We start from the raw sequence: 57,058 nt of genomic DNA, 5'->3' as shown, positions 1-57,058 counted from the left end.
CCAGGATCGCGGCGTAGGCGGCCGCGGTCAGCGGCTCGGCGAAGTCCGCCGTCAGGTCGACCGGGCCCGGGCCGAGCCGCGCCGCGGCCTGCCCGGCCTGCTCCCGCAACGATCCGGCCAGCCTCCCCACGGCCCTCGTCCCGCCCCGCCGCGCCAGGCCCCGGGCGAGTCCCGTCGTGCGCTGCCGCTCCGGATCGGGCAGCCAGGCCTCCGCCTGCGGCACCGCGGCCGACACCGCGGGTTCCGCGCCGGCGGACAACTCCCGCACCGCCGCGGGGCCGGTGACGACCCAGGTGTCGAGCCGGCTGCGCCACACCGGCCCCCGCTCCGCGATCGAGGTGAGAGCTCCACCCGCGTCGTCCTCGCCGCTCTCGAATCCCCGTACCAGCCGGGCATACGGGTCACCCGCCCCCGGTACGAACGGCTCCGCGTTGATCGCGTAGAGCCACTGTGCCGCGTGGACGAGTTGCAGTTCGCGCCCCAGGGCATTCGTCGCCGCCGTCACCCCGCCACCTCCGTCATCCGATTACCTCGGCAAGGTACGGGGCCGAATTAGAAGAACACTCGAACTGCCGTTTTCCGTATCCACCGTTCCTCAAGCAGTGCTTGATCTCCCGGTCGTACGGTGGGGAACCCACTGGACTCCCGCAAGGTGATGAGGATCCCTATGCCAGAGCACCGTCAGCAACGGGCGCTCCGCATGGGCGTGATCGGCACGGCGAACATCGCGATACGCCGGATCATGCCCGTGCTCGCCGCGCACGACCACGTCGACCTCGTCGCGGTGGCCAGCCGGGACAAGGCCCGTGCCGAGCGAGTGGGGGCCGCTTTCGGCTGCGCGGGCGTGGGGGATTACGCGGCACTCGTCGAGCGGGACGACCTCGACGCCGTCTATATTCCGCTGCCGCCCGGCATGCATCACGAGTGGGCGCTACGGGCTTTGCGTTCGGGAAAGCACGTGCTGGTCGAGAAACCGATGTCGGACACGTACGAGAAAACTCTCGAGCTGATGTCGACCGCGTCGGAACTCGGACTCGTGCTCGCCGAGAACTTCATGTTCCTGCACCATTCCCAGCATGCTGCGGTACGGGCGATGCTGGATGAGTCCGTGGGAGAACTGCGGCAGTTCTCGGGGTCGTTCGCGGTGCCCCCGCTGGCACCCGACTCGTTCCGGTACCAGCCGGCCCTGGGCGGAGGCGCGTTGCTCGACGTCGGGGTGTATCCCCTGCGGGCTGCCCAGCTCTACCTCACCGGCGAACTCGATGTCCTCGGGGCGTGTCTGCGCGTCGACGAGGCGACCGGGGCCGATGTCGCCGGCAGCGTGCTGCTGAGCGACGACCGTGGCGTGACGGCCCAGCTGGACTTCGGCTTCGAGCACTCCTACCGCTCGACCTACGCCCTGTGGGGCAACCGGGGCCGGGTGAGCGTCCGGCGTGCCTTCACCCCGCCGGAGCAGCTGAAGCCGGTGGTCAGGATCGAGCAGCAGGACGTGGTGACGGAGCGCTCGCTGCCCGAGGACAACCAGGTCTTCAACGCGATGGACGCCTTCGTCCGAGCGGCCCTCACGGGCGGCGGCCCCTTGGCCGACATGTCGGCGATCCAACGCCAGGCCCTGCTCCTCGACCGAGTCCGCCGAGCAGCCAAACTCATCGGCGACCCCAAGGCGAACCCGGCCACGGGCCTGAGCTAACGCCCTGCTTCTAGGGGCGCGGGGAGCTGCGCGAACAACCCCCACCGCCCCGCACCCGCCCACGACACCGCGCCCCGCCACATCCTCAGGCGGGGCGCGAAGCCATTCCTTCAGCGGTCGAGAACCCTGCGCAGAACCCCTCCGAGAGTCTGAGCCGCATCAACCGCCGCCTCATCCGTACGCCAAGCCACAATTCCGTCCGGCCGCACCAGACTCGCCCCCGCCTTCCCGATGCCATACCGCTCGGACACCGCACTCTCGGGATCAGTCAGCCCCGCCCCGACCCGATAGGCGCTCACCGGCACCCCCAGCTCCACCGAGACCGCCTCCGCCGCCGCGACCCATTCCGCCCCCAACTCCCCCACCAGCAGCGTCCACCCGTCGCCGAACAGATCCACCGTGGAAAGCCGCTCCCCGTGCCGCGACACCAGGACATGCGGCCCACGGAACCCGGGACGACCACTCGGCGTCATCGGATTCTCCACCCGCGCCGGATCGTCGTCCGCGGCCAGCACCGCCGAGGACCGGTACCGGAACCCGAGCAGCGTCTCGGCGTACCCCACCGACTTGTCCCACACCTCCGCCATGTGCGGAGCCATCCGCTGCGCGTAGATCGCCAGCGCCTCGGCCACGACCAGCTCCGCGGCGACCTTGCGCTCGTCCTCGTACGTACCGAGGAGCCCCGCCCCGGCCTGCCCCTGCAGCACCGCCGCCAGCTTCCAGGCCAGGTCGAACCCGTCGGCGACGGCCGCGTTGCCGCTCATGCCCCCGGTCGGCGGGGTGACCTTCGCCGCGTCACCGACCAGGAACACCCGCCCCTCGCGCCAGCGTTCGGCGATCCGGGCCGCCATCTCCCAGCCCTGGATGTCGACGAGCTCGGGCTTCACCTCGGGGGCGTCCAGGGCGAGGCCGATGAGTTCGACGCAGCGCTCCGGTGTGAAGTCCTCGGGGCGCTCGCCCTGGTCGGGGTCGTACTCGACGAAGAGGGTATGCCGGTCGGGCCGGTCCGTCGGCCCGAACGTGCCCTTGAACTCCGGGTGGTGGAGGTAGTACCAGCCGGTCGTGCCCGGCTCCATGATCCCGGAGAGGTCGGCGTCGAAGATGATCCCGACCATGTGGGTCAGCGTGCCGTGCCCGTACCGCTCGATGCCCAGCGACTCCCGCACCAGGCTGCGGTTGCCGTCGGCGGCCACGAGATACCCGGCGCGCAGGTCGTACTCGCCGTCGGGCCCCGCCAGCCGGGCCGTGACTCCGTCGTCGTCCTGGCGGAACGACAGCAGCCGGGTGTCGAAGCGGATGGATCCGCCGTGCCCCCGCGCCTGCGCGAGCAGGATCGGCTCCAGCTTGTCCTGGGACAGCATCGCCCAGCCGGCCGGTGTGCACGGCTCGGTGGCGGCGACCATGTCGTCGAAGCTCTCCGAGACGGTCCGCAGGATCTCGCCCCGCACGCTCTCGGCGAGCCGGATGACGAAGTCGCCCTGGGTGCCGCGGATGTCGTCGGCCCGGACCACCTCGTCCGCGACGCCCCCGATGCGCAGCAGTTCCATGGTCCGCGGGTTCTGCCCGGCGGCCCGCGGATAGGGCGAGAGGCCCGGCCTGCGCTCCACCACAAGCACCCGGACGCCCTGCCGGGCGAGGAACATCGCCGTCGACAGGCCCCCGAGGCCCGCACCCACCACCAGTACATCGACCTCGTGGTCGTTCATGTTGCTCCTCTCTCGTCGTTCGCTTCGTTCTCTGGGGTCTTTGCGAGTCGGCCGGTTCACACCCGGACGCCGACGAACAGCCCCCGGCCCGACGGCGCCTCCGGCAGGTACTCGACCTCGAAGCCCGCCTCCCGGAAGGCCTGTTCGTACTCGGCGCGGCTGAACAGGGAGATGATGTGGGTGTCGACGAAGTGCTGGGCTCCGGCGCCGGGTTCGGCGACCACGAAGTGCACGTCCATGTGCGAGGTACGGCCCCGGCGGGCGGAGTGCGAGACCCGGGAGACGGTGACGCCGTCGACGGTGACGATGTCGGCGGAGACATGGCCGTCGGCGAACGTCTCGTAGAACCACCACGGGTCGACCACGGCCACCCCGCCCGGCTCCAGATGCCGGGCGAACATCGTCAGCGCCTGCCCGAGTTCGGCGACCGACGTCATATAGCCGACGGAGCCGAACATGCAGGTCACCACGTCGAAGGTGGTGCCGAGGCGGAAGTCGCGCATGTCGCCGGCGTGCACGCTCACCCCGGGCAGCGCGGCCCGGGCCTCCTCGGCCATGGGCGCGGACAGCTCCACTCCCTCGACGTGGTCGAAGAGGTCGGCGAAGTGCCGCAGATGCCCTCCGGTGCCGCACGCGACGTCGAGCAGCCGTCCGGCGCCGGGCCTGCTCCGCCGGGCCGCGGCGGCGACCGCCTCGGTCTCGGCGCGGTAGTCCTTGCCGCGCTCGCGGTGCACCAGGTCGTAGACCCGCGCGAGGTCGGCCCCGTACATCGTCTCTCCCGCCCGCTGCTCGTCCGCCACGGTCAGACCGCCGAGCGGGTGTGGGCGAGGATGACCTCGGCGAGCGGCCCGTGGACCGAGGACGGCAGGGCGTGTCCCATGCCCGGGATCTCCGCGAGGCGGGCGGTGGGGATGAGCCCGGCGAGGTGCTTGCCGTGCGGCGCGGGTGCGATGGGGTCGTGCTCGGCCTGGATGACCAGGGTCGGCACGGTGACGTCGCGCAGCTCGGCGGCCCGGGCCGGCGGCGGCAGGGTCAGCGAGTAGTGCGCGTACGGCTCGGCGAGGGCGCCGCCCGCGTGGTCGATCGCCCGTTCCTCCCATCGCGCGTACTCGGCGTCGTCGAACGGCACGCCCGTGCCGGAGAGGATGCGCCACTTGCTGACGCGCTTGGCCACCTCGGCGGCCCGGCCCTCGGCCGGCTGGTTCATCAGGGCGAGCGCGTCCAGGAACGGCTGCTGGGGCCCGGGCAGGCCGTCCAGCGTGGGTTCGCCGCGCATCACGCGCTCGATGTTGGCGTCGAAGTCGATGTCGAGGCCGCCGCCGAGCAGCATGGTCAGGCTGCTCAGCCGGTCGTGGTGGTCGAGCGCGACGACCTGGGTGATGGTCGCCCCCATCGACAGGCCGACGACATGGGCCCGGTCGACGCCCCAGCCGTCGAGGACGGCGACCGCGTCGGCGGCCAGCTCACCGAAGCCGTAGGGGTGCGCGGCGAAGTCGCGGGTGGTGGAGCGGCCGGTGTCGCGGTGGTCGTAGCGGATGACGTGGAGGCCGCCGTCGGCGAGCCGCCGGGCGAACTCGTCGGGCCAGCCGAGGGCGGAGAGGTTGCCGCCCATGACGAGCAGCAGCGCCGGGTCCGCCGGGTCGCCGAAGTCGTCGCTCCACAGCTCGACGTCCCCGCTCGGCACGATGCGTTCGGACATGTGTCTACTCCTGTGCTGGGAGGGCTTCGGAGGCCTGGGCGGCCGGGGCCGCTTCCTCGGGGACGGCCGTGAACTCGAGGATCGAGAAGTCGAACGGGAGGGTCGTGGAGCCGCTCGTGCGCTCCGAGGCCAGGGCGAGGCCGGCCGCTCCGGCCAGGGCCACGACCTCGTCCCGGGTGCGCACCCGTCCGCCCATGAACGTCAGCATCCGCAGGTCGAGCAGTGTGCTGAAGAACCGGTCGGCGCCGTCGCCCTCGACATCGGCACGGTCGAGGACCAGGATCCTGCCGCCCGGTTCCAGCGCCCTGACGCAGCCGCGCAGGATCGTCAGCGCGTCCTCGTCGGACCAGTTGAGCAGGACGAACGACAGCAGGACGACGTCGGCGGTGACCGGCAGCGGCTTGAAGAAGTCGCCCTCCGCCACCGTGACCCGGTCGGCCAGACCGGCGTCCGCGAACCTGCGCCGGGCGCGCTCGGCGGGACCGGCCAGTTCGAGCAGGGTGCCCCGCAGGTGCGGGGCCCGCAGGGCGATCGCCGCGAGCATGCCGCCGTTGCCGCCGCCGACGTCGAGGACGTGCCGGACCGCCGACCAGTCGTACGCGTCGGCCGGGGCCTCGTAGGCCAGGTCCTCGTCGCAGGACATCAGCGCGTCGAAGGAGTCGGCCAGCGTCACGTCCGCCGAGAGGTCCTCCCAGAAGGGCCGCCCGTACCGCCCGGCGTAGGCGGGGCGGCCGGTGCGGACCACGTCGAGGAGCCCGGTGAAGGCCAGGTCGGCGTGCGAGACGGCCCCGTTCAGGTCCAGCCAGGCCCGCTGCTGGGCCGGGTGGCCATCGGCGAGCAGCATCCCGAGCCGGGTGGGGCGCAGCGGCTGGTCCGGCTTCTCTCCGCCCTCCAGGACGCCGACGACGGTCAGGTGCCTGACCAGGCGGGAGAGCGCCTGGGGGTGGGTGTCCGTACGGTCGGCGAGGCCGGCGAGGGTGTCGGCTCCGGCCAGCAGATGATCGACCAGGCGGAGCGTCGCGGCGACCCTCAGGGCCATCGGGGTCACCAGGTTGCCGAGGTTCTTCAGGAGTACGTCGAGGTCCTGGTCGGTCGGTTCCAGGGGTTCCCCGGGTGAGGAAGAGCTCACCGTGTTCCTTCCCTTGGGCGTCGGTGTGCCGGACGGGCAGACGGGCTGCTCAGGGGCGCCAGCCCTCCTCGGTGGGCCAGGGCTCGCCGAGCTGGCGGTAGGTGCCGAGGTAGTCGGGCCAGTCGCGGTGGTCGCGGATCTTTCCGTCGACGATCCGGATGAGGTGGATCTGTTCGCCGGAGAACTTGCGCCCGGTGGCGGGCATTCCCACGAGTTCGCCCACCTGACGTCCGTACAGGGCGAGTTTCGCCCGCACCCAGCTGCCCTTCTCCTCGTAGCCGATCTCCTCCAGATGCGCGTCCTCGGAGAAAGTGAGCTTCAGCCACTTCACCGCGAGTGCGAACGCCTCGGGACCGCGCAGTTCCGGCATGTGTTCCAGGGCGCCGGGATTGAGGTACTCCTCGTGGATGAACTCGGCGACGTCATCCGTTTTTCCGGTGTTGTAGCTGTTCACCATGCGGCGAACAATGTCGATGCGATCGCTCACGGTCGGCACTCCTTGTCGGTCGTCGATGAGTTCATCCTGACTTCCGCATCTCTCCGCAACAATCCTTTTCCGCACCGGCTCGACCCGTTGACAAGCCGGTTTCGAGCGGCCACCGAGCGCCTTCCGACTCACATTTCAGAGGGACGGGTCAGGGTGGTCGGGTCGGCTTTCGTCACCCGGAGGACCCATGGACAAGACGAAGTACAAATCGACGGTCACCGAGGCGTTCAACAATGCCGCGGCGACTTATGACCAGTTGGGCGTCGAGTTCTTCACACCGATGGGCCGGCGACTGGTGGAAAGGGCCGATCCGCGGCCCGGGCAGCGCGTTCTCGATGTGGGATGCGGCCGGGGCGCGTCTCTTTTCGTGGCGGCGGAGAGGGTGGGTTCGTCCGGCCATGTGCTCGGCATCGACATCGCTCCGGCCATGGTCGAGGAGGCCCGTCGGCAGGCCGCCGCGCTCGGCGCCCGGCAGGTGGAGGTCCGGGTCATGGACGGCGAGCACCCGGACTTCCCGCCCGCCTCCTTCGACGTGGTGACCGGAAGCTACAGCCTGATCTTCCTGCCCGACGCGCCGGCCGCCCTCCCCCGGTACGCGGCCCTGCTGCGGCCGGGTGGCCGGATCGCATTCACCAGTCCGGTCTTCACGGAGGACACGTTTCCCTTCCTGCCGCCGGTGTTCACGGAACTGATCCCCGAGCGTCTGCTGCGCAACCTGCCGGCCGACTGGCGGCCGGACGCGCTGAAGCGGCGGTTCAACAGCTGGCTTCAGGACACCGGCGACCTGACCCGGACGATGACCGACGCCGGATTCGAGGACGTGGAGATCGCCGACGAGCACATCGATCTGCGCGCACCGGACGGCGAAACGTGGGTCGACTGGTCCCACACCCAGGGAATGCGCTTGCTCTGGCAGCACCTCCCGGAGTACGAGAACCGGCAGTTGCGCCACCGTCTGACCACCGAGCTGGACCGGCTGCGCGGCGAGGGCCCGCTCCATCTGCCCACCCCGGTCCGGTTCGTCAGCGCGTCGGTCCCGGACTGAGGCGACCGAGGCGGCCGCCGCGGAGCACGTGGAGCCCGGTCCACCCCTCGGACCGGGCTCCACGTGGTGTCAGTAGACGCGCACCGCGCCGGAGGACGACATGCGCACGATGTCCCCGGTGGGCCTGCGGAGGTTGCCCTGCGCGTCGATCGACTCCGCGTTGAGGATGGAACGGTGCAGCTCCTGGGCCATCGGACCGGGTTCGAGACCGAGATGGTTCACCAGGTTGACCCGCAGGCGCTGGAAGAGCTCCAGGGCCTGCGCCCGCCGGCCGTTGAGGTAGAGGGCCCGCATGTACTGGGCGTGCAGGCCCTCGTGGTACGGGTTGTCGGCCGTCAGGGCGGCGAGCTCGGTGAGCACCTCGCGGTACATGCCGAGCCGCAGCTGGGTGTCGACGAGATACTCCAGGACGACCAGCCGGGACTCCTCGAACTGCTGGCGCCGCCCTTCGAGGATCCGGCCGGCGACGACGTCCACGAGGGCGGGTCCGCGCCACAGCTGCAGCGCGCTGGAGAGGGTGGACAGTGCGGTGCTGTCGTCCCCCGACGACAGCGCCCGGCGTCCGTCCGAGACGAGCTGATGGAACCGGTGGACGTCCAGATCCCCCTGGGTGGTCCGGAAGAGGTAGCCGCCGGACCGGGTCACGAGGATCTCGGAGGCGACCTGACGGGCGGTCATTCCCGTCGCGGACGCCAGCAACTTGCGCAGGTTGAGGATGTAGGTCTGCAGCGTGGTCAGGCAGCTGACCGGAGGCTCCTCGTCCCAGAGTTCGCGTATCAGTGACGACACGGGTACCACCTGGTCGGCGTGCACCAGCAATGTGGCCAGAACGCTTCTCATCTTTGGTGCGCTCGGAGTGTGCAGATCACCTTCGACCTGCACGGAAAGTGGGCCTAAAACACCCAGCTTCACGACGTTCCCCCATAGATCGCAGAAAGCTACTGGTCTACCGAGCATCAACGCCTCGGGCCGTTCACAAGTTCCCCACAGGGAGAACATAGTGACGCCAGAAAGGAAAGCGCTGTCAGCGCCGGGAATTTCGTTGCGCGAGCAACAAACCGGTTGCGCAATCAACAAGACGACCCGGGTGCGACGGGTGCCGCCGTAGGAATCAAGCCACCTTCAGCAGCGTATTCACGACGGCCAGAAACCCGGCGGGGGTCGTCACCTCGGAAAGATCCTCTTCGGGGATCTCCACGTCGTACTCGCGCGAGACCCGGGCCGCGGTCTCCAGAAGGGCCAGCGAATCATACCCGAGGTCTGTGAATTCCATGTCAACTGCGTTTTCCGCGCTGGTTACGGACTCCTCTTCCCCCGCGCACTCACGCAGGATGGCAAAGAGTTTCTCGCTCGTCAGTGCCGCCACGACAGTTCTTCCTCCCCTTGCGGTCGATACCTCGCGCTCCTTGGGTGCCGGCCGTCAGGATCAACAACGGCCATGAAGTGCACCCTATGCAAGTTTGGAAGGAACAGACTCGAGAACCGATCGAGCGGACTTGAACAGAAGGTGACCATGGAGGCGTCACCTCGTATCGCGGTCGATATCGGCGGGGCGATTGTTGTCTGTCGGGAGACTTCCGGCCTACTGTCGCTGAGAATGCCCAGACTAAGGAGGAGCCAGTGAAAGGAATTGTGCTGGCAGGCGGCTATGGCAGCCGTTTACACCCGATCACCCTGGCTGTTTCGAAGCAGTTGCTTCCCGTCAACGACAAGCCGTTGATCTACTACCCTCTCTCGGCGCTGATGCTGGCCGACGTCCGGGACATCCTCATCATCGCCCTGCCCGGCGACATCCCTCAGCTGCGTCAACTGCTGGGTGACGGCAGCCACCTGGGGATCTCCCTGACCTACGCCGAACAGCCCGTACCCAACGGACTGGCGCAGGCGTTCCGCACCGGGGCCGACCACATCGGCGACGACTCGGTCGCCCTCGTCCTGGGCGACAACATCTTCCACGGAAACGGTTTCTACGATCTCCTGGACGTGCACTCCCGGGACATCGACGGCTGTGTCCTCTTCGGATATCCGGTCACCGATCCCGAGCGCTACGGCGTGGGCGAGGTCGACGAATCAGGCCGGCTCGTCTCCCTGGAGGAGAAGCCCGAAAAACCCCGCTCGAATCTCGCCATCACCGGGCTCTATCTCTACGACAACGACGTCGTGGAGATCGCCCACCGAATACGCCCCTCGGCCCGCGGCGAACTGGAAATCACCGACGTCAACCGGATCTATCTCGAACAGGACCGAGCCAAACTCGTCACCTTCGGCCGCGGATTCGCCTGGCTCGACGCCGGCACCCCGCAGTCCCTCCTCCAAGCCGGCCAGTACGTCCAGACCCTGGAGGACCGCCAAGGCGTCCGCATCGCCTGCCTCGAAGAAGTCGCCCTCCGCATGGGCTTCATCGACGCCGACGCCTGCCACCGCCTCGGCGCGAAGCTGTCCCGCTCGGGATACGGCGAGTACGTCATGGCAGTGGCAAGCGAACTGAACGTGTGACCGAGCCGGGCCGACACCCCCGAGGACACAAGCCGAGCCGGGCCGGGCCACCCCCGCCCGGCTCGACCCCCGCCCGGCACTCGACCCCCGACGGCCGTTTCTCCGACCCGCCCGCTGCCCGGCCAACTCGCCGCCCGAACCGCTCGATACGCGGCCAGCTCGCTTTCCGATCCCCCCCCGGCGGCCCATTCCCCAGCCCGGCGATTCCCCGACTCCTCACCCCCCCGGCCTCTCACTCCCCGTCAAGCAGGGTCATCTGCTCACCATCAAGGCCGATCTCCCCCGCCGCCATATTGGCCCGCAGATGAGACAAAGAAGCCGTGCCCGGGATGGGGAGCATGACCGGGGAGCGGTGGAGCAGCCAGGCGAGGGCCACCTGGGTCGTTGTCGCGCCCGTCTGTGTGGCCACCCGGGCGAGGGCGCTGTCCGGGGACGGGCGGGTCGTGCCGGCGAGGGGTTTCCAGGCGATGAAGGTGATGCCCTCGCGCTCGCAGTGGTCCAGTTCCTTCTCGTAGCGGCGGTCGTAGAGGTTGTACTTGTTCTGGACGCTCACGATGCGGGCGACGGCGCGGGCCTGCTCGATCTGTTCCACCGTCACCTCGGAGAGGCCGATGTGGCGGATCTTTCCCTCGTCCTGGAGCTGCTTCAGGGCCCCGACCTGGTCTTCCAGCGGCACCTGGGGATCGACCCGGTGGAGCTGGAAGAGCTCGATGCGCTCCAGGCGTAGGCGGCGCAGGCTCAACTCCGCTTGCTGGCGGAGGTAGTCGGGGCGGCCCAGTACCCGCCACTGGTGGGGACTGGGCCGGACCTCACCGGCCTTGGTGGAGACCACCAGGCCCGGCGCGTAGGGGTGGAGCGCCGACGCGAGCAACTCCTCGTTGGCGCCCAGTCCGTAGACGTCGGCGGTGTCGATGAACGTCGCGCCGAGTTCCACCGCGCACCGTGCCACCTCGGCGGCCTTGTCCGGCCGGACGGGCGGGCCCCAGTGGTGGGGGCCCGTCAGCCGGAGCGCCCCGAAGCCGAGCCGGCCCACGGTGAGGTCGCCTCCCAGGGTGATGTGTGTACCGACGGCTCGGCCGGGTCGCACGGTGACGGTTTCCTTTCAGCCGGGGATCAGGGAAGCCGGACGGAGAGCGGGTGCTGGAAGACGCCGCGGGGGTCGTACTTCGCCTTGACCTTCTGCAGGCGGCGGTATCCGTCCTTGTAGTAGAGGGTGTGCCAGGGCACGTCGGAGGTGTTCCAACGCGGATCGGCCAGGTCGGTGTCGGGATAGTTGATGTAGCAGCCGTCGTGGTCGTCGTTCGGCACGGGAACGCCGCCGGTGTCGCGGAACACGTCCCGGTACAGCTCGCGGATCCAGTTCAGGTGCACGTCGTCGAGGCCCGGATCCATCCAGGTCGCGGAGAACCACGCCTTGAGGATCGAGTCCCGCTGCGGCACGGCGGTGGCCCCGGGCGCCACGGTGTTGACCTTCCCCCCGTACGAGTAGAGGTCGACGGCGCCCCACCCCTCGAACGCGGGGTCGGTCAGGTGCTTGTGGACGGTCTTGATGCGCTCGGGCGTCCAGGCCCGCCGGAGATAGGCGCTCTTCGACTTGTGCCGGTCGTACCCGCCGGTGTCGAAGCGCGCCCCGAGGGTCGCCTGGAGCCAGAGGTCGTCCGTGTGCTCGACGGTCGGCTCCAGCCCGGTCCCCGCGTTGACGGCGGTGACGTACCGCTCGATCAGTTCGGCGGCGTCGGCGCGGCCGCCGTCGAAGCGGATGTCCAGCGAGATGGAGCCGATCGCGTGCGTGTTGAGATGCAGGGTGCTGTAGAGGCTGCCGTACCGGGCGTCGGCGTGGTTCTGCTCGTACCACTTGCTGAAGTTGGTGACGAGCCGGGTGAACTTGGCCAGGTCGAGATCGGCCCACGACCAGGTCACATAGGTGGAGCGGAGCCGCGTGGGCGGCTTGGGCAGCAGGCCCGAGGGGTCGTCGCCCGAGGCCCCGGGCGTACGGAACAGATAGCGGGTGACGATGCCGAAGTTGCCGCCGCCGCCCCCGGTGTGCGCCCACCACAGGTCGTGGTGGGGATCGTCCCGCTCGCGGGTGGCGGTGAGGGTGCGGGCCTTGCCGTTGGCGTCCACCACCACGACCTCGACGCCGTACAGATGGTCGACGACGGTGCCGTCACGACGGGTCAGCGGCCCGTATCCGCCGCCGGCGACATGCCCGCCGGCCCCGACCTGCGGGCAGACCCCGGCGGGCAGGGTCACGCCGTAGTCGTAGAACAGCGTGCGGTAGACCTCGCCCAGGGTCGCCGCGGGCTGCACGGCGAACGCCCGGTGCTCCTTGTCGAAGTAGACCGCGCGCATGGGCGAGGTGTCGATGAGCACGCGCACGTCGCGGTGGTCGGCGAAGTTCTCGAAGCAGTGCCCGCCGCTGCGGACCGCGATCCGCTTCCCGGCCGCCACGGCGTCCGTGACGACCTGGTCGATCTGCTTCGGCGTGTGGACCACGTGCACCAGGTCCGGCGCCCCGACGAAGCGGGCGTTGAATCCCCTGCTGACCAGTTCGCCGTACCGCGGGTCGGCGGCGGCGACCGTCGTGACCGGCGACTCCGGCACGCACACGTTGGCCCTGGCCCTGGCCCGCGCGGCCTCGGCCGGTGCCGCGGCGGCCCCCGTGGTGGCGACCGCCGCGGCACCGGCCCCGGTCGTTCTCAGAAATCCGCGGCGACTGAATCCGCCCATGGCACAACACCCAACCCTTCGATGAGAAACGAGTGGGTGGAACGGCACGATGACGCGTCCCCCCTCACGGCACGGCCCCCTGCCGTCCGCGCGCGGGACCCGGGTCGAACCGGGTCCTCGACCGACGCGCACTCCCCCGAGCATCGCCGTAGCCGCCTCCTCACCGGAGGCGTCGGACACCCCTCAGTCCTGTGCGGGCTCCTGTGGCTCCAGCACGACGACGGGGATCTTCCGGTCGGTCTTCTTCCGGTAGCTCTTGTACTGCGGAAAAATCACGGTCATCGCCTCCCACAGGCGATCCCGTTCCCCCTCTTCCGCCTCCCTGGCGACCGCCTCGAACGTGTCCGCGGCCACCTGCACTCGCACCCGCGGCTCCGCCAGCAGGTTGAGATACCAGTGAGGATGATGGTCGGATCCGCCGTTGGACCCGACGACGACGTAGTTGCCCTGATCCTCCCCGTAGATCAGTCCGGTCCGCCGCAGCGCCCCCGAGCTGCGTCCCCGCGTGGTCAGCAGCAACGTGGGCTTGCCGTACCAGATGTGCCCCTTCGAACCCTCGCTGGCCACGTAGCGACGCACATGCGTAGCGACCCAGCCGGTCGGGCTGTCGAGCACCTCGTCCTGTTCGTGCATGCACTCACTCCGTCCGTCGGTGCGCACAACGTACCACCGGATACTCCAATTTGAGTATCACCCAGCACTCCCCCTCAAATCACGTGATTCAAGAGGGAGTTGACCTGAATGACTGCTTCCGGCTGCCCTGACGGACGCGGTATGAGCATGCTGCGCCGGACCGGCCCCACGCAACGAGTTCCGGACAGCGGCCAGGCGCTCTCGACCGCTTCTCGAGTCAGCCTCGACCGCCCGTACCGGCCTGACAGAGCCGTTCTAGAAGGGGAACCCGCTGCGCCCGTGCTGCACCGAGATCCACTTGGTCGTGGTGAACGAGTCGAGCATCGTCTCGCCGTTGAGCCGGCCGATGCCCGAGTGCTTCTCGCCACCGAAGGGGACGATGGGCTCGTCGTGGACGGTGCCGTCGTTCACGTGGAACATGCCCGTGTCGATCTGCTGGGCGAACGCCACGCCCCGCTCGATGTTCCCGGTGTGGACGGCGCCGCTCAGGCCGTACGGCGTGTCGTTGACGAGGCGTACGGCCTCCTCCTCGCCGTCGAACGGGACGAGGAACGCGACCGGGCCGAAGACCTCCTGCCTCAGCAGCGCCGAGTCGGCGGGGACGTCGGTCAGGACGGACGGCTCGACGAGATTGTCGGTCCGCCCGCCGCGCACCAGGGCCGTGGCGCCCTCGGCGAGGGCCTGCTCGACCACGCCGGAGACGGCGTCCGCCTGCGAGGAGTTGATGACCGGGCCGATGACGGTTGCCGGGTCGCGCGGGTCGCCCGCCTTGAGGGTCTTCACCTTGGCGACGAACTTCTCGGTGAACTCGTCCGCGACCGACCGGTCGACCAGGACGCGGTTGGCGGCCATGCAGACCTGGCCCTGATGGACGTACCGGCTGAAGACGGCCGCGTCCACCGCGTAGTCGATGTCGGCGTCGTCGAGGACCACCAGCGCGCTGTTGCCGCCCAGTTCGAGGACCGAGCGCTTGAACAGCCGGGCACAGACGGTCGCCACGTGCCGGCCGACCGTGTCGGAGCCGGTGAAGGAGATGACCTTGGGGACCGGGTGCTCGATGAAGGCGTCGCCGATCTCCGCGATGTCGGTGATGACGACGTTCAGCAGACCGCCGGGCAGCCCCGCGTCCTCGAAGATCTTCGCGACCAGGGAACCGCCGACGATCGGCGTGTTCTGGTGCGGCTTCAGCACCACGGCGTTGCCGAGCGCGAGCGCCGGGGCGACGGACTTCAGCGACAGCAGGAACGGGAAGTTGAAGGGGCTGATCACACCCACGACGCCGACCGGCACGCGGTAGACGCGGTTCTCCTTGCCGTCCACCGGCGAGGGGATGATCCGGCCCTCGGGGCGCAGCGCCAGATGGACCGCCTCGCGCAGGAACTCCTTGGCGAGGTGCAGCTCGAAGGCGGCCTTCAGCCGGGTGCCGCCGAGCTCGGCGATGATGGCCTCGGAGATCTCCGCCTCGCGCTCCTCGATCAGGCGCAGGGCCTTCTCGAAGACGGCACGGCGGGCGTACGGATTGGTCGCCGCCCACTGCTTCTGGGCACGGGCCGCGGCCTGGTACGCCTGGTCGACCTCGTCGGCCGTGGCTATGGTGATCGACGCGAGCTTCTCGTCGTCGTACGGGTTGAAGTCGATGATGTCCCAGGAGCCGGTACCCGGGCGCCACTCACCGTCGATGTACTGCTGTGCAAGGTCGGTGAAGTAGGACGACGACATGTGATCCCTCGATCCCTAAGCAGACCTCTGATCGCTTCTTCACGATCTGATCACACGTCATCGTACTTGCGTTTGAGGTGAGTTGGAGGAGAGCTTCAGGAGAGTTGAGGACCCTTCAGGAAAGCTGCCCCTTCAGGAAAGCTGGAGGAGCCCCCGGAGAAGATCCCGGCTCTCGGAGGGGCCCGGGCTGTCGCTCTGCAGCTCCTTGAGCGCCTTCTCGTACTGGGCGACGTCCTCGGCCTTGTCGAGATACAGCGCGCTGGTGAGCTGCTCCAGATAGACGACGTCCGAGAGGTCGGACTCCGGGAAGCTGAGGATCGTGAACGCGCCACTTTCGCCGGAGTGGCCGCCGAGGCTGAACGGCATGACCTGGAGCCGCACATTGGGCCGCTCGGAGATGTCGATGAGGTGCTGGAGCTGGCCGCGCATCACCTCGCGGTCGCCGTACGGACGGCGCAGGGCGGCCTCGTCCAGGATGATGTGGAAGTCGGGAGCCCGCTCGTCGACGAGGTACTTCTGCCGCTCGAGCCGCAGCGCCACCCGCCGTTCGACATCGGCCTCGCTCGCGCCCTGCATGCCCCGCCGGACCACCGCGTGGGCGTACGCCTCGGTCTGCAGCAGGCCGTGCACGAACTGCACCTCGTACGCCCGGATCAGCGAGGCGGCGCCCTCCAGGCCGACGTAGGTCGGGAACCAGCTGGGCAGCACGTCGGAGTAACTGTGCCACCAGCCGGCGACGTTGGCTTCCTTCGCCAGGGACAGCAGGGAGGCGCGCTCCTGCTCGTCCGTGATGCCGTACAGCGTGAGCAGGTCCTCGACGTCCCTCGTCTTGAAGCTCACCCGGCCCAGCTCCATCCGGCTGATCTTCGACTCGGAGGCGCGGATCGAGTAGCCCGCCGCCTCGCGCGTGATGCCCCGCGCCTCACGCAGACGCCTGAGTTGTGATCCGAGCAGCATGCGCCGCACCACCGATCCCGGCTCTCCCGCGCTCACGTTCGCCAGCCTCCCCAACGTCTTCAGGGGCCGAAGTCTGCCACTAAAACACTCCGAGCAGTACTCGTCCGGTTACGGAAACGGAATCGCATCGGAGAACGCACGCGCGCGAATGCAAGAAGGAGGCATGCGAACGGCTTGAGAGAGACGCGAAGATGACGGAAAAATTGACCAACAAGCGGTACGGGACGGCTCATTCCGGTCACGTGCACGTGCATCTGCCCTTGCATCTGCTGAACGCATCCGAAACCATGGTGCCGCACCACCGCCGCATCGCACCGACCGCGAATTCCCGGGAGTGCCTCGCATGGGGACGAATGGATCAACCATGCTCGAGCCGTTACGGCAGGGCCTTCCGCCGCTTGATCCAGCGGCCGTGTCCGACGCAGCCTCCTGCGCTCTGCCCGCCCGCTACGAAGCGGTGCGCGACGCACGGCGGTTCACCCGCTCCACCCTCGACCAATGGGACATGGGCGACCGCTTCGACGACGTCTGTCTGGTGGTCTCGGAGCTTGTCACCAACGCCCTGCGGCACGGCCTGCCGGCCAACACCGCGTGCGCCGCGGGCCGGGAGCCTCCGGTGCGGCTGCACCTGATGCGCTGGACCGAGCGCCTGGTGTGCGCGGTACGCGACCCCAGTCACGACAGTCCCGTCGCACGGGAGACCGACGACTTCTCGGCCGAGTCGGGCCGCGGGCTGTTCCTCGTCGACTCCTTCAGCGACAGCTGGGGCTGGCACCCGCTCGCCGGCGCACTCAGCGGCAAGGTGGTCTGGGCGCTGTTCCGGCTGCCTCGACCCGGCAGCGAATAAGAAACCGCGGCGCTTCCTGGCGTCGCGGTTCTACGCGCGTTACAGCGCGTATATTTCCGATTACCCCCGGTTTATAGGGGGTCTGCCGCACGCGTCAGCCACCCACCAGGTGGTCGAACTCGCCGTCCTTCACACCCAGCAGCATCGCCTCGATCTCCGCACGGGTGTAGACCAGCGCGGGCCCGTCGGGGAAGCGCGAGTTGCGTACGGCGACCTCCCCGCCCGGGAGTCGGGCGAACTCCACGCACGAGCCCTGTGAGTTGCTGTGCCGGCTCTTCTGCCAGGCCACACCGTTCAGCCCGGCGGCCGCCATCCCGTTGTACACGTCGTGGTCCACAGGTCGCTCCCCGGTGGTGCACTGGCTTATGTGGCCATTGATGCAGTGGTCAACTGACCCGGATCATAGCCCTGTTCATGTGCGGATGCATGAGCAGATGCACGTGCACGCGGGGTGGTCCTGCGGTTACAGCTTCGGCGACCGCTTGACCCGAGCCCTTGCATGTTTGACGGCCCTGCCCTGTCGCGCGTTCCCGGAGGCCGACGGGGAAGTCGGCGGGTTCGGCGGAGGTCCGGTGGAGGCGGAGCATCCGCTCGGCGGCGGGGGCGAGGGGCCCGGCGGGGGCCGCGACGGAGAAGGGGGAGCTGGCGGCGCGCGGGCCGGGGACGGGCGGCAGCGGGCCGGGCTCGATGCGGAAGACGACCGTGACCTGCGGGATCAGGAAGAAATGGGCCGCTCGCAGGAGCGAGGCGTCATGCTCCGGGCCGGTGTCCGGGTCGCATCATCGGCGGACATCCGGTGGGCCAACCGGCCCGGCCGGGCCGCCCGGCGTGCACCTGATGAAGGCCCCGGAGGCAGGCATGAGGTCCCCCACGCGTCAAGCGTGGGGAACCTCACCCGGGCCGATCCCCTCAGCGGGAGGCGTACGGTCAGCGGGAGGCGTACGGCAGCAGCGCCATCTCGCGCGCGTTCTTGATCGCCTTGGCCAGCTGCCGCTGCTGCTGCGACGACACCCGGGTGACCCGGCGGCTGCGGATCTTGCCGCGGTCGGAGATGAACTTCCGCAGCAGGTCGGTGTCCTTGTAGTCGATGTACGTGATCCCGGCCTGGTCCAGCGGATTGGGACGGTTCTTGGCGGGGAGCCTGCGGTCGGACTTGCGGGGCATCGGGGATCAGACCTCCAGGAGGGTGTCGAAGGCATGCGGCAGCCGCTGCCAGGCCTCGTGCCCGGCGGCGTACTCGGCATCGGTCAGCAGGCAGGACTCCAGCAGCCGTTCCAGACCGTCCCGGTCGAGGCCGGGCGAGGTGAAGACGAGGTGCTGGCCGCGGTCGCCGTGCTCGGGGTGCCAGTCCAGCGCGGCGGCGGCGCGGCGCACCGGCGGGACCATCTCCCAGGCCGCGTCCGGCAGGGAGGCGAGCCAGGGGCCTGCGCTCTCCACGCACAGGGCCCCGCCCGCCGCGTCCCAGTGGAACAGCGTGTCGGGCTTGTCGGCGAGCCAGAACCGGCCCCGGCTGCGGGCCGCCGCGCAGGTCAGGTCCTCCAGGGCGGCGTAGAGGCGCTCGGGGTGGAAGGGGCGGCGCCGGTGCCAGACCAGGGTGGAGACGCCGTGCGCGTCGGCCTCGGCGGGCAGCAGGGCGCAGGCCGGGTGCTGGGCGGCGGCCGCGGCCTCCACGTCGAAGCCGGCCAGGGCCGCCTCGGCCAGCGGGGTCAGCGGGCGGCGGCGCGGGGCGGGCACGGTGAGCCCGTCGGCGGCCGTGTCCGCCGGGACGCCCTCACCGATCCAGACCTGGCGGGCCGTCGGGTGCAGCTGGGCGAGCAGCTCGCGGTCCTCGTCGTCGGCCTCCGGGGAGTCGGCGACCGCGAGGACGGGGGCGTACTCCAGCTGACGCGCGAAGGTGTCGGCGACCGTGCGCTGGTCGGTCGCGGCGGCGGCGAGACCGCCGTCGGCCAGGTCGTCGCCGTTGCCAAGGTACGGCAGGACCAGGGCCGGGTCGACGGCGGTGAGCACACCGGTGACGGTGAGCCCGCCGGCCGTGACGACCTCGGCCATCGCCTTGGGCTCGACGGAGTCCCACAGCTCGACGACGGCCAGCGGCGTCCGCCCGGCGTCGGCGAGCCGCCCCAGCTCCGGGACCAGGTCCTCGCGCAGGGCGCAGCAGGCACAGTCGTTGACGAGCGGCGCCTCCCCCGCGTCGAGGAGGCCGGTGGCGTCCCGGACGGTCCGTACGACCGTGCCGGCCGCGGCCGTGGCGAGGTCGTGGTGGAGGGCGACACTGCCGGGCACGTCGGCGAGCAGCCGTGCGACGGCGGCCCTGCGGGCGTCGGCGTGCAGCCCGCCGACGATGACGACGGAGAGGCCGGAGGGGTTGGAGGGACCGGAAGGGTCAGTCACCGGTCAGCCCTTCTTTCCGTACCGGCGCTCGAAGCGCTCCACGCGTCCCGCCGTGTCCAGGACGCGGGCGGTGCCGGTGTAGAAGGGGTGGCTGACGTCGGAGATCTCGACGTCGACGACCGGGTAGGTGTGGCCGTCCTCCCACTCGATCGTCTTCTCGCTCGTCGTGGCCGAGAGCGTCGAGCGGGTGAGGAAGGCGTAGTTCGCGGCACGGTCGCGGAACACGACGGGGCCGTACTCCGGGTGGAGTCCCTCGCGCATGGTCAGCGCTCCTCTCGGAAGTCGACGTGGCGGCCGGCGACCGGATCGAACTTGCGCAGGGTCATGCGGTCCGGGTCGTTGCGGCGGTTCTTGCGGGTCACGTAGGTGTAGCCGGTTCCGGCGGTGGACCGGAGCTTGATGACCGGCCGGAGTTCGTTGCGTGCCATGCCGCTACACTACTGAAAATGAATTCCATTTACATCTCCTGAGTCAGAGAGGTACGTCACCACCATGTCCGCGCACTGCATGCTGACCGGCTCCCGGCCCGGCTTCGGCAACCGCATCTCGCACTCCCACCGGCGCACGTCCCGCCGGTTCGACCCCAACATCCAGTCCAAGCGCTACTGGCTGCCGAGCGAGGGCCGCTACGTCCGCCTCCGGCTGAGCGCCAGGGCGGTCAAGACCGTCGACACGATCGGAGTCGAGGCGGCCGTCGCCCGGATCCGCGCCCGGGGAGTGAAGGTCTGATGGCGAAGAAGAGCAAGATCGCGAAGAACGACAAGCGACAGGAGATCGTCGCCCGGTACGCCGCCCGGCGCGCCGAACTGAAGGAGATCGTCCGCCGCCCGTCATCGACGGAGGCGGAACGCCTCGCCGCCCAGGCGGAGTTGCGCCGGCAACCGCGCGACGCGAGCGCCACGCGCGTACGCAACCGCGACCAGGTGGACGGCCGGCCGCGCGGCTACTTCAGGGCGTTCGGGCTGTCCCGGGTGAGTCTGCGGGGGCAGGCGCATGCGGGGTATCTGCCGGGGGTGCGGAAGTCTTCCTGGTGAGGCGGGGGGGCGGCCCTGGGGGGCGGGTGTCCTGGTGAAGGCCGGACCACCCGAGGGCTTCCGCCGGGGCGGATGCCCAGGTGAAGGCCGGACCACCCGAGGGCTTCCGCCGGGGCGGATGCCCAGGTGAGGGGCGGACGGCCGGAGGGCTTCCGTGGGGTGGTCGTCCCGGGGGAGGCAGACACCAGGGCCGCTCCGCGTCGGCCGGCCGTCCGGTGAGAGCACTTCGGCCACCGGTGCCACCCGGGCCGCCTGCCCGCTGGCGCCGGGACACCCGGGACGCCCCTCACGGGCCGGTCATCTCGGCGGAGAGCCAGACGCCGGGGACGCCCCTCGCCGGCTGGCCACCCCAGTGAGAGCACTCAGACCGCCAGCGCCACCCGGACCGCCTGCTCTCTGGCGCCCGGACCCCCGAGGCCCCCCGTGGGCCGGTTGTCTGGGCAAGAGCCAGACGCCGGGGACGCCCCACGTCGACGGGCCGTCCCGGTGATCGCACCCCGGCCGCCCCTGCCGCCCCGGGCTGACCCATGCCGCCCCGGGCAGCCTCTCCACTGGCGCCCGGACACCCCGCGCACCCCTCACGGCCGGAAGGGCCCGGTCAGCCGGACCCCAGGGAGGGAGGCGCCTCCATAGGTCGGACGTCCTGGTAGGAGCCACGACGCGCGGGGCACCCCCGTAGGCCAGCCAGCCGGTAAGAGCCGGGTGGGGTCGTCCCCCGGGGCTCTTGACCGGTCCTGGTAGCTTGCTTCGGTCGTTCCGGGACAGGGATCGGCCGGCTACAGGTTGGGGGCTTGCAGTGACTTCGGTGATGTTCTGGCGTCGCTCGGACGCCGTGCGCGTCGCGGCGGCGGCCGCGGGGCTGGCGCTCGCGCTGACCGCGTGCAGCAGTGACGGCGACTCCGGGGACGACTCCGCGTCCAGCCCGGCCCCGTCCGCCTCGGCGTCCGCCGACACCGGCGGCGAATCAGGCGACTCCGGCTCCGGCTCCGGTTCCGGTTCCGGCTCCGACACGCTGGCCGGCAGCTGGCTCGCGACGACCGACGGCAAGGCCGTGGCCCTGGTGATCACCGGCAAGCAGGCCGCGCTCTTCGCCACCGGCGGGAGCGTGTGCAGCGGCACCGCCGGCGAGGAGTCCGGGATGCGGATGATCCGCCTGAAGTGCACGGGCGGCAGCAAGGACCGCACGACCGCCATGGTCGACTCCGTGAACAAGACCAGCCTGAAGGTCACCTGGGAGGGCGGCCTCGGCGCGGAGACGTACACCCGGACCGAGGGCGGCAAGCTGCCGACCGGACTGCCCACGGCGGGCCTCGGGTAGGAGTGCGACCGCGGGGCGCGGCCTGCCCGGGTGCGTGAGGGTCCGTCCGTCCGAGATGATCCATCCATCGGAACCGCTCACCGCCATCACGCACCAGAGGTCCCCATGCGCACCCTTCCTCCCCTCGCCCTGGCCGCCGCCCTCGCCGGGACGCTCCTGCTGACCGCCTGCGACGACGACGGGGCCGGAGCCGACGACGTCAAGAACGCGGACCGGCCGGCCGGTTCGGCCTGCGCGCTCGGCGACATGGGCGTGAAGGTCGGGGCCGGCGCCGCCCCGGCCGCCGGGGACACCGGCACCGTCACCGTGACGCTCACGAACAAGGGCGCGCAGTGCACGCTGAAGGGCTTCCCCGGCGTGGACCTGATGGCCGACGACAGCACGACGTCCGTGTCCCCGGACGAGGGCGTGAAGGCCCAGCCGCTCACGCTCGGCAAGGGCGGCACCACGTCCTTCACCATCACCTACGTCCGAGGTGAGGCGGGCTCCGCCAAGAGCCTCCCCGTGCGGAAGGCGTCCTTCACCCTGCCCGGCGCCACCAAGAACGCGCACACCCTGACGTGGCCGTACGGAGAGGTCGCCCGGAAGGACGGGGAGAGCGGCGCGGCCGAGGCCTCGGTGAGCGGCTTCGAGTCCTCGGGCGACTGACAGCGGGTCAGCGCAGCGGCGGCCGGTGCCCGACCTGGGCCCGGTCGGCCGCCTGCGCGCCCTCCGTCCAGCCCGCCGCGTCGCGCACACCGCGCAGCCGGGTCGTGGTCGTCTCCGGGAACATGCGGTCCAGCCGTCCGGTGACCGCGACATCGCGGGAGGCGAGGACCGGGAGCAGATCGTCGGCCACCTGGGCCTGGGCCACCTCCGCCAGGCGGGTGCCGATGCGGTGGGCGTAGGCCGCGAGGAAGGACTGCCGGAACGTCTTGGTGCGCTTGCGGCCCCCCGCGCGCTGAGCGGCCTCCGCCTTCGTCATCGCGGTCGTGGCCTGCACGAGGAGCGAGGTGTAGAGGAGTTCGACCGCCTCCAGGTCCGTTTCGAAGCCGACGACGGTGGAGAATCCGAAGGGTTCGTTCCACACCGCGCGGCAGTGGTTGGCGGAGGCGACGGCGTCCAGCAACACCGCCTTGGCCTGCTCGTACGGCGGTTCCACACCGATCCGGCAGGCGCCGGGGGTGTCGGGCGAGGGCGCACGCGCCGCGAGCAGCGCCTCGTCGACGCTGTGCCGGGCCATCAGCTCCTGCGCCTTGGCGCTGAGCGCCTCCGCCTCCTCCGGGAACCCGGTGGCCTCCGCCTTGGCGAGCAGGGCACGGATACGGGTGAGCATGCGGGACTCGGTCCTGGCCCCACCGGCCGCCCCACCGGCCGCCTCCCCTGCCCTCTGGTCGAGGGCCTCGAGGGCGGGCAGCCGCAGCAGCAGGCGGTACAGCTCCAGCACGGCGGTGGCGTGCGAGAAGCGGTCGGTGCGGGGCGGGGCGTCGGCGGGGAGTTCCGCGAGCTGCGCGCTCCAGCGGCGGCCGCGGGCCCGATCGCCGGGTGCCTGCGCCCGGATCAGCCCGGCCACGAGCAGCACATGGACGTCCTCCAGCTCGCTCCGGACGATCCGTACGACATCGGCCGGCTGCCAGCCGCGCCGCCAGGACGCCGCGACGAACTCCTCCCCGCGCCGGGCGAGTTCGGCATCCGCCGTCGGGTCGGAGGCAAGCAGGGACGCGCCGGTGTCGAGGGCCGTCTCGCCGGTCGCGTACAGGGCGGCTTCGAACGCGCGGTCGACGGTGAAGGACGTACTGCTCACGGCCCGATGGTGCCACGCATTCGACTGTCAACTCACGGTTGACACCCCCGAGAGCGCAACCTACGGTTGACACCATGACGACGAATCCCGACATCACGTCATCCGTGCGCCTCGACGACCTGATCGCGGCGATCAAGAAGGTTCATCAGGAACCCCTCGAACAGCTCCAGGACGCGGTGATCGCCGCCGATCACCTCGGTGAGGTGGCCGACCACCTGATCGGCCACTTCGTGGACCAGGCGCGGCGCTCGGGCGCCTCGTGGACGGACATCGGCAAGAGCATGGGGGTCACCCGGCAGGCCGCGCAGAAGCGCTTCGTGCCGAAGGAGTCGGCCGACCTCGACCCGAGCCAGGGCTTCAACCGCTACACGCCCCGCGCCCGCAACACGGTGATGGCCGCGCACAACGAGGCCAGGTCCGCGCGCAACGCCGAGGGCCTGCCCGAGCACCTCGTCCTCGGGCTGCTGGCCGAGCCGGAGGGTCTCGCCGCGAAGGCGATCACGGTCCAGGGCGTGACCCTCGACGCCCTGCGCGAGGCGGCCGCGGCGGCACTCCCGCCCGCCGTCGAGGAGGCCCCGGAGCTCGTGCCGTACGGCCAGGCCGCCAAGAAGGTCCTGGAGCTCACCTTCCGCGAGGCCCTGCGCCTCGGCCACAACTACATCGGTACCGAGCACATCCTGCTGGCCCTGCTGGAGCACGAGAACGGCGAGGGCGTCCTCAGCGGGCTCGGCATCGGCAAGGAGCAGACCGAACAGTACGTCGTGACGGTGCTGGAGAAGATCATGCTGGCGCGGAAGGAGACGCCGGACGAGTCGTGACAAGGCCCGACGAGGCCGGACGGGGCGGCGGTCGGGGGCGTTCGAGGGGGCGTTGTCAGACCCCCCTGACAGACTCACGGCATGACCGACCGGTGGGCGCTCGCTCCGGCCGAGGACGGTGGCGCGGACGTCGCCCCCCTCGGTCCGGACGGGCTGCCCACCGGGCCGGTGCGGCGGGAGACGGATCCCGCCGAGGCCGTGCGGAGCCGTCCCGGCGTCACGCGGTGGGTGTGGCGGTCCACCGCCGAGGTCTACCCGCGCCTGCTCGCCACGGGGGTGCGAGTCGAGCGGTGTTACGACGTCGAGGCCGCCGAGACACTCCTCCTCGGCCACGAGGGGCGGTACGGGGAACCACGCTCGGCCGCGGCCGCCCTGGCCCGGCTGCGCGGCGGCCCCGTACCGCCCGATCCGCCCCAGCGCTCCGCCGAACCGGGCTCGCAGTCCTCCCTGTTCGAGCCGCAGGGCGTCCCTCTTCCTCTGCCGGACCTCCTGGAGGTCTACGCGGAACAGCAGCGGCGGCACGCGAGCGCCGAGCATCCCGACCGCATGCGGCTGCTCACGGCCGCCGAGTCGGCGGGCATGCTGGTGGCCGCCGAGATGAACCGCGCCGGGCTGCCCTGGCGCGCCGACACACACCGCGCGCTGCTGCACGACCTGCTGGGCGAGCGGTACGCGGGCCGCGGCGAGCCCCGCCGCCTGGCCGAACTGGCCGACGAGGTGTCCACGGCGTTCGGCCGCCGGGTGCGGCCCGACCTGCCGGCCGACGTGATCAAGGCCTTCGCGCAGGCCGGGATCAAGGTCTCCTCGACCCGCCGCTGGGAGATCGAGACGGTCGACCACCCGGCCGTGAAGCCTCTGATCGAGTACAAGAAGCTGTACCGCATCTGGGTCGCCCACGGCTGGTCCTGGGTCCAGGACTGGGTGCGCGAGGGGCGGTTCAGACCCGAGTTCCTGGCGGGCGGGACGGTGACCGGACGCTGGGTGACCAACGGCGGGGGCGGACTCCAGATCCCCAAGGTGATCCGGCGGGCCGTGGTCGCCGACCCCGGCTGGCGGCTCGTCGTCGCCGACGCCGACCAGATGGAACCACGCGTCCTCGCCGCGATCTCCCGCGACCCCGGGCTGATGGAGGTGGCGGGCCGGGAGAGCGACCTGTACCAGTCCGTCTCCGACCGCGCCTTCTCCGGTGACCGCGCCCAGGCCAAACTCGCCGTGCTCGGCGCGGTCTACGGCCAGACCTCCGGCGACGGCCTGAAGAACCTCGCCGCGCTCAGACGCCGCTTCCCCAGGGCGGTGGCGTACGTCGACGACGCGGCCCGGGCCGGCGAGGAGGGCCGGCTCGTCCGCACCTGGCTCGGCCGGACCTGCCCGCCCGCGGCCCGGGCGACGGACGACGGGACGGAGGAGGCCGGCATCCCCGTCGCCGACGACGACCACCCCGACACCGCCGCCCCCTGGGTGCCCGGCTACGCCTCCACCAACGCCCGCGCCCGCGGCCGCTTCGCCCGCAACTTCGTCGTCCAGGGCAGCGCCGCCGACTGGGCCCTGCTCCTGCTCGCCGCGCTGCGCAAGACCTGCGCGGACCTCGCGGCCGAGCTGGTCTTCTTCCAGCACGACGAGGTGATCGTGCACTGCCCCGAGGAGGAGACGGAGGCGGTCGTGGCGGCGATCCAGGAGGCCGCGGCCCTGGCCGGCCGGCTGACCTTCGGCGAGACCCCGGTGCGGTTTCCGTTCACCACGGCGGTGGTGGAGTGCTACGCGGACGCCAAGTGACGCCCCGGCACCGGCCGGTTGATCAGTCGGCAGGGGCCAGCAGTGCGCGGAGTTCCGTGACCACCGTCTGCTCGTCCGTCCCGTCCAGTGCCGCGAGCGCCGAGCGCCACTCCTCGTGCGCCGCCTCAGGCCGCCCCCGCTCCCGCAGCAGCAGCCCACGCTGGTGGCGGGCGAGACCTCCGGTGTAGCGGTCGGCGCGGGCATCGGCCCGGTCCAGCAGCTCGGCGCACTCGTGGGCGGCCCGCCCGGTGCGGCCCAGCAGCCGCAGGGCACGGACCAGCCCGAGCCGGGTCTGGGACTCGCCGTGCCAGTCGCCCTGGCTGCCGAGGATGCGCAGGCTCTCCTCGAAGTGCGGAAGGGCCGCGGCCGGTTCGCCGAGCCGCAGATGGGCGTAGCCGATGTTGCAGTGCGCGGAGTGCCGCACGATGACGGCGCCGATGGCGTCCCCGATGGCGAGCGACCGCCGGTGCTGCTCGATGGCGGCCCGCGCGTCGGTGTGCTCGTAGAGGTTGCCGAGGTGGCTGTGGGTGACGGCCTCGCCGTACGGGTCGTCCAGCTGCCGTGCGTACTCCAGGCTCAGCAGCAGCGCCTCGCCCGCCTCGGTGTGCCGGCCGAGCCCGTCGAGCAGCAGCCCGCGGTTGTTGAGGCAGCGGCGGATCCAGGAGAGGTGGTCCAGCCGCTGCCAGATGTCCAGCGCACGGTCGTTGAGGTCGAGGGCCTCGTTCTGCCGGCCGGTCAGGAAGTGCAGTCCGGCGAGGTCGACCAGCGCGCACGCCTCCGCCGCCCGGTCACCGAGCCGCCGCGCCACGGCGAGGCCGGCCCATCCGAGCACCTCCATCTCGGCGACGCGGCCCCTGCGGTGTGCGTAGGGGAAGATCAGCCGGACGACGGCGGAGACCAGCCCCGCCCGCCGCCGGCACGGGTCGTCCGCGTGCCGCCCGACCAGGGTGACGAGGTTCGCCAGCTCCCTGTCTGCCCATGCGAAGGCCTCCTCACGGCTGTCGAATGGGGCGACGGCGTGGGCGGGCACGTGCCCGTGCGGCGTGCCCGCGGTGGGCCGGCGGCGGTCGTCCTGATCGAGCCCGGGCTCGACGATCGCGACGAGAACGCGCTCGGCGACGGCGGCGTACCACCGCAGGGCCGTCTCGGCGATGTCACCGCCGGCACCCTCACCAGCCGTCTCACCGGCCGTCTCACCGGCCCGTTCCCGCGCGAAGACACGCACCAGGTCGTGCGGCTCGTACCGGCCGTACGCCGTCTCCTCCAGCAGGGCGACGTCCACGAGCCGGTCGAGCGCGGCCTCGGCACGCCGTTCGCCCGTGCCGGTGAGACGGGCCAGCAGCGGGACGCCGTACGTGGGCAGGTCGAGCGCGCCGATACGGCGCAGGGCGAGGGCCGCGTCCCGGTCGGCCTCGCGCTCGGAGGCGGCGAGCGCGTCGTGCGCGACGGCCAGGGACCGGCGGACGCTCAGGTCGTCGTACTCCAGATGATGCAACCGCTCGTCGGCGGCGGCCAGTTGACCGGCGAGGACGTCCGGGGTGAGGGCCTGCCGGGCGGCGAGCCGGGCGGCGACGACCCGCAGGGCCAGCGGGAGCCGGCCGGTGAGGGCGACGAGGGGGTGGCGGGCATCGAGAGTGCCCGGGTCAGAGCCCTGCGGACGGTGCCGGTCGGCCCGGCCCGAGGCCCTGCGCAGGAGTTCGGCGCTCTCCTCGTCCGTCAGCGGGGCGAGCGGGAAGCGGGTCACGCCGTCGAGGGCGGTCAGCGGCGAACGGCCGGTCACGATCACCGCGCACCGGGCACCGCCGGGCAGCAGCGGCCGTACCTGCGCGGCGCTAGCGGCATCGTCCAGCACCAGGAGCGTGCGGGTCGGCGCGAGCAGGGACCGAAGCAATGCCGCTGCCGCGTCCGGTGATTCGGGGATACGGCAGGGCTCGACGCCCAGATCACGCAGCAGGGCGGCGAGCGCCTGGCCGGGGGTGAGGGGAGCCATGCCCGGGGTGGCACCGTGCAGATTGAGGTAGAGCTGCCCCTCGGGGAAACGCTCCGCCAGCTCGTGCGCGACATGCAGCGCGAGCGCGCTCTTGCCGACACCGGCCATGCCGCTGAGGACGGCGGTGGGATGGGGCCCTGGTGCCGTGAGGGCCCGGCGCAGTGAGTCGCGCACTCCGGCCCGCCCCGTGAAATGCGCGGGCGGTGGCGGCAGTTGAGCAGGCGAGGGTGGCGTATCCGGGCCACCGCTCCCCACGGCCCCCCGCAGCACCTCCATATGCGCCTCGCGCACCCCCGGCCCCGGCTCGATGCCGAGCCGGTCGACGAGGCGGGTGCGCAGCCGGTGATGGACGGCCAGGGCCTCGGCGGTGCGGCCGGTGCGGTGCAGGGCGAGCATGAGCTGCCGGTGGTACGCCTCCCGCAGCGGATGCTCGGCGGTCAGCTCCGCCAGCTCCGGCACGAGCCCGTCGAGCCGCGCGCCGCCCAGGGCCAACTCGGCGTCGTGGCGCCACTCCAGGAGCAGCAGCCGTGCCTCGCGCAGCCGCTGCGCGAAGGCGTATCCGCCCACCTCGGACGGCAGCCCGGCGAGGGGTGCGCCCCGCCACAGCGCGAGCGCGGCAGCGCACACGCGGACGACCCGCTCCCAGTCCCGTCCGGCGTGCGCGGCCCGCGCCGCGGCGACCCGGGCGTCGAACAGATGGACGTCCAACTCGCCCTCGTCGACGCGCAGCACATACCCGGACGGCACGGTCCGCAGCCGCTCGGGATCGTCGAGCAACCGCCGCAGCCGGGCCACGTGATTGTGCAGCGAGGCCTGGGCGGAAGCGGGCGGAGCCCCGCCCCACAGCGCGTCCTTGAGCGACTCGGCGGAGACGACCCGCCCGGCGTCGAGCAGCAACGCGGCGAGCAGCACCCGGACCTTGGGGCTCGCGATGCCCCGCGCCTCGCTCCGGCCGCCTCCGCCGCCGTCGCCGTAGAGCCCCGGCGGCCCGAGCAACCCGAACCGCAGCGCACACCGCTCCCCGGAGCCCGCCGCGCTCTCGTCACGGCCCGAGCAGGGAGATGCCGCCATCGCTCCCCGCCTTCCCGTGCCACCGCCCTCGACGAATGTCCGCCCCCTGGCTGACTGTTGGCCATATGTTAGCGATCCGTTGGCGCGACCTGATGTGATCACTACGTCGGATCTGGCCGGGCGGCGTGCGCGTCTCGGCGCGCCACTCGGGGGAGTGTCGCCGCCACGGCCGGTTCCGGGTCCCGGTCGGCGGAGGTGAACGGCCGGGGCCCACTCAACTCCCGCCCCGCCACCGCGGCTCCGGCCGTCAGATGACGGGCGGCCTCCCCAGCCGCGTGAGCCGCCACACCGTGCGCCAGCGCATGGGCCGCCGCTCCCCCGCCGGCTCCCGTACGCCTTCCAGGAATCCGCCGAACCACGCACGCAGCCCCGCGGCGGAACGGTTCCGGGCGAGGGTGAGCAGCACCCACACGCCCAGATGGACGGGGACGAGCGCGACCGGCAGCCGGCGCCGGGCCAGCCAGACCCGGTTGCGGGCGTTCACGCGGTAGTAGATGGCGTGCCGGGCGGGCGAGGTCTTCGGGTGCTGGAGCAGCAGTTCGGGCGCGTAGAGGATGTGCCAGCACGCGTCGGCCGCGCGCCAGGCCAGGTCGGTCTCCTCATGGGCGAAGAAGAACTCGGCGGGCCAGTCGCCGACCTCGTCGAGCATCGCCATCCGCAGCGCGTGCCCGCCACCGAGGAACCCGGTGACGTAACCGCCCCGCAGGGGGTCCGAACCACCCACCCGGGGCACGTGCCGCTGCTGCGTCTCACCGAGTTCGTCGGCGATGCGGAACCCGACGATGCCGAGCCGTTCGTCGGCGGCGTACAGGTCCCGCACACGGCGCAGCACATCGGCGTCGACGAGCAGCCCGTCGTCGTCCAGATCGACGACGACGTCGACGTCACCGAACTCCCGCAGCCGCGCCAGGGCAGCGTTCCGGCCCCCCGGGCACCCCAGGTTCTCGTCGAGCTCCACGGGCGTGACCTCACCGGGCAGCGACAGCCGCCGGGCGAACTCGGGCAGCGGGCAGCCGTTGCCGACGATCACGATCCGCTCGGGCGGCACGTCCTGCTTGGCCACGGAACGGAGCAGCGCGTCGACCTCCTCGGGCCGATTGCCCATCGTCACCACGGCGACGGCGATCCTGGGCGCCCCCATGTCCTCACCTCGTCCCGGTCGGCAGCGGACGGACTGACCGGCGATGCTAACCGTTCACGGTAGGGACCCCTTAAAGACGCCTGCCGGACGGCGGTTCGCCTACGCCGTTCAGCGCAGGCCGCACCCGAGCGGCACCCGACCGGAGCGGGCACAGGATGTCGGGTGCGGCAGGACCCGCGCTGCCTAGCGTGAGAGCACGAAAGGAAGGAGACCGGACGTGCTGGACCGGCTCAACCAGGCGATGGCCCAGATCGAACGGAACCTCGGCGACAGCGTCGACGTGACGGACCTGGCCCGTACGGCGTGCACCTCGGAGTACCACCTGCGTCGCATGTTCTCCGCGCTGGCCGGCATGCCGCTGTCGGAGTACATCCGCCGCCGCCGGCTGACGGTCGCGGGCGCGGAGGTGCTGTCGGGGGACGCGACGCTCCTGGAGATCGCGATCCGCTACGGCTACGGCTCCGGCGAGGCGTTCGCGCGGGCGTTCCGCACGATGCACGGCGTGGGCCCGGGCGAGGCCCGGCGTACCGGCGCCGCGCTCGTCTCCCAGCCCCGGTTGGCCTTCCGCCTCACCGTCGAAGGGAACAGCAGCATGCACTACCGAGTGGTGGACCGTCCGGCCTTCACCGTCACCGGCTTCAAGGCCCGGATCCCCCTGGTCCACTCAGGCCCCAACGAGTCGCTCATCGACTTCGTCCGGGGCCTCGACAAGCAGGCCCTGGAACACCTGAAGAAACTCTCCGACCAGGACCCCCAGGGCATCGTCGCGGTCTGCGACGACCTGGACCCGAGCCGCGCGGAGGGCACGGAACTCGACTACTACCACGCCGTGATCACCACATCCCCGACCCCGACCTCAGCCCCGGAGGGCACCACCGCCCTCCCCGTCCCGCCCGGCACCTGGGCCGTCTTCACCACCTCCGGCCCGGCCCCCCAGGCCATCCAGCACCTCTGGCGAGACGTCTTCACCGAGTGGTTCCCGTCCAACCCGTACCGCAGCCGCCCCGGCCCGGAGATCCTCCGCACCCACCTGTCCCCCGACGGCCGGGAGGCTGACGCCGAACTGTGGCTCCCGGTGGAGCGCGAAGCCTCCCCCTGACACGAACCCAGTGGAGCCGCCTTCGGGATTCGCTACCACAGTGCAACCTCGATGCGACGCTCAAACCCAGGCGAATCGGTGACAACAAAAACAAGATCGCCGCTCTGCGGGCGCAGATTGGCCTCTTTACTCACAGCCTTTGTACGGCGACCATCCCGGTAGGTCAGGATCAGTTCAACCTGCGCATGCCACTGCCACATCCCCTCCCGCATTGCTTGGGGCGTCACACTGATCAACGACTCGACAAAGCGCCGATACTTTCCCCGGATCGGCAGATATGACGACAGGACCTGTGGGTCGAACCAATCTGCGGGCACGGCCCCGAATACGGCGTCAACCTTCTCCAACGAGGTGATCCGCAGTACGGCAGCATTCGGGTCGGTCTCCACCGTGGGACCAGAGGGCACCAGGTGGCACTCATAGCCAGAAGTTCCAGGCTGCCATTCGACGACCTTCCACGGATTGTTCTTTGCACCGTCCGGCCCCAGCCCCATGTGTCGCCAACCCGGCCGGTACCCATGGCCGATGTCCGGTATTCCCTTGCCTGCTTGGCCTACAGAATCAGCAAGACCACCAGCACCAAGATCGTGATGAACAGCATCGCCACCCCCGCGCAGCTCCACGCCATCCGTCGGAGGAGTCGCTCGGTGTCCGTCCCCTGTGAGGTCTGCTCGTCTGTCCGGGGTTTCGGGGTGGCGGTCACCGGTGTCGGCGCCGCCGGCCCTTTTCCCCGCCCCACCTCTCCTCCCGGCGAGGAGGACACCGGAGGGGATCCAGGGCGAGCAGGAACTGGGGGGCGCCGGCCGGGGCGTACGAGCAGGGTCACCGCGGCGTCCGGCCAGGCCGCGCGGAGCCTGGTCACGGAGCTGGAATCCGCGAAATCGTTCTTCGCATCCGATTCGTAGACCAGGTTGCCCAGGACTGCGATGCCTTCCTCACTTCCAGAAAGCAGGCGTGACACTCTCTCCAGGAAACCGCGCCGGTCCTTCGCGTGTTCGTGCACGCCCCACCACACCTCAGAAAGGACTCCCTTGGGCTGTGTGCAGGCCGAGGGGGACGGGTTCAGGTCCAGGTTCTCCACCGCTGCGTCGAATCGTTGCCTCGTCTCTCCGCGGTGGTTCGGGGTGTGCTTCCCTCGCAGACGGCTGATTGCCTCATCGGGGAACTCATGACAGAGCGCGTCGGCAAGGCGCGAGGTGCCCTTCGCGCCCGGCACTTCTTCCAGCCACAGGGCGAGCAAGGGAAGTACGACGGCTGTCACGGTTGGTTGGCCGCAAACACCGTTGAGGGCGAGTTGGAACTCGCGCCGGCGTCCCCGGGCGTCCTGCCGTCCCGAGGGGATCGGGGACAGGTACACCGACCAGTCGCCGGAGCGGGCCTGCACGCAGAGCCCCTGCCTGTTCCAGTTCACCAGACCCGCGAGGTCGAGCCACCACTCCCTGTCCGGCTCGCCGCCGAGGAAGTCGTACTCCTCATTCAGGCCCTCGCCGCGCATCTTGATGTGCACGTCCATGGGCCCTCCACTGCGCCGCTGCCCGCTCACAGACGCCGAACCCGATCGCTGTATCCGCGCTTGGCCAGGTCGTCGATGACCGACTGCAGGTTGTGGAGGGCTTCCAGAGATTGCAGACGCTCACGGCCGACCTGGTCGGCGACGTGCTGGTCACGGACGGACTGGCTCAGACCGACTCCGCGCAACCACCTGAGGAGGGGAAACGGCCCGTTCGGCTCGGTCAGCCTGATGAGTTCGGACTGGCCGATCCATCCGGCGACGACGTTGTCCGCAGCGCGGAAGAAGTTGCCCACAAGGCCACGGTCCCGGTCCGCATAGGACTGGACGGATCGATGTTGCTCGGTGAGTGCCCGCCCATGGTTCTGCTCGGCCTTCTGGCGGGCCTCGGCAAGCGTGCGGCAGAGGGCGATGAGGAGGTCGTCGACCCCGCGAATATCGCGTTTGCCGTCGTTGACGATGCGGAAATGGGATTCGCACCGCACCCCGGTGTCAGGGTCGGGCGGCCACGTGACATAGGTGCGGTCCACGCAGCCAAGGGTGTCGATGGGCGTGTAGAGCATGCCGACGTGCGGGGCCTCCATGCGCACCGCCTTGATGCAGTCGGCATAGGTGGTGCGAAACCGCTCGTAGAGCTCGGCCGAGCGATCAGCGCCGCGAACATGGTGGCCGTCATCCTGGCGGCGGACGTACGTCTCACACTTGACCGGCACGAAAACCACCAGGGCCGGCGAGTCCGGCGCGGCCGCGCGTCCCCTGGCCCACATGCGCAGCACCTGCATGGTGTCGTGCAGGCGCAGCATCAGAGGTACGGCCCTGTTCTGGCGCGGTGTGACGGCTTCCATGAGCGGAGGCGCCTCGACCGGCACCAGCATCACGGAGCTGCGCAGCATGAAGTCCTGCAGCGGCTCCCAGGCCTGCTTGACGTAGGTGCTCTCGCCGCGCATCTTGGGGTCCAGCCAGCCGCCCGGATAGTCCTTGAGGTGCAGGGCGATGCCGCCGTCGGGCAGACCCGGGTCGAGCCGCAGACGGAAGTCCACGACGGACACGTTCGATGCGAGCGACTCGCTCACGAACTGGCCGCGTTGGACCACGCCGGCCAGCGCATGAGCGTGATCCGCCATCAGGCCCGCGGTCGGCTCGTCGTCCGCGACGATCGTGACACCGCTTCCCGCCAGCATGTCCTGACCGGCGAGGAACACGGCACTGATCAAGGAGGTCTTGCCGACGCCGCTCGGGCCGACAAGGCCGATTTCGAAGGCGACCTTGTCGCTGCTCATACGCCGTCACCCCCTTGCCGGGCTCGCCGGGCAAGACCTTCGCTGACCCTGCGCGCGATTTCGGCCAGATCCTGCGCCTGCTTCGTGGCGGCATCCAACTGGCGGAAGTCATCGGGCCACAGGACATCGCGGTTGCTGCGGGCCAGCCGCAAGAACTCCCGCCGCGAGTCGCCCGAGAGAATCAACTCGTCCTCGAACTGCTTCACCGCCGCGTAGAGCACCAGAGCGGGCAGCACGGCTTCGCGCTGGAGGGCGACCATGGTCTCGAAGGCCGCCTTGTGAATCCGTTCGCGGAGTTGCTGTTCGAGCAGTTCGACTCCGGTCTCGTCCGCCGACACCAGGAGTGCCACCCTGGGCCGGCCGGTGTCCGGATCGACGCCCTCGAAGTTGAACCCGTCCAGTTCCTCACGCACACGAGGATGGAGATGCGTCCGATAGTCCAGCCGGGTCTGCAACAGATCGTGCACGGCGTCCGCCAACACGGGACACGACGACCTACGCAGACGAGCTTCCAGATTGCGCAACGCCTGCTCTCCGTGCTCCCCCTCCACCAGGGGCTCGCAGGCACCGCGGAAGGCAGCGGCGATCTGGTCCCAGATGCGCGCCAGTTGCTCGTGGAAAAAGCCGTCGAGTGCCCGGAACCGTCGAGTGACTTCGACTCGGACCCGGTGCATTTCCTCGACGATGAACGGAGAGGCGGCATGTTCGGTGGGCATGCTGAGCTGTGCCTCTTCTTGCCAGCGGGCCGTGCCGAGTCCGAAGCCGTCCTCCGCCCACTCGCGCACCTCGTTGAATACGGCCTCCACCGCGTCGGTGTACCGTTCGTCCACACCGTCCCGGTGGGCGGCGCGCCACAGCTCTTCGACCACTTCGCGTAGGCCCTGGTCCACTTTCCAGCGCAGCTCGGACGCCCGCCGCTGGAGCAGTTCCGGGGCCTTGTGCGCCAGTTCGGCGGGGTCGGCCTGCTCGGCAACCAGCAAGGGCAGCGTTTCGTCGATCCGGCGGGCGGTGGCCCCGGCCCTCGCCATCACCCCGGCGAACACCTCGTCGTCCATCTTCGGCAAAGTTCGCGACAGCGTGTCCAGCAGCGGGATGAGCAGGGTCTGGTTCACGGCATCGGGGTCGACGGCGTTCGTCTCCAGAACCTCGTAGAACCCGCCGTCGGTACCGGCGTTCACCTGAGAGTGCAGATGGTTCCGCAGCACGTCGATCCGACCGGGGGCCTCCCCGCCGTGGTTGATCACGAAGTAGACGTAGTCACCCGGGGTCCGTACATGGCCCCTGGCCTTGTCCAAGAGCTTGAGCGCCTTGTCATCGGAATCGCCGTAATAGGCCGCAGTGGAGCTCGGACGTACGACAAGCAGTACGGCGTCCACGTCATGCCGCAGATTGCGCACATGTCGCTCGTCGGCATCTGCCACCACCTCCCCGAGACCCGGCAGGTCGACGATGACCAGACGCGCGACGTCGCTGTGCGGAAAGGAGCTTTCGATCACTGCCTCGCGCACGGCCAAGTGGGGCCGGTACGTCGTACCGGCCACAACGTCTTCGCTCGTCGGGTAGGCGATGTAGGGTCTCAGCCCTTCCAGACCGCGCTCCACCTCCTTGCCGGTAAGCAGGTCGGCGTACGAATCGAGCGACTCTTGCATGCCCAGCAGGGTCACCAGCTTGGCGTTGTTGCTGTGCTCAGCGGGAGTGTCGCGATCCGGCTTGGGGTAGGCCCAGCCGCGGAAGTCCGCCAGTGTGCGCGGTATGCCGTCCAGGGCCAGATCCCGGTGGTAGGGGGCGATGACGTCGGCGAGGAAGGACTCGACGCTGTGCATGTGCAACACAGCGCGCTGTCGATCGCTCTGCATGATTCGACTGCGCACGGCGGTTACCGGTACGTCCGGTCCGGTCGGTATCTGGTCGTCCGTCAGCCCTGAAACGCTCTGCAGGAGTGTGCTCTTCCCGACCCTGGCCTTGCCGCTCACACCGATATTGATCGTGGGTCGGGCAAAACGACTGCGCGCCGCCCGCAGATCTTCCAGCGTTGCCGACACGTCGCTCCTCAGCCGATCCAGAACGACAGCGTGATCTGTTATGGCGCCTGCGGCATGGTCTGCGGCGAGGCCGACGACCTGGTGATCCACTGGTTCATCGAGCGACTGCGCGAGCCTGGCGAGGCCCGCTTCGGCCTCTGACCATTCGGCAATCTCAGCATCGATTTCTCCCAGTCGGCCGCGCCGTGCGGCCACAAGCGCTTCGACGCGACCCGAGACTTCCCCCACTGCTCCCCCTCGTGGCGTACCAGCCGTGCGCAAGGTACTGAGTGCAAGACAGCCGCCATCACCCTGTCCGCGCCTGCAACTGCCCCCCGAAGCACCATGAAAAAGCGCGCCGAGCCCACGTGACCTCGACGCGTTGCGTCGGCCCATTCTCCAATGTCCAGGCCTCCACGTACCCGAACCAATACGATTTTCCGCGCCCATTGGGAGCGCGCCGCTTATGGGAGCGCCCCCCTTGCGCGCCCTTGAGCGCCAGGAGCCGCGCGCTCCTCGGACAACTAGGGGGACGGGCTGTCCGAACCGCTGGAGGAGCATGCACCAGCTCTTCGACACCTGTGTGCTCCAGGCCCGCCACAGAACCACTCCACCCAAATAACAAAAGTTTTGTTAACGTTGCTCCATGGCCACCGCTCCCGAACCCGCTCCCGGCGAAGGCCCTGTCCGCCCGGTCTCCGTCTCCCTCCACGAAGGCACCATCGCCGCCCTCAAGGCACGCACCGGCAAGCGCGGCATGTCCGCCTACGTCGAAACCCTCATCCAGCGCCAGCTGGAGCGCGACCGTCTGCGCGAACTCATCGAAGACGCGGAAGCCGAACACGGCTCCGTCGACCAGGCAGCAGTCGATGCCAAGCGAGCCGTCCTGCGTGGTGACACCGAGGGCTCAGCGGACGCCGCGTGAGCGGCACCCTCGTCCTGGACTGTGAGGGCCTGTCCAAACTCGTACGCCGCTCACCCGAGCTCACCGAGTGGCTGGCTGCGGCCGAGGCAGAGGACGTCCGCGTCATTACCGGCTCCGTCACGCTCGTCGAAGCCCGCGACCCCAAGATCAACCAGGCCCGCTTCGACTACGTCGTCTCGCGCGTCAACATCGTCCCGCCCACCGAAGCCATCGCCCGCCACGCGAGCAAGCTGCTCGCGGCAGCCGGCCTGCACGGCCACAAGTACGCCCTCGACGCCCTCGTGGCCGCCACCGCACTCGCCTCCCCCGCCCCCGTGACCGTCCTGACGTCAGACCCCGAGGACCTCCACATGCTGTGCGGCCCCGGCGTCCACCTCATCAAGATCTGACGCGGTGCGATGCCGGGCCGATCTGAACAGGAGCGTGCTCAGCGCTTCGCAAGACAGTCGGTCTCCGCCTCACCCATGCCGTACGAAACAGCACAAGCAACAAGAAACCCCAGGCCGGATTTCATCCGACCTGGGGTTCCAGTGGAGCCGCCTTCGGGATTCGAACCCGAGACCTACGCATTACGAGTGCGTTGCTCTGGCCATCTGAGCTAAGGCGGCGCGCTGTCCGCACTATGGTGCGATCAGCAACGACGGTAAGTCTACACAGTTTCGAAGGGTGCTCCGTACCGGCCCCGGAGGCGGGCCCTCCGGGGCCGGGGGCTGCGGTTATGAGCAGCGCTTTCCGTCCTTGGGCGGGGTGCCGCGGAGGAGGTAGGCGTTGATCGTGCGGTCGATGCAGGCGCTGCCGCGGCCGTAGGCCGTGTGGCCGTCGCCCTCGTAGGTGAGGAGGCGGGCCGAGGAGAGCTGGCCGGCCAGGGCCTGGGCCCAGCGGTAGGGGGTCGCCGGGTCGCGGGTGGTGCCGACGACCACGATGGGGGCCGCGCCCTTCGCCTCGATGCGGCGCGGCTCGCCCGTGGCGTGCACCGGCCAGTACGCGCAGTTCAGCGAGGCCCAGGCGAGGCCCTCGCCGAAGACGGGGGACGCCTTCTCGAAGTCCGGCAGCGCCCTGCGCACCTGGTCGGGGGTGTCGAAGGCGGGCGGCAGGTCCAGGCAGTTCACCGCCGCGTTGGCGAACATCAGGTTGCCGTAGGCGCCGTCGGCGTCCCGCTCGTAGTAGCCGTCGGACAGGACGAGGAGTCCGGCGCCGTCGTCCTCCTTCATCGCGGACGTCAGTGCCTCGCGCAGCTGCGGCCAGGCGCCCTCGTCGTACATGGCCGCGATCACACCGGTCGTGGCGAGCGACTCGGTGAGGCGGCGGCCGTCGGGGTCGCCGGTGGGGACGGGCTGGTCGTCCAGTTCCTCGAAGAACGCCTTCAGGTTCTTGCCCACCTGCTCGGGCGAGGTGCCCGCGCCGCCCAGCGGGCAGTCGGTCTGCCGTACGCAGTCCCGCGCGAACGACCGGAACGCCGTGTCGAAGCCCGCCGTCTGTTCCAGGTTCAGCCGCCGCGCGGGCAGCGACGGGTCCATCGCGCCGTCCAGCACCAGCCGACCCGCCCGGTGCGGGAAGAGCCCGGCGTACGTCGCCCCGAGGAACGTCCCGTAGGAGGCGCCGACGTAGTTCAGCTTCTTGTCGCCGAGCGCCGCCCGCACGATGTCCATGTCCCGGGCCGCCTCCACCGTGGACACATGGCGCAGCAGCCTGGGCGCGTCCGCGCCGCAGCCCTCGGCGAACGTCCGGTACGCCGCGACCAGCCCGTCGCCCTCCTTCCCGTCGTCGGGCGTGATGTCCGTCTGCGTGTACCTGTCCATGTCGGGCCCGTCCAGGCACTCGACGGGCTCGCTGCGGGCCACGCCGCGCGGGTCGACCGCCACCATGTCGTAGCGGGCACGGACCTCGGCCGGATAACCGATGCCGGCGTACGACTCCATGTAGCCGATCGCCGAACCGCCCGGCCCGCCCGGGTTCACGAGCAGCGAGCCCAGCCGGTCGCCCGTGGCCTTCTTGCGGGCGACGGCGAGCCGGACGTCACCGGCGGACGGCTCGGCGTAGTCCAGCGGCGCCTTGATGGTGGCGCACTCGAAGCCGGGGACCCCGCAGCCCCGCCAGGCCGGCTTCTGCGCGTAGTACGACGTGAGCGCCGCGGGGACGGACTTCGGCAGCGCGGCCAGTGTCGCCGGCTCCGCCGCCGCCGAGGCCGCGGAGGTCGTCGGGCTGCCCGAGGAGCAGGCGGAGACGAGCAGCGCGGCCGTGGCGAGGAGGCCGACAGCGGTCCTGGCTCCGCCACGGGCCTTGCGGTGGGCGCCGCCGGAGCCCGCGCGGCGGGGAGCGGGGGTGGAGGCGGAGCGGGGGGTACGCCTTGTGTACATCCAGCGAGCGTAACTCTGCGCGACGGAATGAGTGCCGTGCGTGCGTGTCGTGCCTCGTACGAGTTACAACGTCAATCCCCCATGTTCCTCCGATGTTCCTCCGAGTCCCCCGCGTCCCCCGGCCGCACCGGGTGTCAGCCCGCTCTGAGCGCCATCGTCATCGCCTCGACCGCGAGCAGCGGCGCCACGTTGCGGTCGAGCGCGTCGCGGCAGCCGGCGATCGCCTCGATGCGGCGGAGCGTGGACTCCGGGGAGCTGCCGCGGGCCAGGCGCTCCAGGGCGTCCTCGGCGTCCGCGTTGGCGATGGCCACGCGGGAGCCGAGCTGGAGGGCGAGGACGTCGCGGTAGAAGGCCGTGAGGTCGGTCAGGGCGAGGTCGAGGCTGTCGCGCTGCGTGCGCGTTCTGCGGCGCTTCTGCTTGTCCTCGAGGTCCTTGATCACACCGGCCGTGCCGCGCGGCATCCGGCCGCCCTGGGCCGCGCCGAGAGCGGCCTTCAGCTCCTCGGTCTCCTTGGTGTCCATCTCCTCGGCGAGCTGCTTGGCGTCCTCGGCGGCCGCGTCGACCAGTTCCTGGGCGGCCTTGAGCGCGCCGCCGACCTCCTCCACGCGCAGCGGCATCCTCAGCACGGCGGCACGGCGTTCGCGCGCGGCCGGGTCGGTGGCCAGGCGGCGGGCCCGGTCGACGTGGCCCTGGGTCGCGCGGGCCGCCGCCGCGGCGGCGTTCGGCTCGATGCCCTCGCGTCGTACGAGCATGTCGGCGACGGCGTCGACCGACGGCGTGCTCAGGTTCAGGTGGCGGCAGCGGGAGCGGATGGTCGGCAGGACGTCCTCGATGGAGGGGGCGCACAGCAGCCAGACCGTGCGGGGGGCGGGCTCCTCCACGGCCTTGAGGACGGCGTTGGCCGACTTCTCGTTCAGCCGCTCGGCGTCCTCGACGAGGATGATCTGCCAGCGGCCGGTCGCCGGCGAGGTGAACGACTTGCGGACGGTGTCGCGCATGTCGTCGGCGAGGATCTGTGTGCCGACCGCGGCCACGGTGGTGACGTCGGCGTGCGTGCCCACCAGTGCCGTGTGACATCCGTCGCAGAAACCGCAGCCCGGGGAGCCGCCGAGGGCCCGGTCGGGGCTGACGCACTGCAGCGCCGCCGCGAAGGCCCGCGCCGCCTGGTTCCGCCCGGCTCCGGGCGGGCCCGTGAACAGCCACGCGTGGGTCATCTTCGACGCCTCGGGCGGAGGGGTGTCGGCCGCGGCCGCGGTGACCAGGGCGTCGGCGTCCCTGGCGGCAGCGTCCAGCTGCGCGCTCACCCTCTCCTGCCCGACGAGGTCGTCCCACACGGTCATGGGTCACGCCGCCCTTCCGTCACGTCCGCGGGTGCGGACCGTACTGCCGCTGCGAGGTCCATTGTGGGGGCGACCACTGACAATCCGGCCCCGGCCCTCAGAGGGCCGGGGCCGGGTGGTCTTGCGGTACTGCCTGCCGGGCGGGGCCTCAGCGGCCCCGGCCCCTCCCACGGCGCCCGCGGCCCTCGTCCTGCTCGTCCTCGTGCGGTCCGAGCAGCTCGTCCGCCAGTGAGGGCAGGTCGTCCAGCGGTGTCTCCTCGGCCCAGTCGGACCGGCGGCGGCGCGGCCCGCCCTCGGCGTCGACCTGGGGCATCTCGCGCGTACGGTCCTCGGTCCCGTCGGGGCGGGCGGCCGGGGAGTCGTCGCGGAAGTACCCGGGCGGCACCCGGTCCGCCGGTCCGTCGCCGCGTACGGGAGGCAGTACGGCCGTCTCGTCCCCTGCCCAGGAAGGCGTGTCCTCGGTCCCGGGGCGAACCGCGGGCAGCACCTCGGTCTCGTCCCCGGCCCGGGGGGAGACCGGCGGCAGCACCTCGGTCTCCTCGCCCGCCCTCGGCGGCACCGGCGGCTTCGGCAGCTCGGCCGTCACCTCGGCGTCGTCCCGCACCCGGCGCAGCACGGTCGTCTCGTCCACGGAGCCGGAACCGGAACCGGAGCCCGAGCCCGATCCCGAGCCGGAGCCAGCATCAGAGCCCGAGCCGCCCGGGGCGTTCTCCGGTGTCACCACGGGCGTCGGCACGGTCGCCGCGTCCTGACCGGCCGGCGCACGGGAAGCGCCCTGCGGAGCGGAACCCTGGCCAGAGCCCTGGGGAGAGCCCTGGGGAGAGCTCTTCGGCCCCGCCTCCGCCGCCGCGGCAGCCGCCTCCGCCAGGCGTCGCGCCTCCTCGGCGCGCAGCAGCGCGTCCTCGGCCTTGCGCTGCTTCTCCAGACGGGCTGCCTCGGCCTCGGCTCGCAGCCGGGCCTCCTCCTCGGCCTGCTTGCGGCGCCGGTCCTCCTCGGCCTTGCGGCGAGCCTCTTCCTCGGCCCGGGCCTTCTCCTCCGCGAGGAGCCTCGCCCGCTCCTCCTCGGCCTTCTTCTGCGCTTCCTCGGCCCGGCGCCGGGCCTCCTCCGCCTGCCGTTCGGCCTCGCGCCGCTGCGCCTCCTCGAGCTCGCGCCGCTTGCGCTCCTCCTCCTCGGCACGCAGCCGGGCCAGCTGCTCCTGGCGCTCGCGCTCCAGGCGCTCCTCCTCGGCCTTGCGGGCGGCCTCTTCCTCGGCCTTGCGGCGGGCCTCCTCCTCGGCCTTCTTCCGCGCCTCCTCCTGGGCCTTGATCTCGGCTTCGGACAGCGGCAGCACCTGGTCGAGCCGGTGCCGGATGACGGTCGTGACGGACTCGGGCTCCTGGCCGGCGTCCACCACCAGGTACCGCCCGGCGTCGGCGGCGGCCAGGGTCAGGAAACCGGACCGCACGCGCGTGTGGAACTCGGCGGGCTCCGACTCCAGCCGGTCGGGCGCCTCGGTGAACCGCTCGCGCGCGGTCTCCGGCGCGACGTCCAGCAGGACGGTCAGATGCGGCACGAGCCCGTTCGTGGCCCAGCGGTTGATCCGGGCGATCTCCGTCGGCGACAGGTCGCGGCCCGCTCCCTGGTAGGCCACGGACGAGTCGATGTACCGGTCGGAGATGACGACCGCGCCGCGCTCCAGGGCGGGCCGTACGACGGTGTCGATGTGCTCGGCCCGGTCGGCCGCGTACAGCAGTGCCTCCGCGCGGTGCGACAGGCCCTCGCTGGACACGTCCAGCAGGATCGACCGCAGCCGCTTGCCCACCGGCGTCGCCCCCGGCTCGCGCGTCAGCACGACCTCGTGGCCCTTGCCGCGGATCCACTCGGCGAGCGCCTCGGCCTGCGTGGACTTGCCGGCTCCGTCGCCGCCCTCCAGGGCGATGAAGAAGCCGGTGCTCGCGGGCGCCTGATCCGGGTCGTCACCGCGGAGCAGCGCGTCGCGCAGGTCCTGCCGCAGCGGCACGCCGGAGCGGTCGTCGACCTTGGCCAGCACCAGCGCGGCGACCGGCAGCAGCAGGGCGCCGGCGAGCATCAGCGTGAAGGCCGCGCCGCCGTGCGCGAAGACGAACTTGCCGCTCTCCAGCCGGTGCGGCCCGATCGCCGCCGCCACCAGCGGGGCGATCACCGCGCCGAGGGCCACGCAGACCCGGACGACCGCGTGCAGGTGCTCGGTCGTACGGGAGCGCCGGAACTCCTCGGTCTCCTGGTCGAGCAGCGTGTGCCCGATGTTGGCGGAGATGCCCGCGCCGACACCGGCCAGGGCGAGGATCAGCAGCACGGTGGTGACGTCCGGGACCAGCCCGGCGGCCAGCAGGGCGACACCGGTGAAGGCGATCACCAGCGCGAGCAGCCGGCGGCGCGACAGGGCGGGCAGCAGGGCGGGCGCCGTACGGATGCCGACGACGACACCGCCGGTCAGCGCACCCACGAACAGGCCGTACAGCACCGGGCCGCCGCCCAGGTCCTTGGCGTGCAGCACGGCGACGGCGACGGCGGCGGACACCGCGGCGGCGACGGCCGCGCAGGCCAGCACCAGCAGCGGCATCGCGCCGGTGCGGCCCTTGTCGGCGCCGGCGGTGGTCTTCGGACGGCGCAGCCCCTCGAGCGGCGACCGCGCGCGCGGGGTGCGCGTGGCGGGCAGCTCCAGGAAGGTCAGCACGGACAGGGACGCGGCGAACAGCCCGGCCGCGACGTACGAGGCGAGGGCCGCCTGGTGCTGGCCGAACCAGTCGATGCCGACGCCCAGCAGGTTGTTGAAGAGGGCCGCGACGACGAGCACGACGGCCGCGAGCGGGATCGCGACGAATCCGGTGCGCAGCGAGAGCCGGCGCAGGGCGTCGAGGTGGTCGGGCAGCGGCCGGACCGTCGCGCCTTCCGGCGGCGGTGCGGGCAGCAGCGCGGGGGCGGCGCTCTCGCGGCACACCGTCCAGAGGCGCTCGGCGACTCCGGTCACGAAGGCCGTGACGAGGAGCATGGCCAGCGCGTCCTCGGGCATCCAGTCGATCCACAGCGGCGCGACGATGAGCAGCGCGGCGCGCAGCCCGTCCGCGCCGACCATGGTCCAGCGGCGGTCGAGCGGGCCGTCCTGCGAGGTGAGCGCGGTGAGCGGACCGAGGAGCACCGCGCCGAAGAGGAGCGTCGCGAGGATGCGCACCCCGAAAACGGTCGCCACTGCGAACGCCACGCCTCGGTAGCCGCCCCCGAACGCACCCTCGGCGACAGCCGCCTGGAGGGTGAGCAGGACCAGCACGAGAAGGGCCAGGGTGTCGCCCACACCGCCCACGAGCTGTGCGCTCCAGAGCCGCTTCAACTGCGGACGGCGCAGCAGGGCGCGGACGGCGCGCTCGCGGGAGTCCGCGACCAGGGCATCGTCGGGGGCCGGTGGGGAGGCCGTGGGGTGCTCGGCTCGCGTCATGCATTCAGCCTATCGGCAGCCACCGACACCCTGGAGGGCCCGGTCTGGCATGCGAACGCCCCGGCACAAAAAGTGTGCCGGGGCGTTCGCTTTCCGAACCCTGGGCGAAGACCCGGACCTCGATGGTCCGGATCCCGAACAGTCCTGAAGGGGCCTCAGTCCTCCGCCGGCTTCGAGGCGGTGGCCGTCTTGGCCGTCGTCTTCTTCGCCGTGGTGGTCTTCTTGGCCGTCGTCTTCTTCGCGGTCGTGGTCTTCTTCGCCGCGGTCTTCTTGGCCGCCGTCTTCTTCGCCGGGGCCTTCTTGGCCGCCTTCTTGGCGGTCTTCTTCGCCGGCCCCTTCGCGCGCTTCTCCGCGAGCAGCTCGAAGCCGCGCTCCTGGGTGATCGTCTCGACGCTGTCGCCGGAGCGCAGGGTCGCGTTGGTCTCGCCGTCGGTGACATACGGCCCGAAGCGGCCGTCCTTCACAACGACCGGCTTGCCGCTGACCGGGTCCTCGCCCAGCTCCTTCAGCGGCGGCTTGGCGGCCGCCCGGCCCCGCTGCTTGGGCTGGGCATAGATCGCCAGCGCCTCTTCCAGCGTGATCGTGAAGAGCTGCTCCTCGGCCTGGAGCGAGCGCGAGTCCGTGCCCTTCTTCAGATACGGGCCGTAGCGGCCGTTCTGCGCGGTGATCTCCTGGCCCTCGGCGTCGGCGCCGACGACACGCGGCAGCGACATCAGCTTCAGGGCGTCGTCGAGCGTCACCGTGTCCAGGGACATCGTCTTGAAGAGGGAGGCCGTACGCGGCTTGACCGCGTTCTTGCCCGTCTTCGGGGTGCCCTCGGGGAGGATCTCCGTCACGTAGGGGCCGTAGCGGCCGTCCTTGGCGACGATGGTGTGGCCGGTGGCCGGGTCGGGGCCCAGTTCGTAGTCGCCGCTCGGCTTGGCGAGCAGTTCCTCGGCGAGGTCGACGGAGAGCTCGTCCGGCGCCAGGTCGTCCGGGATGTCGGCGCGCTGGTGCTGCTCGGTGTCCTTCTCGCCGCGCTCGATGTACGGCCCGTAGCGGCCGACCCGCAGCACGATGTCGTTGCCCACGGGGAACGACGACACCTCGCGCGCGTCGATCGCGCCCAGGTCGGTCACCAGCTCCTTGAGGCCGCCGAGGTGGTCACCGTCGCCGTTGCCGGCGTCGGCGGCACCGCCCTCGACCCCCGCGGCGGAGCCGCTGTCGGATGCCGTCTCACCGAAGTAGAACCGCTTCAGCCACGGCACGGCACGCGCCTCACCGCGGGCGATGCGGTCGAGGTCGTCCTCCATCTTGGCGGTGAAGCCGTAGTCGACGAGCCGACCGAAGTGCTTCTCCAGGAGGTTGACCACGGCGAAGGACAGGAAGGACGGGACGAGTGCCGTGCCCTTCTTGAACACGTACCCGCGGTCGAGGATCGTGCCGATGATCGACGCGTACGTCGACGGGCGGCCGATCTCGCGCTCTTCCAGCTCCTTGACCAGGGAGGCCTCGGTGTAGCGGGCCGGGGGCTTGGTGGCGTGCCCGTCGACCGTGATCTCCGCGGCGCTCAGGGCGTCGCCCTGGGAGACCTGGGGCAGCCGGCGCTCGCGGTCGTCGAGCTCGGCGTTCGGGTCGTCGGCGCCTTCGACGTAGGCCTTCAGGAAGCCGTGGAAGGTGATCGTCTTGCCGGACGCGCTGAACTCGACGTCCCGGCCGTCGGACGCCGCGCCGCCGATCTTCACCGTGACGCTGTTGCCGGTCGCGTCCTTCATCTGGGAGGCGACGGTCCGCTTCCAGATCAGCTCGTAGAGCTTGAACTGGTCGCCGGTCAGTCCGGTCTCGGCGGGGGTGCGGAAACGATCACCCGAGGGGCGGATCGCCTCGTGCGCCTCCTGCGCGTTCTTGACCTTCCCCGCGTACGTCCTCGGCTGCGGCGGCAGGTAGTCGCCGCCGTACAGCTGCGTGACCTGGGCACGGGCGGCGGCGACCGCCGTGTCGCTCAGGGTCGTGGAGTCCGTACGCATGTACGTGATGTAGCCGTTCTCGTACAGCTTCTGCGCGACCTGCATGGTGGCCTTCGCACCGAAGCCGAGCTTGCGGCTGGCCTCCTGCTGCATCGTCGTCGTACGGAACGGGGCGTACGGCGAGCGGCGGTAGGGCTTGGACTCGACGGAGCGGACGGCGAACCGGGTCTGCTCCAGGGCGGCGGCCAGGGCGCGGGCGTTCGCCTCGTCGAGGTGGAGGGTGTTCGCGCTCTTCAGTTGTCCCAGGGAGTCGAAGTCGCGGCCCTGCGCGACCCGCCTGCCGTCGACGGACTGCAGGCGCGCGACCAGGGACGACGGGTCCGACGAGTCACCGGCGCGGCCGGTCGCGAAGGTGCCCGTCAGGTCCCAGTACTCAGCGGAACGGAAGGCGATGCGCTCGCGTTCCCGCTCGACGACGAGTCGCGTGGCGACCGACTGGACACGGCCCGCGGACAGCCGCGGCATGACCTTCTTCCACAGGACCGGCGAGACCTCGTAGCCGTAGAGGCGGTCGAGGATGCGGCGGGTCTCCTGGGCGTCGACGAGCTTCTGGTTGAGCTGGCGCGGGTTGGCCACGGCGGCCTGGATCGCGGCCTTGGTGATCTCGTGGAAGACCATCCGCTTGACCGGGACCTTGGGCTTCAGGACCTCCTGGAGGTGCCAGGCGATGGCCTCGCCCTCGCGGTCCTCATCGGTGGCGAGGAAGAGTTCGTCGGACTCCTTCAGCAGGTCCTTGAGCTTCTTGACCTGTGCCTTCTTGTCGGCGTTGACCACATAGATCGGCTGGAAGTCGTGTTCGACGTCCACACCGAGGCGGCGGACCTCGCCGGTGTACTTCTCGGGCACCTCGGCGGCGCCGTTGGGAAGGTCGCGGATGTGCCCGACGCTCGCCTCGACGATGTATCCGGGGCCGAGATAGCCCTTGATCGTCTTCGCCTTGGCAGGCGACTCGACGATGACGAGTCGGCGGCCGCCCTCTGCGGTCTCGCTGGTCGGGGACAACTTCGCTCTTCTCTCCGGTCGACGCTGGGGCCTCCCCGGAGTCGCTTGCCCGGGGCTGGGTCGTGGTGACGCTGCGGAGTGTGACGGTACAGCCCGCCCCCGTGTCAAACGGGAAAAGCCCGCAACGGCCACTCGAACGGTAACCCGACTACCACCATTCCTGCCGCCCGGAGTGCCCGGACCAGGCCCGGCCCTATGCGGAGCGCAACCTCTCGATTACCGGAGGGCGCGACGCCGACACGGGCTTCAGAGGCGGGTGAAGCACCACGTTCCGACCGTCAGGGCGAGCACCGCGACGACGCTCGCGAGGGTCGCCGATGCGACGGGCCTCACACCCTCGGCGACGGGCCGGTGCCGGCGTACGCGCGTCACGGTCCACGCCAGCAGTCCGCCTCCGAACAGGGAGAACACCGCTCCCGCGAAGATCGCCGGTTCGCTCTCCATGGCCCCCGCGCCCCTTTTCCCCAGTCCGCGACTCTCCAGCCCCGGGAGGCTGACACGCGTGGGCGGCGGGCAGGCGAACCGTAGGTGAACGCCGGGGCGACGCGGCTGTGGATCGAGGACGACCGGCCCCTCGGGACCCGTGCGGGACGAGGTGTTCAAATCGACTCGAAATTTATTGGCGGGCCTCTTCTCCGGGCCCCCTCAGCGCGCCGGGCCCCCTCAGCGCGCCGGGTTTCGTCAGCGCGCCGCCCCGCCGGGTTCCCTCAGCGCACCGGCTCCAGGAACCCCTGCTCCACGAGCAGCCGGATCTGGGCCGGTGTGCGGTCGCGCAGCAGCACCGGGTCCTCGCCGATCAGCTGGGCGATGGCGTCGAGGATGCGGCCGGCGCTCATCGTGCCGTCGCAGACGCCCGCGAAGCCCGCGCCGACCGTGTCCACCCGGGTCGCCCGGCACATGCCGCGGTGCTGGCGCAGCACGACATGCTCGGGGTCCTCGGCGCCGGGCAGCCCGACCTGTTCCTGCACGACCTCGGCGGCGAGCCGGAAGTGTCCTTCGAGCAGGGCGGCGTCGTCGTGGCCGCGGAGGTGGTCGAGCCGGTCGAAGTGGGCCTTGATGGTGTCCCCGAGCGGCTGCTCGACCGGATGCGGCCATTCCTCCACCGTGAGGGAGGGCACGGCGGCGCCCGTCCTGCGCAGGGTGATCCAGCCGAAGCCGACGGCCTTCACCTTGCGCGCCTCGAACTCGTCGAGCCATGCGTCGTACCGCGCCTGGTACTGCGCCGCGTCGCCCTCGTGGTCGCCCGCGTCCCGCAGCCACAGCTCGGCGTACTGATTGACGTCCTGCACCTCACGCTGCACGATCCACGCGTCGCAGCCCCGGGGCACCCATGACCTGAGCCGGTCCTGCCAGTCCTCCCCTTCCACGTGCTGCCAGTTGGCGAGGAACTGCGCGAACCCGCCCTCGTTCAGCCGCTCCCCCGCCTCCTGAACGAGCGTGCGGCACAGATCGTCCCCGCCCATGCCGCCGTCGCGGTAGGTGAGCCGGGCACCGGGGGAGATCACGAACGGCGGGTTCGAGACGATCAGGTCGTACGTCTCGTCGTCCCGGACCGGGGTGAAGAGGGAGCCCTCGCGCAGATCGGCGGCCGGGGCGCCGGACAGGGCCAGCGTGAGACCGGTGATGTGCAGCGCGCGCGGGTTGAGGTCGGTGGCCGTCACGCGCGTGGCGTGCCGGGCCGCGTGCAGCGCCTGGATGCCCGAGCCGGTGCCGAGGTCGAGGGCGGCGCCGACGGGCGTGCGGACGGTGATGCCGGCGAGGGTCGTGGAGGCGCCGCCGACGCCCAGGACGACTCCCTCGTCGCGGCTGCCGATCCCGCCGGCGCCGCCGACCGCGCAGCCCAGGTCCGACACGATGAACCAGTCCTCGCCGCCGGGCCCGCCGTAGGGCCGCACGTCCACCGTGGCGGCGAGCTCGTCCGCGCCGACCCGCTTGAGCCAGCCGGTCTCCAGGCAGGCGTCGACGGGCAGGACGTCCGCCACGCGCGCGTGCGGCACGGGCTGCTGGAGCAGGAACAGCCGGACGAGCATCTCCAGCGGAGTGTCCCCGCGGGTCGCCCGGAGCGCGGGCACGGTCTCGCTCCGGGCCAGCGCCGCGTACGCGGGGGCGCCGAGCAGTTCGAGCAGTCCGTCGGCGGTGAAGGAGGCCCCGAGCAGGGCGTCCCGGAGCCGGGCGGCGACCTCGGGACGGTCGGGGGCGGGCAGCGGGGACAGGGGTGACTGGCTGGCGTTACTCACGCCCCCCATTGTGGCCGCAGGCACCGCCGGCGCACCTGCCCGTGCCGGGGATCGGGTGCGCCCGAAGTGCCCGCCTCGGCGGTCACTCCCGGCTCAGCGGTCCCCGGCGCCGCTTGTTCCTCGCCAGGCTCTAGGTCGCCGACGCCGGCCCGGTCGCCGCCTTGCAGCTCGACTGGCGGGCCATCGCCTGGCCGACCTCGCCCTCCTCCAGCTTGCTGAGCGCGTCGTTCCCGCTCTTGCTCAGCTTGTCCAGCTCGGTGGCGATGTCCTTGAGACCGTCGGCGAACTTGCCCTGGTCCTTCGTGTCGAGGTCGTCGACCTGCTTCTTCAGCGAGGCGTACGACGCGGAGATCGTGTTGAGCTCCTTGACGGCGTCCTTCTGCTTCGTCTCGCCGTTCTCGACGTCCGGCGCGCCGGCCTTGTTCACCGCGGTCCCGATCGCCTTGTAGGCGTCGGACATGTCCTGGAAGGCCTGTGCGTCGGTCTTCTGGACGTCCTGCGGCGTGCTGTTGTCCGAGGTCTCCTTCTGGATCGAGGCATTGGCCGACTCGATCTTCTTGGCCTGCGGCTGTACGGCGTCGCAGACGTCCTTGGCCCAGGAGTCCAGCTTCTCGTTGTCGTCGCCGCCGCAGCCCGACAGCGCCAGTACCAGTACCGCACCGCCGGACAGTGCGGCCGCGAGCTTCTTGTTCACCGGTTTGGTCCCTTCCATGGCTCTCGGCCCCGGAACATACACGCCGGGGGCACGGCAACCGCACGCCGAGCACCTATTAAGACCTTTTTGTTACCTTTTGCTCCAGGCGAGACAAGGCTCACGATGTGGTGTGCGAACGCACAGGGCGGGCGGGCGACGCGCCAACGCGCGCCACCCGCCCGCACCTTGAGCTGGGGCTGGACGGACCTCCCTACGAAACCACCGCCGGATCCGGAGACTTGGGTTCCGGTTCGGCGTTGTTCTCGTCACCTACGGCGATCCCGCGCCGCTTTGACACGTAGACCGCCCCGGCGATCACGGCGAACGCGAGCGCCGCGATCAGGATCCGCACGCCGATGCTCTTGTCCGGGCCGTAGGAGAACTTGATCACCGCGGGCGCGATGAGCAGCGACACCAGGTTCATGACCTTGAGCAGCGGGTTGATCGCGGGACCGGCGGTGTCCTTGAACGGGTCGCCGACGGTGTCGCCGATCACGGTCGCCGCGTGGGCCTCGCTGCCCTTGCCGCCGTGATGACCGTCTTCGACGAGCTTCTTGGCGTTGTCCCAGGCGCCGCCGGAGTTGGCCAGGAACACCGCCATCAGCGTGCCCGCGCCGATCGCGCCCGCCAGGAACGCGCCGAGCGGACCGACACCGAGCGTGAACCCGATGAAGATCGGCGCCAGCACGGCCAGCAGACCGGGCGTGGCGAGTTCGCGCAACGCGTCCCTGGTGCAGATGTCGACGACCTTGCCGTACTCCGGCTGCTCGCTGTAGTCCATGATCCCGGGCTTCTCGCGGAACTGCCGCCGCACCTCGAAGACCACGGAACCCGCCGACCGCGACACGGCGTTGATCGCCAGCCCCGAGAAGAGGAAGACGACCGCTGCGCCCGCGATGAGACCGACGAGGTTGTTGGGCTGCGAGATGTCCATCATCAGGCTCATCGGGGCACCTTCGCCCCCGAGCTTCTCGCCCACGTCACGCGCGCCGGTGATGATCGCGTCGCGGTACGACCCGAACAGCGCCGCCGCCGCGAGCACGGCCGTGGCGATCGCGATGCCCTTGGTGATCGCCTTGGTGGTGTTGCCGACCGCGTCCAGGTTGGTGAGCACCTGCGCGCCCGCGCCCTCGACGTCGCCGGACATCTCCGCGATGCCCTGCGCGTTGTCGGAGACCGGCCCGAAGGTGTCCATCGCGACGATCACGCCGACCGTGGTGAGCAGGCCTGTGCCGGCCAGCGCCACGGCGAACAGCGCGAGCATGATCGACGTACCGCCCAGCAGGAACGCCCCGTACACGCCGAGACCGATCAACAGGGCGGTGTAGACGGCGGATTCGAGACCGACGGAGATACCGGCGAGGACGACGGTGGCCGGACCCGTGAGCGAGGTCTTGCCGATGTCCCTGACGGGCCGGCGGGTGGTCTCGGTGAAGTAGCCGGTCAGTTGCTGGATCAGGGCGGCGAGCACGATGCCGATGGCCACCGCGACGAGGGCGAGGATCCGCGGATCGCCGTCCTTGCCCAGGACGGCGGCATCGGTGACGCCGTCGAGCTCCGAGTACTTGCCCGGCAGGTAGACGAACACGGCCACCGCCACCAGCACGAGCGAGATCACCGCGGAGATGAAGAACCCGCGGTTGATGGCGCTCATGCCGCTGCGGTCGGCGCGCCGGGGCGCCACCGCGAAGATGCCGATCATCGCGGTGATCACACCGATCGCCGGCACGAGCAGCGGGAAGCCGAGCCCGGCGTCGCCGAAGGCCGCCGAGCCCAGGATCAGCGCGGCGACCAGGGTGACGGCGTACGACTCGAAGAGGTCGGCCGCCATGCCCGCGCAGTCGCCGACGTTGTCGCCCACGTTGTCGGCGATGGTCGCGGCATTGCGCGGATCGTCCTCCGGAATGCCCTGTTCGACCTTGCCGACCAGGTCGGCGCCGACGTCGGCGGCCTTGGTGAAGATGCCGCCGCCGACACGCATGAACATCGCGATCAGCGCGGCCCCGAGGCCGAAGCCCTCGAGCACCTTCGGCGCGTCGGCCGCGTACACCAGCACCACGCACGAGGCGCCCAGCAGGCCGAGGCCCACCGTGAACATGCCGACCACGCCGCCCGTGCGAAATGCGATCTTCATCGCTTTGTGCGAGACCGCGGTCAGATCCTTTTCCGGCTCGCCTGCCGCCGGTGTGGCTTCACGCGCCGCCGCGGCGACGCGCACATTGCTGCGTACGGCGAGCCACATGCCGATATAGCCGGTGGCTGCCGAGAACGCCGCTCCGATCAGGAAGAACACCGAACGTCCGGCACGCTGATTCCAGTCGTCCGCGGGCAGCAGCATGAGCAGGAAGAACACGACCACGGCGAATACGCCGAGCGTGCGAAGCTGCCGTGCCAGATAGGCGTTCGCGCCTTCCTGGACCGCCGCCGCGATCTTCTTCATGCTGTCGGTGCCCTCGCCGGCCGCGAGTACCTGGCGTACCAGGACCCCCGCGACCGCTAGTGCCGCCAGCGCGACGACCGCGATGACCACGATGAGGACACGGTTGCCATCGGTCAGTACGGCGGCTGCGAGGTCTGTGGGATGGCCCGACTGTGGTGAGTTGAAAAGCCCCGCCATTCGTCCTCCTTGACGCTTGGGCTGAGCTCAAGATGTGGACGGGATTGTAGGTACCGGAACCTGATCAAAACAGAGCGCGATAAACGGAATTGGACTTCCGAGGTAATGCCCTGAAAGCATTCTGAAGCATCCGTGGAGCGCGCGAATGATCGTGAACGAATTCACGCGCTGAACGGCACAGGAACTACTGTAAAGGCGAGCACTGACAGCCGCACATGACGAAGGGCCCCACGGGTGGGGCCCTTCGTCAGGAACAGTGTGTGGCGTGGCCGGTTCAGACCAGAATCGTCGGCGGCGGCGTGGTCGGCCACGTCATCTTGATCGATCCGCCGTGCTCCCCCGCGCTGACCTCGACGTCGTCGACGAGTCCGCTGATGACCGCGAGGCCCATCTCGTCCTCGTCGGCTTCCCCGTCGGGGTCGCCGGGGCCGGGCGCGTGCTCACCCGGTACCGCGTGCGGGGCCTCGTCGCCGACCTCGATGGAGAACTGCTTCTCCTCCTCGATCAGCAGCACCTTCACCGGTGCCGAGATCCCCACGGTCTGGTGCAGCCCGACGGCACGGGTGCACGCCTCGCCGACGGCGAGCCTGACCTCGTCGAGGACGGCCTCGTCCACTCCGGCCCTGCGCGCCACCGCTGCCGCCACCAGTCGGGCGGTCCTGACGTGCTCGGGCAGCGCGCTGAAGCGGAGCTCAACGGTGGCCATGCATCCCCCTCGCAACTACGGGCGTGCTGTCGGGAGGCTCCGGGCCGCCGAAAGCCCGGGCCCCCTCGGTCTTCACTTCTTCCGAACTTCTGCCGTGCTTCGGCCGGCCCGGGCGCGAGGCCCGGGTCCGGTGTCAGTCGGTGGCCGCAACCGCTTCCTCGACCGAGGTGTGAATCGGGAACACCTTGGTGAGGCCGGTGATACGGAAGATCTTCAGAATGCGCTCCTGGTTGCAGACCAGGCGCAGGGAACCCTCATGGGCTCGTACGCGCTTCAGGCCGCCGACCAGTACGCCGAGCCCGGTGGAGTCGAGGAAGTCCACGCCCTCCATGTCGACGACAAGGTGGAAACTGCCGTCGTTCACCAGCTCGACCAACTGCTCGCGCAGCTTGGGCGCGGTATATACGTCGATTTCGCCACCGACCCTGACGATCGTGCGATCGCCCATGGTCTCGGTCGACAGGGACAGGTCCACGGATCCTCCAGCACCTTGCTATCGAGCGGTCGCCCTTTGGGCACTCGGCTTCAGCCCTTGGACGCTTCGCCAGCCGCGATGGCATTCAATCACTTACCGGCAGGCGTGCACGACGCCTTGGCTCCATTGTCCGTCACGCCAGTGACACACTCGGTGCCGATGGCCAAGAATCACCGATCCGATCGCACCCCGGCGGACCCCGCCTCCCGACCCGCGCCGGGCGTGGTCCTGGACCGGCTCGCATCCGGTCCGAGCAGGGCTTCGCGCATTACTCATACGGAGCACTTGCCCCCGCGCGAGGGTCGGCATGCCGTCTGGCCGGACCGGATCCGCGCGGAGGTCGTCGCCGCCGTGCGCGCCGCCGGGATCGAACACCCTTGGGCCCATCAGGCGCGTGCGGCCGAGCACGCGCTGGACGGCGAGTCGGTCGTCGTCGCGACGGGCACGGCCTCCGGCAAGTCCCTTGCGTACCTCGTGCCGGTCCTGTCCACCCTTCTGGACGGCGCCGAGGCCCCGAACGGCCGCGGCGCGACCACCCTGTATCTGGCTCCCACCAAGGCTCTTGCGGCGGACCAGTGCCGTTCGGTGAAGGAACTTTCACATCCACTGGGCCATTCGGTGCGCGCGGCCGTCTACGACGGCGACACTCCGGTCGAGGAACGCGAGTGGATCCGCCAGTACGGCAACTACGTCCTGACCAACCCGGACATGCTGCACCGCGGCATCCTTCCGTCCCACCCCCGCTGGTCCTCCTTCCTGAAATCGCTGAAATACGTCGTCATCGACGAGTGCCACACCTATCGCGGCGTGTTCGGCTCGCACGTCGCCCAGGTGCTGCGCCGGCTGCGCCGCCTGTGCGCCCGCTACGGGGCCTCGCCCGTGTTCCTGCTGGCCTCAGCCACCGCCGCCGAGCCCTCGGTGGCGGCCCGCCGCCTCACCGGCCTGCCGGTGCTGGAGGTCGCCGACGACGCCTCCCCACGCGGCGAACTGGTGTTCGCCCTGTGGGAGCCGCCGCTGACCGAGCTGCACGGCGAGAAGGGCGCCCCCGTCCGCCGCACGGCCACCGCGGAGGCCGCCGACCTGCTGACCGACCTCACCGTGCAGGGCGTGCGCTCGGTCGCCTTCGTGCGCTCCCGGCGCGGCGCAGAGCTGATCTCGGTCATCTCCCAGGAGCGTCTGGCCGAGGTCGACCGGTCGCTGGCCCGGCGTGTCGCGGCGTACCGGGGCGGCTATCTCCCGGAAGAACGCCGCGCACTCGAACACGCCCTCCATTCGGGTGAACTCCTGGGCCTCGCCGCGACGAACGCCCTCGAACTCGGCATCGACATCTCCGGTCTGGACGCCGTCGTCATCGCCGGCTACCCGGGCACCCGCGCCTCCCTGTGGCAACAGGCGGGCCGGGCCGGACGGTCCGGGCAGGGTGCGCTGGCCGTCCTGGTGGCCCGCGACGACCCGCTGGACACCTTCCTGGTCCACCACCCGGAGGCCCTGTTCGACCAGCCCGTCGAGTCCACGGTCCTCGACCCGGACAATCCCTATGTGCTGGCCCCGCACCTGTGCGCGGCCGCGGCGGAACTGCCCCTGACGGACGAGGACCTCGATCTGTTCGGCCCGGCCTGCGAGGGGCTCCTGCCGCAGCTGGAGGCCGCGAAGCTGCTGCGCCGCCGCACCAGGGCCTGGCACTGGACCCGCCGCGAGCGCGCCGCCGACCTGACCGACATCCGCGGCGAGGGCGGACGCCCGGTCCAGGTCGTCGAGACCGGCACGGGCCGGCTGCTCGGCACGGTCGACGCCGGTGCCGCGCACTCGACGGTGCACGAAGGCGCGGTCCACCTCCACCAGGGCCGCACCTACCTGGTGCGCTCCCTGGACATGGAGGACTCCGTCGCCCTCGTCGAGGAGGCCGCCCCGCCGTACTCCACGGTCGCCCGCGACACGACGTCGATCTCCGTCCTGGAGACGGACACCGAGATCCCCTGGGGCGACGGCCGCCTCTGCTACGGCTCGGTCGAGGTCACCAACCAGGTCGTCTCCTTCCTCCGCAGACGGCTCATCACCGGTGAAGTGCTGGGCGAGACGAAACTCGACCTCCCTCCTCGTACGCTGCGCACCCGGGCCGTGTGGTGGACCGTCACCGAGGACCAGCTGGACCGGGCCCGGATCAACCCGGAGATCCTCGGGGGCTCCCTGCACGCCGCCGAGCACGCCTCGATCGGCCTGCTGCCCCTCTTCGCGACCTGCGACCGCTGGGACATCGGCGGCGTGTCGATCCCGCTCCATCCCGACACGCTGCTGCCCACGGTCTTCGTCTACGACGGCCACCCCGGCGGCGCGGGCTTCGCGGAGCGCGCCTTCCACACCGCCCGCACCTGGCTGACCGCCACCCGCCAGGCCATCGCCTCCTGCGAGTGCGACGCCGGCTGCCCGTCCTGCATCCAGTCCCCCAAGTGCGGCAACGGCAACGACCCGCTGCACAAGAGGGGCGCGGTGCGGCTGCTCACGGTGTTGCTGGAGGGCGCCCCCGAGGAGAAGGAGACGGAGGAGACCGGAGCGGAGGAGAACGAGTCGGAGGAGAACGGGGCGGCCGAGCGGCCGGCCGGAGGTCCGGACGAGCCGCCGGAGAGCCGGCCCGCGTCCTCCACGCCGCCGACGGGAGCTCCGGGGGAGCCGTCGGAGGCCCCGCCCGCGCCCTGACCTCCGCCGTGAACGGCCCGCGTCCCGACGCCGCCGTCACGTCCGAGATCTCGCCGACGACCTCGCACCGCACCAGCCGGACGCCCTGTGCCCGGGCCACCCGGCCGGCCCGGGCGCAGGCCGCCGTACCGCCGTCGGCCCAGTGGTCCGCCGCGGCGAGCGCCGCGAGATCCGCACCGCCCGCCGC

The 57,058-nt window shown here is 70.9% G+C and carries 49 protein-coding genes, 1 tRNA gene and 1 pseudogene (2 of these 51 running past the window's edge); 14 read left to right on the top strand and 37 right to left on the bottom strand.

Annotation, left to right across the window (positions count from 1 at the left end):
- Positions 1–505 carry the 5' end (the start) of a hypothetical protein gene (locus ACFT4A_RS18660; RefSeq protein WP_382831405.1) on the bottom strand. It extends 647 nt beyond the left edge of the window, so the window shows 505 of its 1,152 coding nt (coding positions 1–505); its start codon is at positions 503–505; its stop codon lies beyond the left edge, outside the window.
- 195 nt (positions 506–700) lie between these two features.
- Here ACFT4A_RS18660 and ACFT4A_RS18655 point away from each other — a divergent pair, with 195 nt between their 5' ends.
- Positions 701–1,690, top strand: coding sequence for a Gfo/Idh/MocA family protein (locus tag ACFT4A_RS18655; RefSeq protein WP_382831428.1), 990 nt, complete (start codon positions 701–703; stop codon positions 1,688–1,690).
- Positions 1,691–1,800: 110 nt separating this feature from the next.
- Here the strand turns inward: ACFT4A_RS18655 and rdmE are convergent, their stop codons facing one another.
- The 5 genes from rdmE to ACFT4A_RS18630 are packed head-to-tail and all read right to left on the bottom strand — an operon-like array spanning position 1,801 to position 6,711.
- Positions 1,801–3,396: an aklavinone 12-hydroxylase RdmE gene (gene rdmE, locus ACFT4A_RS18650; protein ID WP_382831402.1), complete on the bottom strand. Its 1,596-nt coding sequence runs from the start codon at positions 3,394–3,396 to the stop codon at positions 1,801–1,803.
- A gap of 56 nt (positions 3,397–3,452) precedes the next feature.
- Positions 3,453–4,166, bottom strand: coding sequence for a class I SAM-dependent methyltransferase (locus ACFT4A_RS18645; protein ID WP_382831425.1), 714 nt, complete (start codon positions 4,164–4,166; stop codon positions 3,453–3,455).
- A gap of 32 nt (positions 4,167–4,198) precedes the next feature.
- Positions 4,199–5,095 (bottom strand): alpha/beta fold hydrolase, encoded by an 897-nt coding sequence (locus ACFT4A_RS18640; protein WP_382831399.1) that lies wholly within the window; start codon positions 5,093–5,095, stop codon positions 4,199–4,201.
- Positions 5,096–5,099: 4 nt separating this feature from the next.
- Positions 5,100–6,224, bottom strand: coding sequence for a methyltransferase (locus tag ACFT4A_RS18635; RefSeq protein WP_382831397.1), 1,125 nt, complete (start codon positions 6,222–6,224; stop codon positions 5,100–5,102).
- Between the two features lie 49 nt (positions 6,225–6,273).
- On the bottom strand, positions 6,274–6,711 hold the full coding sequence (locus ACFT4A_RS18630; protein WP_193483074.1) for an ester cyclase: 438 nt from the start codon (positions 6,709–6,711) through the stop codon (positions 6,274–6,276).
- 187 nt (positions 6,712–6,898) lie between these two features.
- Between ACFT4A_RS18630 and ACFT4A_RS18625 the strand changes: the two genes are divergently transcribed.
- Positions 6,899–7,756: a class I SAM-dependent methyltransferase gene (locus ACFT4A_RS18625; protein WP_382831393.1), complete on the top strand. Its 858-nt coding sequence runs from the start codon at positions 6,899–6,901 to the stop codon at positions 7,754–7,756.
- Positions 7,757–7,825: 69 nt separating this feature from the next.
- On the opposite strand, the gene ACFT4A_RS18620 is transcribed toward ACFT4A_RS18625, so the two are convergent.
- Together ACFT4A_RS18620 and ACFT4A_RS18615 are read right to left on the bottom strand one after the other, a co-directional pair.
- Positions 7,826–8,596 carry an AfsR/SARP family transcriptional regulator gene (locus ACFT4A_RS18620; protein ID WP_184594679.1) on the bottom strand — a complete coding sequence of 257 codons (771 nt, stop codon included), beginning with the start codon at positions 8,594–8,596 and terminating at the stop codon, positions 7,826–7,828.
- Between the two features lie 271 nt (positions 8,597–8,867).
- Positions 8,868–9,122 (bottom strand): acyl carrier protein, encoded by a 255-nt coding sequence (locus ACFT4A_RS18615; RefSeq protein WP_031103832.1) that lies wholly within the window; start codon positions 9,120–9,122, stop codon positions 8,868–8,870.
- A gap of 254 nt (positions 9,123–9,376) precedes the next feature.
- Here ACFT4A_RS18615 and rfbA point away from each other — a divergent pair, with 254 nt between their 5' ends.
- Positions 9,377–10,252, top strand: a complete 876-nt coding sequence (rfbA, locus tag ACFT4A_RS18610) for a glucose-1-phosphate thymidylyltransferase RfbA (protein WP_382831389.1) — start codon at positions 9,377–9,379, stop codon at positions 10,250–10,252.
- Between the two features lie 232 nt (positions 10,253–10,484).
- Here rfbA and ACFT4A_RS18605 read toward each other — a convergent pair whose 3' ends face one another.
- From ACFT4A_RS18605 to ACFT4A_RS18585, 5 genes are all read right to left on the bottom strand, one after another.
- Positions 10,485–11,339, bottom strand: a complete 855-nt coding sequence (locus tag ACFT4A_RS18605; RefSeq protein WP_382831386.1) for an aldo/keto reductase — start codon at positions 11,337–11,339, stop codon at positions 10,485–10,487.
- A gap of 26 nt (positions 11,340–11,365) precedes the next feature.
- Positions 11,366–12,982 carry an FAD-binding oxidoreductase gene (locus tag ACFT4A_RS18600; RefSeq protein ID WP_382831385.1) on the bottom strand — a complete coding sequence of 539 codons (1,617 nt, stop codon included), beginning with the start codon at positions 12,980–12,982 and terminating at the stop codon, positions 11,366–11,368.
- Between the two features lie 183 nt (positions 12,983–13,165).
- Entirely contained in the window at positions 13,166–13,615 is a 450-nt protein-coding gene (locus tag ACFT4A_RS18595) for a nitroreductase family deazaflavin-dependent oxidoreductase (RefSeq protein ID WP_382831383.1), read from the bottom strand.
- Positions 13,616–13,870: 255 nt separating this feature from the next.
- On the bottom strand, positions 13,871–15,334 hold the full coding sequence (locus tag ACFT4A_RS18590) for an aldehyde dehydrogenase family protein (protein ID WP_382831380.1): 1,464 nt from the start codon (positions 15,332–15,334) through the stop codon (positions 13,871–13,873).
- A 132-nt stretch (positions 15,335–15,466) separates the two neighbouring features.
- The gene (locus tag ACFT4A_RS18585; protein ID WP_215124307.1) at positions 15,467–16,291 is read right to left on the bottom strand and encodes a helix-turn-helix transcriptional regulator; all 825 of its coding nucleotides are present in this window, start codon (positions 16,289–16,291) and stop codon (positions 15,467–15,469) included.
- A gap of 343 nt (positions 16,292–16,634) precedes the next feature.
- On the opposite strand from ACFT4A_RS18585, the gene ACFT4A_RS18580 reads away from it, so the two are divergent.
- Positions 16,635–17,138, top strand: a complete 504-nt coding sequence (locus tag ACFT4A_RS18580) for an ATP-binding protein (protein ID WP_382831378.1) — start codon at positions 16,635–16,637, stop codon at positions 17,136–17,138.
- 94 nt (positions 17,139–17,232) lie between these two features.
- Here ACFT4A_RS18580 and ACFT4A_RS18575 read toward each other — a convergent pair whose 3' ends face one another.
- The 5 genes from ACFT4A_RS18575 to rpmG form a co-directional block, all read right to left on the bottom strand.
- Entirely contained in the window at positions 17,233–17,451 is a 219-nt protein-coding gene (locus tag ACFT4A_RS18575; RefSeq protein WP_221299255.1) for a DUF397 domain-containing protein, read from the bottom strand.
- A 614-nt stretch (positions 17,452–18,065) separates the two neighbouring features.
- Positions 18,066–18,302 carry a 30S ribosomal protein S18 gene (rpsR, locus tag ACFT4A_RS18570; RefSeq protein ID WP_382831375.1) on the bottom strand — a complete coding sequence of 79 codons (237 nt, stop codon included), beginning with the start codon at positions 18,300–18,302 and terminating at the stop codon, positions 18,066–18,068.
- Between the two features lie 6 nt (positions 18,303–18,308).
- The gene (locus tag ACFT4A_RS18565) at positions 18,309–19,529 is read right to left on the bottom strand and encodes a CobW family GTP-binding protein (protein WP_382831373.1); all 1,221 of its coding nucleotides are present in this window, start codon (positions 19,527–19,529) and stop codon (positions 18,309–18,311) included.
- Between the two features lie 3 nt (positions 19,530–19,532).
- Positions 19,533–19,790 (bottom strand): type B 50S ribosomal protein L31, encoded by a 258-nt coding sequence (locus tag ACFT4A_RS18560; protein ID WP_382831370.1) that lies wholly within the window; start codon positions 19,788–19,790, stop codon positions 19,533–19,535.
- A 2-nt stretch (positions 19,791–19,792) separates the two neighbouring features.
- Positions 19,793–19,957: a 50S ribosomal protein L33 gene (rpmG, locus tag ACFT4A_RS18555; protein ID WP_184594658.1), complete on the bottom strand. Its 165-nt coding sequence runs from the start codon at positions 19,955–19,957 to the stop codon at positions 19,793–19,795.
- A 64-nt stretch (positions 19,958–20,021) separates the two neighbouring features.
- On the opposite strand from rpmG, the gene rpmB reads away from it, so the two are divergent.
- The 4 genes from rpmB (at position 20,022) to ACFT4A_RS18535 (ending at position 22,529) form a co-directional block, all read left to right on the top strand.
- Positions 20,022–20,258, top strand: coding sequence for a 50S ribosomal protein L28 (gene rpmB, locus ACFT4A_RS18550; RefSeq protein WP_382831368.1), 237 nt, complete (start codon positions 20,022–20,024; stop codon positions 20,256–20,258).
- On the top strand, positions 20,258–20,563 hold the full coding sequence (gene rpsN, locus ACFT4A_RS18545; RefSeq protein ID WP_382831365.1) for a 30S ribosomal protein S14: 306 nt from the start codon (positions 20,258–20,260) through the stop codon (positions 20,561–20,563). Before rpmB ends, rpsN begins: the two co-directional genes overlap by 1 nt.
- Before the next feature lie 808 nt (positions 20,564–21,371).
- Positions 21,372–21,881, top strand: a complete 510-nt coding sequence (locus ACFT4A_RS18540) for a hypothetical protein (RefSeq protein WP_382831362.1) — start codon at positions 21,372–21,374, stop codon at positions 21,879–21,881.
- A gap of 105 nt (positions 21,882–21,986) precedes the next feature.
- Positions 21,987–22,529 (top strand): DUF4232 domain-containing protein, encoded by a 543-nt coding sequence (locus tag ACFT4A_RS18535; RefSeq protein WP_382831360.1) that lies wholly within the window; start codon positions 21,987–21,989, stop codon positions 22,527–22,529.
- A gap of 7 nt (positions 22,530–22,536) precedes the next feature.
- Here the strand turns inward: ACFT4A_RS18535 and ACFT4A_RS18530 are convergent, their stop codons facing one another.
- Positions 22,537–23,664 (bottom strand): DUF2786 domain-containing protein, encoded by a 1,128-nt coding sequence (locus tag ACFT4A_RS18530; RefSeq protein ID WP_382831357.1) that lies wholly within the window; start codon positions 23,662–23,664, stop codon positions 22,537–22,539.
- A gap of 74 nt (positions 23,665–23,738) precedes the next feature.
- Here ACFT4A_RS18530 and ACFT4A_RS18525 point away from each other — a divergent pair, with 74 nt between their 5' ends.
- Both ACFT4A_RS18525 and ACFT4A_RS18520 read left to right on the top strand, forming a co-directional pair.
- Entirely contained in the window at positions 23,739–24,482 is a 744-nt protein-coding gene (locus ACFT4A_RS18525; RefSeq protein ID WP_382831355.1) for a Clp protease N-terminal domain-containing protein, read from the top strand.
- Positions 24,483–24,563: 81 nt separating this feature from the next.
- Positions 24,564–26,255, top strand: coding sequence for a bifunctional 3'-5' exonuclease/DNA polymerase (locus ACFT4A_RS18520; RefSeq protein WP_382831352.1), 1,692 nt, complete (start codon positions 24,564–24,566; stop codon positions 26,253–26,255).
- A 22-nt stretch (positions 26,256–26,277) separates the two neighbouring features.
- Here ACFT4A_RS18520 and ACFT4A_RS18515 read toward each other — a convergent pair whose 3' ends face one another.
- A complete protein-coding gene (locus tag ACFT4A_RS18515) occupies positions 26,278–29,316 on the bottom strand; it encodes a BTAD domain-containing putative transcriptional regulator (protein ID WP_382831350.1) in 3,039 nt (1,012 codons plus the stop codon).
- A gap of 247 nt (positions 29,317–29,563) precedes the next feature.
- Positions 29,564–30,457 (bottom strand): glycosyltransferase family 2 protein, encoded by an 894-nt coding sequence (locus ACFT4A_RS18510; protein ID WP_382831347.1) that lies wholly within the window; start codon positions 30,455–30,457, stop codon positions 29,564–29,566.
- A gap of 217 nt (positions 30,458–30,674) precedes the next feature.
- Between ACFT4A_RS18510 and ACFT4A_RS18505 the strand changes: the two genes are divergently transcribed.
- On the top strand, positions 30,675–31,556 hold the full coding sequence (locus ACFT4A_RS18505) for a helix-turn-helix domain-containing protein (RefSeq protein WP_382831345.1): 882 nt from the start codon (positions 30,675–30,677) through the stop codon (positions 31,554–31,556).
- Between the two features lie 32 nt (positions 31,557–31,588).
- On the opposite strand, the gene ACFT4A_RS18500 is transcribed toward ACFT4A_RS18505, so the two are convergent.
- The 4 genes from ACFT4A_RS18500 to ACFT4A_RS18485 all read right to left on the bottom strand — a co-directional run bounded on the left by ACFT4A_RS18500 (position 31,589) and on the right by ACFT4A_RS18485 (position 36,616).
- Complete coding sequence (locus ACFT4A_RS18500; protein ID WP_382831342.1) at positions 31,589–31,945, bottom strand: hypothetical protein; 357 nt, start codon at positions 31,943–31,945, stop codon at positions 31,589–31,591.
- Between the two features lie 164 nt (positions 31,946–32,109).
- Positions 32,110–33,069 carry a hypothetical protein gene (locus ACFT4A_RS18495; RefSeq protein ID WP_382831340.1) on the bottom strand — a complete coding sequence of 320 codons (960 nt, stop codon included), beginning with the start codon at positions 33,067–33,069 and terminating at the stop codon, positions 32,110–32,112.
- Between the two features lie 26 nt (positions 33,070–33,095).
- Complete coding sequence (locus ACFT4A_RS18490; RefSeq protein WP_382831338.1) at positions 33,096–34,346, bottom strand: hypothetical protein; 1,251 nt, start codon at positions 34,344–34,346, stop codon at positions 33,096–33,098.
- Positions 34,343–36,616 carry a GTPase domain-containing protein gene (locus ACFT4A_RS18485; protein ID WP_382831335.1) on the bottom strand — a complete coding sequence of 758 codons (2,274 nt, stop codon included), beginning with the start codon at positions 36,614–36,616 and terminating at the stop codon, positions 34,343–34,345. Before ACFT4A_RS18485 ends, ACFT4A_RS18490 begins: the two co-directional genes overlap by 4 nt.
- A 397-nt stretch (positions 36,617–37,013) precedes the next feature.
- Here ACFT4A_RS18485 and ACFT4A_RS18480 point away from each other — a divergent pair, with 397 nt between their 5' ends.
- Both ACFT4A_RS18480 and ACFT4A_RS18475 read left to right on the top strand, forming a co-directional pair.
- Entirely contained in the window at positions 37,014–37,292 is a 279-nt protein-coding gene (locus ACFT4A_RS18480; protein ID WP_382831333.1) for a hypothetical protein, read from the top strand.
- Positions 37,289–37,681, top strand: coding sequence for a type II toxin-antitoxin system VapC family toxin (locus ACFT4A_RS18475; protein WP_382831331.1), 393 nt, complete (start codon positions 37,289–37,291; stop codon positions 37,679–37,681). Before ACFT4A_RS18480 ends, ACFT4A_RS18475 begins: the two co-directional genes overlap by 4 nt.
- A 142-nt stretch (positions 37,682–37,823) precedes the next feature.
- Here ACFT4A_RS18475 and ACFT4A_RS18470 read toward each other — a convergent pair.
- From ACFT4A_RS18470 to bldG, 11 genes are all read right to left on the bottom strand, one after another.
- Positions 37,824–37,900 (bottom strand) — tRNA-Thr (locus ACFT4A_RS18470).
- A gap of 108 nt (positions 37,901–38,008) precedes the next feature.
- A complete protein-coding gene (locus ACFT4A_RS18465; protein WP_382831329.1) occupies positions 38,009–39,649 on the bottom strand; it encodes an alpha/beta hydrolase in 1,641 nt (546 codons plus the stop codon).
- A gap of 134 nt (positions 39,650–39,783) precedes the next feature.
- Positions 39,784–40,989, bottom strand: a complete 1,206-nt coding sequence (locus tag ACFT4A_RS18460) for a DNA polymerase III subunit delta' (protein WP_382831327.1) — start codon at positions 40,987–40,989, stop codon at positions 39,784–39,786.
- Positions 40,990–41,137: 148 nt separating this feature from the next.
- Positions 41,138–44,440, bottom strand: a complete 3,303-nt coding sequence (gene tmk, locus ACFT4A_RS18455) for a dTMP kinase (RefSeq protein WP_382831324.1) — start codon at positions 44,438–44,440, stop codon at positions 41,138–41,140.
- Between the two features lie 155 nt (positions 44,441–44,595).
- The gene (topA, locus tag ACFT4A_RS18450; protein WP_382831321.1) at positions 44,596–47,448 is read right to left on the bottom strand and encodes a type I DNA topoisomerase; all 2,853 of its coding nucleotides are present in this window, start codon (positions 47,446–47,448) and stop codon (positions 44,596–44,598) included.
- A 246-nt stretch (positions 47,449–47,694) separates the two neighbouring features.
- The gene (locus ACFT4A_RS18445) at positions 47,695–47,892 is read right to left on the bottom strand and encodes a hypothetical protein (protein WP_382831319.1); all 198 of its coding nucleotides are present in this window, start codon (positions 47,890–47,892) and stop codon (positions 47,695–47,697) included.
- A gap of 263 nt (positions 47,893–48,155) precedes the next feature.
- Entirely contained in the window at positions 48,156–49,694 is a 1,539-nt protein-coding gene (locus ACFT4A_RS18440) for a methyltransferase (protein WP_382831317.1), read from the bottom strand.
- Positions 49,695–49,815: 121 nt separating this feature from the next.
- Positions 49,816–50,397: a small secreted protein gene (locus tag ACFT4A_RS18435; protein WP_382831315.1), complete on the bottom strand. Its 582-nt coding sequence runs from the start codon at positions 50,395–50,397 to the stop codon at positions 49,816–49,818.
- 193 nt (positions 50,398–50,590) lie between these two features.
- Positions 50,591–52,996, bottom strand: a complete 2,406-nt coding sequence (locus ACFT4A_RS18430) for a sodium-translocating pyrophosphatase (protein ID WP_382831313.1) — start codon at positions 52,994–52,996, stop codon at positions 50,591–50,593.
- A 274-nt stretch (positions 52,997–53,270) separates the two neighbouring features.
- Entirely contained in the window at positions 53,271–53,702 is a 432-nt protein-coding gene (locus ACFT4A_RS18425; RefSeq protein ID WP_215119910.1) for an ATP-binding protein, read from the bottom strand.
- A gap of 133 nt (positions 53,703–53,835) precedes the next feature.
- Positions 53,836–54,177 (bottom strand): anti-sigma factor antagonist BldG, encoded by a 342-nt coding sequence (gene bldG / locus ACFT4A_RS18420; RefSeq protein ID WP_003991900.1) that lies wholly within the window; start codon positions 54,175–54,177, stop codon positions 53,836–53,838.
- A 78-nt stretch (positions 54,178–54,255) separates the two neighbouring features.
- On the opposite strand from bldG, the gene ACFT4A_RS18415 reads away from it, so the two are divergent.
- The gene (locus ACFT4A_RS18415) at positions 54,256–56,871 is read left to right on the top strand and encodes a DEAD/DEAH box helicase (protein ID WP_382831311.1); all 2,616 of its coding nucleotides are present in this window, start codon (positions 54,256–54,258) and stop codon (positions 56,869–56,871) included.
- A gap of 40 nt (positions 56,872–56,911) precedes the next feature.
- Here the strand turns inward: ACFT4A_RS18415 and ACFT4A_RS18410 are convergent.
- Positions 56,912–57,058, bottom strand: a pseudogene (locus tag ACFT4A_RS18410) (Rv3654c family TadE-like protein) (its annotated part continues 123 nt past the right edge of the window); the annotation flags it as partial.

It is taken from the genome of Streptomyces sp. NPDC057099 (assembly GCF_042671245.1).
In the GTDB taxonomy this organism is placed as follows: Bacteria; Actinomycetota; Actinomycetes; order Streptomycetales; family Streptomycetaceae; genus Streptomyces; species Streptomyces purpurascens.
Note: the sequence above shows the minus strand (reverse complement) of the source record. Positions and strands in the feature narration are given on the sequence as shown.

Bases quoted from the DNA above. Each gene is read 5' to 3' on its own strand.
- ACFT4A_RS18575 (WP_221299255.1), bottom strand. From the start codon at position 17,451: ATGGCGGCCGCCGGGCTGAACGGTGTGGCCTGGCAGAAGAGCCGGCAC.
- ACFT4A_RS18560 (WP_382831370.1), bottom strand. From the start codon at position 19,790: ATGCGCGAGGGACTCCACCCGGAGTACGGCCCCGTCGTGTTCCGCGAC.
- ACFT4A_RS18510 (WP_382831347.1), bottom strand. From the start codon at position 30,457: ATGGGGGCGCCCAGGATCGCCGTCGCCGTGGTGACGATGGGCAATCGG.
- ACFT4A_RS18520 (WP_382831352.1), top strand. From the start codon at position 24,564: ATGACCGACCGGTGGGCGCTCGCTCCGGCCGAGGACGGTGGCGCGGAC.
- ACFT4A_RS18415 (WP_382831311.1), top strand. From the start codon at position 54,256: ATGGCATTCAATCACTTACCGGCAGGCGTGCACGACGCCTTGGCTCCA.
- ACFT4A_RS18600 (WP_382831385.1), bottom strand. From the start codon at position 12,982: ATGGGCGGATTCAGTCGCCGCGGATTTCTGAGAACGACCGGGGCCGGT.
- ACFT4A_RS18465 (WP_382831329.1), bottom strand. From the start codon at position 39,649: ATGTACACAAGGCGTACCCCCCGCTCCGCCTCCACCCCCGCTCCCCGC.
- ACFT4A_RS18535 (WP_382831360.1), top strand. From the start codon at position 21,987: ATGCGCACCCTTCCTCCCCTCGCCCTGGCCGCCGCCCTCGCCGGGACG.
- ACFT4A_RS18445 (WP_382831319.1), bottom strand. From the start codon at position 47,892: ATGGAGAGCGAACCGGCGATCTTCGCGGGAGCGGTGTTCTCCCTGTTC.
- rpsR (WP_382831375.1), bottom strand. From the start codon at position 18,302: ATGCCCCGCAAGTCCGACCGCAGGCTCCCCGCCAAGAACCGTCCCAAT.
- ACFT4A_RS18645 (WP_382831425.1), bottom strand. From the start codon at position 4,166: ATGTACGGGGCCGACCTCGCGCGGGTCTACGACCTGGTGCACCGCGAG.
- ACFT4A_RS18585 (WP_215124307.1), bottom strand. From the start codon at position 16,291: ATGCTGCTCGGATCACAACTCAGGCGTCTGCGTGAGGCGCGGGGCATC.
- ACFT4A_RS18620 (WP_184594679.1), bottom strand. From the start codon at position 8,596: ATGAGAAGCGTTCTGGCCACATTGCTGGTGCACGCCGACCAGGTGGTA.
- ACFT4A_RS18580 (WP_382831378.1), top strand. From the start codon at position 16,635: ATGGGGACGAATGGATCAACCATGCTCGAGCCGTTACGGCAGGGCCTT.
- ACFT4A_RS18440 (WP_382831317.1), bottom strand. From the start codon at position 49,694: ATGGGGGGCGTGAGTAACGCCAGCCAGTCACCCCTGTCCCCGCTGCCC.
- ACFT4A_RS18655 (WP_382831428.1), top strand. From the start codon at position 701: ATGGGCGTGATCGGCACGGCGAACATCGCGATACGCCGGATCATGCCC.
- ACFT4A_RS18595 (WP_382831383.1), bottom strand. From the start codon at position 13,615: ATGCACGAACAGGACGAGGTGCTCGACAGCCCGACCGGCTGGGTCGCT.
- tmk (WP_382831324.1), bottom strand. From the start codon at position 44,440: ATGACGCGAGCCGAGCACCCCACGGCCTCCCCACCGGCCCCCGACGAT.
- ACFT4A_RS18625 (WP_382831393.1), top strand. From the start codon at position 6,899: ATGGACAAGACGAAGTACAAATCGACGGTCACCGAGGCGTTCAACAAT.
- rdmE (WP_382831402.1), bottom strand. From the start codon at position 3,396: ATGAACGACCACGAGGTCGATGTACTGGTGGTGGGTGCGGGCCTCGGG.
- ACFT4A_RS18590 (WP_382831380.1), bottom strand. From the start codon at position 15,334: ATGTCGTCGTCCTACTTCACCGACCTTGCACAGCAGTACATCGACGGT.
- rpmB (WP_382831368.1), top strand. From the start codon at position 20,022: ATGTCCGCGCACTGCATGCTGACCGGCTCCCGGCCCGGCTTCGGCAAC.
- ACFT4A_RS18430 (WP_382831313.1), bottom strand. From the start codon at position 52,996: ATGGCGGGGCTTTTCAACTCACCACAGTCGGGCCATCCCACAGACCTC.
- ACFT4A_RS18525 (WP_382831355.1), top strand. From the start codon at position 23,739: ATGACGACGAATCCCGACATCACGTCATCCGTGCGCCTCGACGACCTG.
- ACFT4A_RS18425 (WP_215119910.1), bottom strand. From the start codon at position 53,702: ATGGCCACCGTTGAGCTCCGCTTCAGCGCGCTGCCCGAGCACGTCAGG.
- ACFT4A_RS18460 (WP_382831327.1), bottom strand. From the start codon at position 40,989: ATGACCGTGTGGGACGACCTCGTCGGGCAGGAGAGGGTGAGCGCGCAG.
- ACFT4A_RS18495 (WP_382831340.1), bottom strand. From the start codon at position 33,069: ATGGACGTGCACATCAAGATGCGCGGCGAGGGCCTGAATGAGGAGTAC.
- ACFT4A_RS18480 (WP_382831333.1), top strand. From the start codon at position 37,014: ATGGCCACCGCTCCCGAACCCGCTCCCGGCGAAGGCCCTGTCCGCCCG.
- rpsN (WP_382831365.1), top strand. From the start codon at position 20,258: ATGGCGAAGAAGAGCAAGATCGCGAAGAACGACAAGCGACAGGAGATC.
- ACFT4A_RS18490 (WP_382831338.1), bottom strand. From the start codon at position 34,346: ATGAGCAGCGACAAGGTCGCCTTCGAAATCGGCCTTGTCGGCCCGAGC.
- ACFT4A_RS18640 (WP_382831399.1), bottom strand. From the start codon at position 5,095: ATGTCCGAACGCATCGTGCCGAGCGGGGACGTCGAGCTGTGGAGCGAC.
- ACFT4A_RS18515 (WP_382831350.1), bottom strand. From the start codon at position 29,316: ATGGCGGCATCTCCCTGCTCGGGCCGTGACGAGAGCGCGGCGGGCTCC.
- ACFT4A_RS18435 (WP_382831315.1), bottom strand. From the start codon at position 50,397: ATGGAAGGGACCAAACCGGTGAACAAGAAGCTCGCGGCCGCACTGTCC.
- rpmG (WP_184594658.1), bottom strand. From the start codon at position 19,957: ATGGCACGCAACGAACTCCGGCCGGTCATCAAGCTCCGGTCCACCGCC.
- ACFT4A_RS18540 (WP_382831362.1), top strand. From the start codon at position 21,372: ATGTTCTGGCGTCGCTCGGACGCCGTGCGCGTCGCGGCGGCGGCCGCG.